The sequence below is a fragment of the Nitratiruptor sp. YY08-26 genome (assembly GCF_016593215.1).
GTDB lineage: Bacteria > Campylobacterota > Campylobacteria > Campylobacterales > Nitratiruptoraceae > Nitratiruptor > Nitratiruptor tergarcus.
Genome location: NZ_AP023063.1, coordinates 1,434,256 through 1,491,926 on the forward strand (window position 1 = coordinate 1,434,256; position 57,671 = coordinate 1,491,926).

General features: G+C 37.4%; 57 protein-coding genes (2 of these 57 only partly in view). 23 read left to right on the top strand and 34 right to left on the bottom strand.

Going from position 1 to position 57,671, the window contains the following annotated elements; genetic code table 11:
- The 5 genes in view from JG738_RS07740 to hpf are tightly spaced (at most 52 nt apart) and all read left to right on the top strand, a layout consistent with a single transcriptional unit that may run on beyond the window.
- On the top strand, window positions 1–4,660 hold the 3' portion of the coding sequence (locus tag JG738_RS07740; protein ID WP_201337349.1) for a right-handed parallel beta-helix repeat-containing protein. Its footprint begins 629 nt before the window's first position; only the last 4,660 of its 5,289 coding nucleotides appear in the window; the start codon falls outside the window, past its left edge; its stop codon occupies window positions 4,658–4,660.
- Window positions 4,657–5,322 (top strand): prepilin-type N-terminal cleavage/methylation domain-containing protein, encoded by a 666-nt coding sequence (locus tag JG738_RS07745; protein WP_201337351.1) that lies wholly within the window; start codon window positions 4,657–4,659, stop codon window positions 5,320–5,322. The genes JG738_RS07740 and JG738_RS07745 overlap by 4 nt, the downstream gene beginning before the upstream one ends.
- Window positions 5,319–6,200, top strand: coding sequence for a prepilin-type N-terminal cleavage/methylation domain-containing protein (locus JG738_RS07750; RefSeq protein WP_201337353.1), 882 nt, complete (start codon window positions 5,319–5,321; stop codon window positions 6,198–6,200). The genes JG738_RS07745 and JG738_RS07750 overlap by 4 nt, the downstream gene beginning before the upstream one ends.
- Window positions 6,200–6,625, top strand: a complete 426-nt coding sequence (locus tag JG738_RS07755) for a hypothetical protein (protein ID WP_201340466.1) — start codon at window positions 6,200–6,202, stop codon at window positions 6,623–6,625. The genes JG738_RS07750 and JG738_RS07755 overlap by 1 nt, the downstream gene beginning before the upstream one ends.
- Before the next feature lie 52 nt (window positions 6,626–6,677).
- Window positions 6,678–7,220, top strand: a complete 543-nt coding sequence (gene hpf, locus JG738_RS07760) for a ribosome hibernation-promoting factor, HPF/YfiA family (protein ID WP_084276483.1) — start codon at window positions 6,678–6,680, stop codon at window positions 7,218–7,220.
- On the opposite strand, the gene recG is transcribed toward hpf, so the two are convergent.
- From recG to JG738_RS07810, 10 genes are read right to left on the bottom strand one after another with little or no spacing between them, the layout of a single operon-like run.
- A complete protein-coding gene (gene recG, locus JG738_RS07765; RefSeq protein ID WP_201337357.1) occupies window positions 7,214–9,007 on the bottom strand; it encodes an ATP-dependent DNA helicase RecG in 1,794 nt (597 codons plus the stop codon). The two genes, hpf and recG, sit on opposite strands and share 7 nt — an antisense overlap.
- A complete protein-coding gene (locus JG738_RS07770) occupies window positions 9,004–10,245 on the bottom strand; it encodes a pitrilysin family protein (protein ID WP_201337359.1) in 1,242 nt (413 codons plus the stop codon). Before JG738_RS07770 ends, recG begins: the two co-directional genes overlap by 4 nt.
- Window positions 10,246–10,286: 41 nt before the next feature.
- Window positions 10,287–11,333: a dehypoxanthine futalosine cyclase gene (locus tag JG738_RS07775; RefSeq protein WP_201337361.1), complete on the bottom strand. Its 1,047-nt coding sequence runs from the start codon at window positions 11,331–11,333 to the stop codon at window positions 10,287–10,289.
- Entirely contained in the window at window positions 11,330–11,872 is a 543-nt protein-coding gene (locus tag JG738_RS07780) for a Uma2 family endonuclease (RefSeq protein WP_201337363.1), read from the bottom strand. The genes JG738_RS07775 and JG738_RS07780 overlap by 4 nt, the downstream gene beginning before the upstream one ends.
- A complete protein-coding gene (gene nusB, locus JG738_RS07785) occupies window positions 11,853–12,272 on the bottom strand; it encodes a transcription antitermination factor NusB (protein ID WP_201337365.1) in 420 nt (139 codons plus the stop codon). Before nusB ends, JG738_RS07780 begins: the two co-directional genes overlap by 20 nt.
- Complete coding sequence (gene ribH / locus JG738_RS07790) at window positions 12,272–12,736, bottom strand: 6,7-dimethyl-8-ribityllumazine synthase (protein ID WP_201337366.1); 465 nt, start codon at window positions 12,734–12,736, stop codon at window positions 12,272–12,274. Before ribH ends, nusB begins: the two co-directional genes overlap by 1 nt.
- Entirely contained in the window at window positions 12,733–13,539 is an 807-nt protein-coding gene (gene kdsA, locus JG738_RS07795) for a 3-deoxy-8-phosphooctulonate synthase (protein WP_201337368.1), read from the bottom strand. Before kdsA ends, ribH begins: the two co-directional genes overlap by 4 nt.
- A complete protein-coding gene (locus tag JG738_RS07800; protein ID WP_201337370.1) occupies window positions 13,536–14,072 on the bottom strand; it encodes a Uma2 family endonuclease in 537 nt (178 codons plus the stop codon). Before JG738_RS07800 ends, kdsA begins: the two co-directional genes overlap by 4 nt.
- Before the next feature lies 1 nt (window position 14,073).
- Window positions 14,074–14,952 (bottom strand): DMT family transporter, encoded by an 879-nt coding sequence (locus JG738_RS07805; RefSeq protein WP_201337371.1) that lies wholly within the window; start codon window positions 14,950–14,952, stop codon window positions 14,074–14,076.
- Window positions 14,945–15,682: a DUF3108 domain-containing protein gene (locus tag JG738_RS07810; protein WP_201337373.1), complete on the bottom strand. Its 738-nt coding sequence runs from the start codon at window positions 15,680–15,682 to the stop codon at window positions 14,945–14,947. Before JG738_RS07810 ends, JG738_RS07805 begins: the two co-directional genes overlap by 8 nt.
- A gap of 50 nt (window positions 15,683–15,732) precedes the next feature.
- Between JG738_RS07810 and JG738_RS10445 the strand changes: the two genes are divergently transcribed.
- Genes JG738_RS10445 through JG738_RS07860 form a run of 10 tightly spaced genes read left to right on the top strand, consistent with a single transcriptional unit; the run spans window position 15,733 to window position 24,910 of the window.
- Window positions 15,733–17,691 carry a mechanosensitive ion channel family protein gene (locus tag JG738_RS10445; protein WP_236583143.1) on the top strand — a complete coding sequence of 653 codons (1,959 nt, stop codon included), beginning with the start codon at window positions 15,733–15,735 and terminating at the stop codon, window positions 17,689–17,691.
- The gene (der, locus tag JG738_RS07820) at window positions 17,688–19,076 is read left to right on the top strand and encodes a ribosome biogenesis GTPase Der (RefSeq protein ID WP_201340467.1); all 1,389 of its coding nucleotides are present in this window, start codon (window positions 17,688–17,690) and stop codon (window positions 19,074–19,076) included. The genes JG738_RS10445 and der overlap by 4 nt, the downstream gene beginning before the upstream one ends.
- Before the next feature lie 11 nt (window positions 19,077–19,087).
- Entirely contained in the window at window positions 19,088–20,077 is a 990-nt protein-coding gene (gene trpS / locus JG738_RS07825) for a tryptophan--tRNA ligase (RefSeq protein ID WP_201337376.1), read from the top strand.
- A 10-nt stretch (window positions 20,078–20,087) separates the two neighbouring features.
- Window positions 20,088–20,435: a DUF190 domain-containing protein gene (locus JG738_RS07830; protein ID WP_084276495.1), complete on the top strand. Its 348-nt coding sequence runs from the start codon at window positions 20,088–20,090 to the stop codon at window positions 20,433–20,435.
- On the top strand, window positions 20,432–20,818 hold the full coding sequence (crcB, locus tag JG738_RS07835; protein WP_201337378.1) for a fluoride efflux transporter CrcB: 387 nt from the start codon (window positions 20,432–20,434) through the stop codon (window positions 20,816–20,818). Before JG738_RS07830 ends, crcB begins: the two co-directional genes overlap by 4 nt.
- The gene (locus JG738_RS07840) at window positions 20,818–21,048 is read left to right on the top strand and encodes a hypothetical protein (RefSeq protein ID WP_201337380.1); all 231 of its coding nucleotides are present in this window, start codon (window positions 20,818–20,820) and stop codon (window positions 21,046–21,048) included. The genes crcB and JG738_RS07840 overlap by 1 nt, the downstream gene beginning before the upstream one ends.
- A complete protein-coding gene (locus JG738_RS07845; RefSeq protein WP_201337382.1) occupies window positions 21,048–22,016 on the top strand; it encodes an amidoligase family protein in 969 nt (322 codons plus the stop codon). Before JG738_RS07840 ends, JG738_RS07845 begins: the two co-directional genes overlap by 1 nt.
- Complete coding sequence (locus tag JG738_RS07850) at window positions 21,989–22,645, top strand: gamma-glutamyl-gamma-aminobutyrate hydrolase family protein (protein ID WP_201337384.1); 657 nt, start codon at window positions 21,989–21,991, stop codon at window positions 22,643–22,645. The genes JG738_RS07845 and JG738_RS07850 overlap by 28 nt, the downstream gene beginning before the upstream one ends.
- Before the next feature lie 46 nt (window positions 22,646–22,691).
- On the top strand, window positions 22,692–23,936 hold the full coding sequence (serS, locus tag JG738_RS07855; RefSeq protein WP_201338744.1) for a serine--tRNA ligase: 1,245 nt from the start codon (window positions 22,692–22,694) through the stop codon (window positions 23,934–23,936).
- Between the two features lie 8 nt (window positions 23,937–23,944).
- Window positions 23,945–24,910, top strand: coding sequence for an EI24 domain-containing protein (locus JG738_RS07860; RefSeq protein WP_201337388.1), 966 nt, complete (start codon window positions 23,945–23,947; stop codon window positions 24,908–24,910).
- 9 nt (window positions 24,911–24,919) lie between these two features.
- Here JG738_RS07860 and JG738_RS07865 read toward each other — a convergent pair whose 3' ends face one another.
- The 9 genes from JG738_RS07865 to JG738_RS07905 form a co-directional block, all read right to left on the bottom strand.
- The gene (locus tag JG738_RS07865; protein ID WP_201337389.1) at window positions 24,920–28,012 is read right to left on the bottom strand and encodes a hypothetical protein; all 3,093 of its coding nucleotides are present in this window, start codon (window positions 28,010–28,012) and stop codon (window positions 24,920–24,922) included.
- 76 nt (window positions 28,013–28,088) lie between these two features.
- Window positions 28,089–29,639: a 2-isopropylmalate synthase gene (locus JG738_RS07870; protein ID WP_201337390.1), complete on the bottom strand. Its 1,551-nt coding sequence runs from the start codon at window positions 29,637–29,639 to the stop codon at window positions 28,089–28,091.
- Window positions 29,640–29,769: 130 nt separating this feature from the next.
- The gene (gene pssA, locus JG738_RS07875) at window positions 29,770–30,522 is read right to left on the bottom strand and encodes a CDP-diacylglycerol--serine O-phosphatidyltransferase (protein ID WP_201337391.1); all 753 of its coding nucleotides are present in this window, start codon (window positions 30,520–30,522) and stop codon (window positions 29,770–29,772) included.
- Window positions 30,522–32,519 (bottom strand): ATP-dependent zinc metalloprotease FtsH, encoded by a 1,998-nt coding sequence (gene ftsH / locus JG738_RS07880; protein WP_201337392.1) that lies wholly within the window; start codon window positions 32,517–32,519, stop codon window positions 30,522–30,524. Before ftsH ends, pssA begins: the two co-directional genes overlap by 1 nt.
- A complete protein-coding gene (locus JG738_RS07885) occupies window positions 32,512–33,348 on the bottom strand; it encodes a 50S ribosomal protein L11 methyltransferase (RefSeq protein ID WP_201337393.1) in 837 nt (278 codons plus the stop codon). The genes ftsH and JG738_RS07885 overlap by 8 nt, the downstream gene beginning before the upstream one ends.
- An 8-nt stretch (window positions 33,349–33,356) precedes the next feature.
- Window positions 33,357–34,073, bottom strand: coding sequence for a 1-(5-phosphoribosyl)-5-[(5-phosphoribosylamino)methylideneamino]imidazole-4-carboxamide isomerase (hisA, locus tag JG738_RS07890; protein WP_201337394.1), 717 nt, complete (start codon window positions 34,071–34,073; stop codon window positions 33,357–33,359).
- Window positions 34,074–34,688, bottom strand: coding sequence for an imidazole glycerol phosphate synthase subunit HisH (gene hisH, locus JG738_RS07895; RefSeq protein ID WP_201337395.1), 615 nt, complete (start codon window positions 34,686–34,688; stop codon window positions 34,074–34,076).
- Window positions 34,685–35,593 carry a PDC sensor domain-containing protein gene (locus tag JG738_RS07900; protein ID WP_201337396.1) on the bottom strand — a complete coding sequence of 303 codons (909 nt, stop codon included), beginning with the start codon at window positions 35,591–35,593 and terminating at the stop codon, window positions 34,685–34,687. The genes hisH and JG738_RS07900 overlap by 4 nt, the downstream gene beginning before the upstream one ends.
- Window positions 35,580–36,365, bottom strand: a complete 786-nt coding sequence (locus JG738_RS07905) for a 3'-5' exonuclease (protein ID WP_201337397.1) — start codon at window positions 36,363–36,365, stop codon at window positions 35,580–35,582. Before JG738_RS07905 ends, JG738_RS07900 begins: the two co-directional genes overlap by 14 nt.
- Window positions 36,366–36,405: 40 nt before the next feature.
- Here JG738_RS07905 and JG738_RS07910 point away from each other — a divergent pair, with 40 nt between their 5' ends.
- Genes JG738_RS07910 through JG738_RS07940 form a run of 7 tightly spaced genes read left to right on the top strand, consistent with a single transcriptional unit; the run spans window position 36,406 to window position 42,924 of the window.
- Window positions 36,406–37,944: a phosphoethanolamine transferase gene (locus tag JG738_RS07910; RefSeq protein ID WP_201337398.1), complete on the top strand. Its 1,539-nt coding sequence runs from the start codon at window positions 36,406–36,408 to the stop codon at window positions 37,942–37,944.
- Window positions 37,941–38,993 carry an NAD-dependent epimerase gene (locus JG738_RS07915; protein ID WP_201337399.1) on the top strand — a complete coding sequence of 351 codons (1,053 nt, stop codon included), beginning with the start codon at window positions 37,941–37,943 and terminating at the stop codon, window positions 38,991–38,993. Before JG738_RS07910 ends, JG738_RS07915 begins: the two co-directional genes overlap by 4 nt.
- Complete coding sequence (locus JG738_RS07920) at window positions 38,983–39,549, top strand: phosphatase PAP2 family protein (protein ID WP_201337400.1); 567 nt, start codon at window positions 38,983–38,985, stop codon at window positions 39,547–39,549. Before JG738_RS07915 ends, JG738_RS07920 begins: the two co-directional genes overlap by 11 nt.
- On the top strand, window positions 39,539–41,050 hold the full coding sequence (locus JG738_RS07925; RefSeq protein WP_201337401.1) for a glycosyltransferase family 39 protein: 1,512 nt from the start codon (window positions 39,539–39,541) through the stop codon (window positions 41,048–41,050). The genes JG738_RS07920 and JG738_RS07925 overlap by 11 nt, the downstream gene beginning before the upstream one ends.
- The gene (locus JG738_RS07930; RefSeq protein ID WP_201337402.1) at window positions 41,047–41,478 is read left to right on the top strand and encodes a hemerythrin domain-containing protein; all 432 of its coding nucleotides are present in this window, start codon (window positions 41,047–41,049) and stop codon (window positions 41,476–41,478) included. Before JG738_RS07925 ends, JG738_RS07930 begins: the two co-directional genes overlap by 4 nt.
- Window positions 41,475–41,729 (top strand): DUF2249 domain-containing protein, encoded by a 255-nt coding sequence (locus JG738_RS07935; protein ID WP_084276514.1) that lies wholly within the window; start codon window positions 41,475–41,477, stop codon window positions 41,727–41,729. The genes JG738_RS07930 and JG738_RS07935 overlap by 4 nt, the downstream gene beginning before the upstream one ends.
- Window positions 41,722–42,924, top strand: coding sequence for a hypothetical protein (locus tag JG738_RS07940; protein ID WP_201337403.1), 1,203 nt, complete (start codon window positions 41,722–41,724; stop codon window positions 42,922–42,924). The genes JG738_RS07935 and JG738_RS07940 overlap by 8 nt, the downstream gene beginning before the upstream one ends.
- On the opposite strand, the gene JG738_RS07945 is transcribed toward JG738_RS07940, so the two are convergent.
- The 12 genes from JG738_RS07945 to gmhB are packed head-to-tail and all read right to left on the bottom strand — an operon-like array spanning window position 42,919 to window position 54,156.
- A complete protein-coding gene (locus JG738_RS07945; protein ID WP_201337404.1) occupies window positions 42,919–43,788 on the bottom strand; it encodes a glycosyltransferase family 9 protein in 870 nt (289 codons plus the stop codon). The two genes, JG738_RS07940 and JG738_RS07945, sit on opposite strands and share 6 nt — an antisense overlap.
- Window positions 43,785–44,438, bottom strand: coding sequence for a GDSL-type esterase/lipase family protein (locus JG738_RS07950; RefSeq protein WP_201337405.1), 654 nt, complete (start codon window positions 44,436–44,438; stop codon window positions 43,785–43,787). Before JG738_RS07950 ends, JG738_RS07945 begins: the two co-directional genes overlap by 4 nt.
- Complete coding sequence (asnB, locus tag JG738_RS07955; protein ID WP_201337406.1) at window positions 44,414–46,159, bottom strand: asparagine synthase (glutamine-hydrolyzing); 1,746 nt, start codon at window positions 46,157–46,159, stop codon at window positions 44,414–44,416. The genes JG738_RS07950 and asnB overlap by 25 nt, the downstream gene beginning before the upstream one ends.
- The gene (locus tag JG738_RS07960) at window positions 46,110–47,084 is read right to left on the bottom strand and encodes a glycosyltransferase (RefSeq protein ID WP_236583238.1); all 975 of its coding nucleotides are present in this window, start codon (window positions 47,082–47,084) and stop codon (window positions 46,110–46,112) included. Before JG738_RS07960 ends, asnB begins: the two co-directional genes overlap by 50 nt.
- Before the next feature lie 5 nt (window positions 47,085–47,089).
- A complete protein-coding gene (locus JG738_RS07965) occupies window positions 47,090–48,163 on the bottom strand; it encodes a glycosyltransferase family 4 protein (RefSeq protein WP_201337408.1) in 1,074 nt (357 codons plus the stop codon).
- Window positions 48,160–49,017, bottom strand: a complete 858-nt coding sequence (locus JG738_RS07970; RefSeq protein WP_201337409.1) for an ELM1/GtrOC1 family putative glycosyltransferase — start codon at window positions 49,015–49,017, stop codon at window positions 48,160–48,162. The genes JG738_RS07965 and JG738_RS07970 overlap by 4 nt, the downstream gene beginning before the upstream one ends.
- Window positions 49,010–49,819: a lysophospholipid acyltransferase family protein gene (locus tag JG738_RS07975; protein WP_201337410.1), complete on the bottom strand. Its 810-nt coding sequence runs from the start codon at window positions 49,817–49,819 to the stop codon at window positions 49,010–49,012. The genes JG738_RS07970 and JG738_RS07975 overlap by 8 nt, the downstream gene beginning before the upstream one ends.
- Window positions 49,812–50,729, bottom strand: coding sequence for a glycosyltransferase family 9 protein (locus JG738_RS07980; RefSeq protein ID WP_201337411.1), 918 nt, complete (start codon window positions 50,727–50,729; stop codon window positions 49,812–49,814). Before JG738_RS07980 ends, JG738_RS07975 begins: the two co-directional genes overlap by 8 nt.
- Window positions 50,729–51,292, bottom strand: coding sequence for a D-sedoheptulose 7-phosphate isomerase (gmhA, locus tag JG738_RS07985; protein WP_201337412.1), 564 nt, complete (start codon window positions 51,290–51,292; stop codon window positions 50,729–50,731). The genes JG738_RS07980 and gmhA overlap by 1 nt, the downstream gene beginning before the upstream one ends.
- Window positions 51,285–52,691 carry a D-glycero-beta-D-manno-heptose-7-phosphate kinase gene (gene rfaE1 / locus JG738_RS07990; RefSeq protein WP_370583683.1) on the bottom strand — a complete coding sequence of 469 codons (1,407 nt, stop codon included), beginning with the start codon at window positions 52,689–52,691 and terminating at the stop codon, window positions 51,285–51,287. Before rfaE1 ends, gmhA begins: the two co-directional genes overlap by 8 nt.
- On the bottom strand, window positions 52,691–53,683 hold the full coding sequence (gene rfaD, locus JG738_RS07995) for an ADP-glyceromanno-heptose 6-epimerase (RefSeq protein ID WP_201337413.1): 993 nt from the start codon (window positions 53,681–53,683) through the stop codon (window positions 52,691–52,693). The genes rfaE1 and rfaD overlap by 1 nt, the downstream gene beginning before the upstream one ends.
- On the bottom strand, window positions 53,680–54,156 hold the full coding sequence (gmhB, locus tag JG738_RS08000; protein ID WP_201337414.1) for a D-glycero-beta-D-manno-heptose 1,7-bisphosphate 7-phosphatase: 477 nt from the start codon (window positions 54,154–54,156) through the stop codon (window positions 53,680–53,682). Before gmhB ends, rfaD begins: the two co-directional genes overlap by 4 nt.
- Window positions 54,157–54,228: 72 nt before the next feature.
- Here gmhB and JG738_RS08005 point away from each other — a divergent pair, with 72 nt between their 5' ends.
- Window positions 54,229–54,528 carry a c-type cytochrome gene (locus tag JG738_RS08005; RefSeq protein ID WP_084276620.1) on the top strand — a complete coding sequence of 100 codons (300 nt, stop codon included), beginning with the start codon at window positions 54,229–54,231 and terminating at the stop codon, window positions 54,526–54,528.
- Window positions 54,529–54,659: 131 nt separating this feature from the next.
- Here the strand turns inward: JG738_RS08005 and ccoS are convergent, their stop codons facing one another.
- The 3 genes in view from ccoS to JG738_RS08020 are tightly spaced (each overlapping or abutting the next) and all read right to left on the bottom strand, a layout consistent with a single transcriptional unit that may run on beyond the window.
- On the bottom strand, window positions 54,660–54,893 hold the full coding sequence (gene ccoS / locus JG738_RS08010; RefSeq protein WP_084276527.1) for a cbb3-type cytochrome oxidase assembly protein CcoS: 234 nt from the start codon (window positions 54,891–54,893) through the stop codon (window positions 54,660–54,662).
- Window positions 54,878–57,277 carry a heavy metal translocating P-type ATPase gene (locus JG738_RS08015; RefSeq protein ID WP_201337415.1) on the bottom strand — a complete coding sequence of 800 codons (2,400 nt, stop codon included), beginning with the start codon at window positions 57,275–57,277 and terminating at the stop codon, window positions 54,878–54,880. The genes ccoS and JG738_RS08015 overlap by 16 nt, the downstream gene beginning before the upstream one ends.
- A protein-coding gene (locus JG738_RS08020; protein WP_201337416.1) for an asparaginase domain-containing protein crosses the window boundary here: on the bottom strand, window positions 57,265–57,671 show its 3' portion. It continues 76 nt past the right edge of the window; 407 of the gene's 483 nt are visible here — the last part of the coding sequence; its start codon lies beyond the right edge, outside the window; it ends in the stop codon at window positions 57,265–57,267. Before JG738_RS08020 ends, JG738_RS08015 begins: the two co-directional genes overlap by 13 nt.

Consider the following 57,671-nt stretch of genomic DNA (forward strand, 5'->3'; position numbering starts at 1 on the left):
TAGTAACTATTATGGAATAAGATTAGATCAAAATGTAAAAGATAATAAACATATATTTAAAAATCTAAGTTTTAGTGTTAAAAATCAAACTGCTATTTGGGTAACAAATGGCGAAGGGATGACTTTTGAAGATATAAATGTTAATGCGACAAACTATAATAGTGACTATAGATATGCAATAGTAACAGATGAAAATGTTAATAACAGTAAAAAACTTGCATTTAAAAATATTAAAATAGAACTTAATAAAGGAAGCGGATTTGATATACATAAATCAAACGGTGTAGAGTTTGAAAATATAACAGTTAAAGGATCAACTGGATATGGAGTGCTTACGAGACAAAATGTACATGGCAAAATAAAATATAAAAATATTGTGATAGAAGCAAAGAATGGATATGGAATATATGTCTCAAAAGGAAAAGATTTTGAAATTAAACAAGCAAAAATTACTGGAGTTGATAGTACTGGATATGTGATCTATTTGCATCCAAATGTAAATGGAAATCACAAGTTTGAAGATGTTAATGCAACTACAAAAGCGTATGGCATATATATAGATAAAGCTCATAATATAAAATTTAAAAACTTAACACTACATGGCAATAGTCCTGGTAGTGGTTATTGGGGAATACATACCAGACAAAATGTAACAGGGGAAATAAAAATTGAAAATAGTGATATCAATGTAACTGGTATTGCAGTCTATTGTGAAAAGGGTACACCAAATATAAAAAATAGTAAAATTGTGAGTCAACAAGAAAAAGTTCTTCTTTTTACTACAAATACCAATATAAAACTAGAAAAAAATTGTTTATACAAAGAAAGCAGTAGTAGCGCTGTTTACAACACCTATATCAATAATCAAGGAAAAATAGATAAAATTAAAAAAAACTGTTTTTATGGTTCTCCTTTGAGGTCGCTCATCATAAATGCTAGTACAAATCGTACGAAAAGTATTGATTCAAATTTTTGGGACGGGTTGAGCGGTGACAGCTACAACTATAATAAAATAGTAGACAACAACCCTCTTTCAAGCTGCCCAAATGGATGTGGAGGAAATGATAAAAATGAAAGTGAATTCATCTGTGCTAACCCAAAAGAGTTTTCGATAGTCTATACTGCTAACGAGCATGGTAATATAAAGCTTATAGGTAATACAAATATTTGTTACAAAAAGAATGGACAGTGTCAAAATCCAGGTAGGAGGAATAACAACAATATATATGCTCACTGGAAAGATGGTGATAAAAATGCAGCAACAAAAAATTCAAGCGCAGCAAAATTAAAACTTCCTGCAAACTCTGAAATATTATGGGCTGGATTGTATTGGCAGGGATATTTGGCAGGTTCTGATGTATCAACCACAAATCAACAAAAAACAAAAAATATAAAGCTCGGCTATACACCAGACTTGAACAATAAAAAAGTTACCTATACTACCATCACTGCAAGTAGACTCAATCATGTTTATTTTAGTTCTTCAAGATGGTACTATCAAGGCTATGCAGATATAACCGATTTTGTAAAAGATCATGGAAATGGATGGTATTGGGGAGCAGATATTTTTACAACTTTAGGAAAGCCTACAGGTGGAACTCTCGCTGCATGGTCTATTGCAATTGTATATCAAAATAAAAATGAAGTTTTCAGAAATCTCACTATTTTTGATGGATATATATCATTTGCACACAACAATGATATAAAAAATGCACTCTCATATGCGCAAAATCACAACTGTGATACTAACAATATAGGATTAGCTCATGAAAGGACAATTACTTTAGATGGTTTTTATACTCCTAAAAATGGAGAAGTGAATAGTTCATTGATATTTTTCGCTGGCGAAGGAGATTTTCTACTGAAAGGCGATAATTTATATTTATCAGATAAATCTGGTTTATTTCACCAAATTTCAAATAAAGGAAATCCTAAAGGCAATATTGCAAACTCTTCAATAACTGAGTTTGGCAATTATGTGGATAAAAAATATTTATATCCAGTATATGGACATAATACTATAGGCATCGATATAGATACATTTGATATTAGCAATATAATAGGAAATTCCCAAACTTCAACGACTGTTAAAATGAAAACAAAGGATGATGGCTACTTTCCAGGAATGTTCGGATTGGCTATTCAAATATACCAACCAAAAATATGTTATGAAGAGACGCTCTATGATCAAAACGGAGAGCTAAACTCAAGCTCAACTATTCAAGTTGGAGATACATTAAAAGCACATTTAAGAATTAGAAATGATGATAATGGAACAGCTGAAGATGTTCAGATAACTAAAGTTTTTGATTCAAACATTACACAATATGTACCAAACTCAACCTTTATTAAAGATACCGATTGGGATAGATTAGTGCATATTGGCGATAATTCTTCATTCAAAGGAGTAAATGTAATTTTTGATGATACCAATCTTACTATAAAACCGTTGGGATACGGGACAACTTCTACACAATTTCGACCCTATTCTAACTTTCCAAATGAAATAGCATATATTGACTACAATTTTACTGTTTTAACAGATCAGCCATTCTCATTAGAGTATAAAATATCATATATTTTCAATATAGGTGAAAAAAAATTTACAATCAATAGTACCTTACCAAAATGTTCCGATTTTAATAATACAGTATCGGCTTTCAAACCTCAAGCTGGAAGTTTTAATGTTGTTGAAAAAAGTTTCAATGGAAATAGTGATCCTGTTGCTGAGGCAAATAGCCCACTCAATGTGCTTCATACAAAAATAGTAAATAAAAATTTTCCAATTAAAGTAATACATCTCGACAGCGACAATGTAACACTCTCTCCTACTTATGGAGCTGTTTTTTTAGAAATCGTAGATGCAAATAATATAAGTGACCAAAATACATGCAGTAATGCTCCGATTTTAGAGAAGATTCACAAAGGTATCTATTTTGGATCAAAAAAGAGTCTCACAAAGAGCCAAATAGCAGACATAAATTTCTCTGTTATTTCTAAAAATGCAACTTTTAGGATTAAATATATAAATTGGTCTTCTGTTATTCATAGCAAAGGAGTACAATGTGCTGATGTAAGCAATATGAGCTCCAATCTCCCTGGTATTCCTGCATGTCTTGATAGTGGGAACAAACTTGAACAGGTATTTCCAAATAACCCATGTAGAGATATATCCACTGGAGAGCCTTGCCTTCCTCAAAATCACGGTAGAGGCACAAAAGAGCCGTATAATCATCAATATGGATGCGCTGAATGTTTAACCGATTTTAGTGCTACATATGTTTGTGCAAGAGACAACTTCGCCATTCGCCCAGATAGATTTGAAATATCGAATATACCTTCAAAAGTTGTTGCAGGAGAGAAATTTACTATAACTTTCAAAGCGCTTGACTTTAGTAATAATCCAGCAAAAGATTATAATGAAAGTGTAAATATTAATGGTAACAGCCCAAATTTAGAATATAATATTTCAAAAAGTAATTGTAAACAAGGGACTTTAACAATAATAGATGGAAATGTATTTAAAAACGGAGAAACCGATATTACTTTAAAATATAATGAAGTGGGTAAAATAAATTTAACACTCAAAGAAGTTAGTGGCAGCGAATTTGCAAAAGTTGATGAAAATGATACAAATGATTTAGATCGTTTCATTACACCATTTAAAACAGCTGTTACGGTAGTTCCACATCATTTTGCAATCAATGCAAACTACTATGATTTTAATAAAAGCAGTTTCACATATATTTCAAATAATTTCAACATGGCATCACTGCTTGAATTAAGCATAACTGCAAAAGATAAGGATAATTCAACAACGCAAAACTACAATAAAGATTGCTATGCAAAAAATATCGATATCAATATTTCACACTCACAAGTTCCAGATGGATTATCTAAAATCTTATACTCTTTAGATAAAAACACTATATTTACAAATAATAAAACTCATGACATAAACTTTACTAACTGGACTAAAGATATATTTACTACAGAGAGTAATGGAACTGCAAATCTAACTGTTTATATTAATTTTGATAGAAATTTATCTAATCCGATCAACCCTTTTAAATTTGCTATCCAAGATATCAATATTTCGGATGAAGATAATGTTACCGGAGAAAGTAGTTTAAATGAAGATGTATCATTTTATTACGGTAGAGTACATGCACCCGATGCATCAGTAAATAAATTTAGTACAAACAATGCCAAAGTAAACCTCTACTACGAAGTTTACGATCCAAATAGAAGTGACCCTGCCGGTATTGAAGGAAATGAGAGCATAGACGATTTGGGATGGTATGTAAACACAGCACATACCCAAACATCTTTTGGAAAAGTCTTCAATATTTATTATAAAAACAGTGATATCTTGAGTGCAGCTAATGCACCTTTATCTAAAGCAACTCTGCAAGGCTATAGCAATGGTACACAAAAACTGATTTTTAGCTATGATGGTAGCAAAGAGTATCCATTCAGAGCTCGCCTCAATATTAATGCATCCTCATGGCTCATCTACAATCAATTCGATAATAATGCCACAACCAATAGTTTTTCGGTTCTTTTTGTTCATTCTGGTATTTGGCATGGCGTAGGAGACTTTAAGCAAACAGATGAAATCAATAGCTCAAAAGAAGAAGAGAGAAGGATTAACTGGTGAAGCGCTCTTTTTCGCTTTTAGAACTTATTTTTGCCATTGTTGTCATATCTATCGTCATGATGGCAATTCCTGGCATTTTTACACAAACAACATCTTCGATTGAGGAGATAATTAAAAAAGAGGCTGTGTTTTATGCCTATTTTCAAAACGGTAATATTCTCACATATCGATGGGATGAGAATAGTAAAATTCAAGACTACAACACCTCTTATACCGTTGCTCTCAATACGAAAGGTGGAGACAACGAACTTAAAGCTACAAAAGTCAATAACCCAAGCTATCGCATCGGAGCAGTTTCGCGGCAAATTAACCTCTCACGCTTTGCAAGTGATACATTAGGTTTGGAGAGTGGGGAGAGCTTTGCAGATGATATAGATGATTTCAATAACAAAGTTATTACAGTTACAAAAGAGCAAGATGATTTTATCGTTGATATGAATATAAAGACTAAAATCTCCTATTTACAAGATAGTAACAACTATAATCAAACAACTCTTACATTTTCTCATCTCTCTCCCTCAATTGATGCGAGCTCTCTTTCCACAAATTTAAAATTGATTGAAACTAATGTTACAGATCCTCATAATAAAACAATACTCATAATGCGCTCTTTTGCATGTAATAACGGCCAGCCAATTTTGCAGCATAGGATTTTCCAATGAAAAAAGCGTTTACACTCATTGAAATCATCTTTGTTATTATTATCATAGGTATTATCTCTGCTATAGGTAGTGATATTATTTTTAAAGCCTATGAAAACTATATTCTCTCTCAACATGTCTCTGAAGCTGCATACAAAACAGATCTAGCAATAGAGCAGATTGCAAAAAGACTCTCTTATCGTATACGCGGGAGTGAGTCTACCCTTCAATTTGGTAATGCCTCTCATCCTCATACTCTTGCGATCACTATTAAATATCCTATTTTACAATGGATTGGCTATGAGTGGGAGGCACGGCGTGGATCTTATAATGGATCTTTTAACCAGCCAGGATGGAGCGGTTTTATAGATCTAAGTGACGCAAATACCTCCAAAGTCTCTGTCAAAACAAGAGGGAGTAGACTAGATTATGCGCAAAAAATAATTAAAGCATTACATAGCATCGATATATCCCAACATAATAATAATTGTGCTATTTTTTTTCCGGTACCAAATGCAGATGAAAGTATCTTAAAAGATTACTACTCCTCATCTGGTACAACGAATAAACTACGGATATATAAAGGCAGTTCCAACGACATACTCCATTTTGAAGATACAACGAGTCCAAAAGAGATTTATGAACACTACTATCTTGCCTGTAGTGCCTATGCACTTGTTCCAGAGGGAAATCCAGGAGATTATAATCTTACACTCTACTATGACTATCAGCCTTGGATGGGGCAGACCTATAAGAGCGGAAAAAAAAGTGTGCTTATTTCCAATTTAACAAAATTTAACTTTCGTAGATTCGATAGAGCCATAGAGCTCAAACTTTGTGCTCGCTCAGGTAAAGGCGACTACAATACAACATTTTGTTCAGCAAAGGTGGTGTTTTGATGAAAAAAGGATTGAGTATGTTAACAGCCATTATTTTTATGCTCATTATTGGTTTGATTTTATCTCTTACTATCTCTTTGCTTTCAACAAATGTCTCTAAAACTACACAAATTTATATTTATGAGCAAGCAAAACTTCTTGCACAAAGTGCAACAGATTATGCGGTTTTAGCAGCTAGTGCTCATCCAAACAATAGCTGTCTCAATGCTGTCAATTTTACATACCAAAATAGTTTTGATATTAATATCACCCTCTACTATATTGGCAATGGTTTGCCAGCAGGATGTAATATGCTTGATAATAATCTTAACAGTAAAGAGAGTAATAAAACTTTGATAATAGATACAAAAGTCTCTTTGCGGCCAAGTTTGACACAAGATAGTGCACCTATTTCATATGTAAAAAGAACCATTCAAAAACTCTAATTTAAGTTAAAAATTGCTAAAATGTGGGAAAAATTTTCACAAAAGGATTGCAATGGATTATTTGCACGTATATGGGAAAAATTTCGAGCTTACAGACCCTATAAAGGCCTATATTAAAGATGCAGCTGACTCACTACTCAAACTAGGTCTTGATATCACAGGCATCAATGCTACAGTCTCAGCAGATGAGCGCAACGGGAAAAAAGGTTTTACTTTTGAATTTGATATTCATGTAGCTAAAAAAGGTAATGTAGTCATCACACAAAAAGATAAAGATGTCTATGCTGCAATAGATTTGGCACTCGCTCGAGCAAAAAAGGTGCTTAGACGCTATGCAGATAAGATCAAAAATCATAAAAATATCTCGCTTGAAGAGATTATGGCAGCTCCAATGCTTGAAGAGGAGATCCAAGAAGCGCTCAACTATACTGATGAAGTAGTGCCAACACCATTTGATGTAGATAAACCTATAAGTGTAGAAGAGGCAGTAGAAATCCTCAAAAACTCTAACAAATACTTCATCGTCTTTGAAGACAAAAGCGGAAAAACTCGCGTTCTTTATAAAAGAACAGACGGAAAATTTGGTCTTTATTGATCAAGTAGGGCTTTTGCCCTCTCTACTATAGCTTTATCCTCAGCCATATTGAGATATTGAAACATCTTTCCACTCTGCTCTTTGCCACTCAAAATATCGCCGCTCTTTCTATATTTGAGATCAAGCTCTGCTATTGCAAAGCCGTTTGTAATTTTGCTAAACTCTTGGAGCCTTTTATTGTTTTTATCGTGCGTGTATAAAAAGCAGTATCCCTTGAGACCTGTGCGAGAGACACGGCCTCGCAATTGATGAAGCGTTGCAAGCCCCATATTTTCTGCTCCCACTATTACAATAGTAGTAAGTCTTGGCAAAGAGATTCCTACCTCTATCACAGTAGTTGCTAATAAGATCTTTCCCTTATCGCGAAACTCTTGCAGTATGTCCTCTTTTTCTTTATCCTTTCCGTGCGTATAGTAGACTCCATCAAAATAGCGCATCCAAAAAGAGCTTGCCTCCTCTAAAGATTTATAGTTATAGTGCTCGCTCTCTTCTACTATTGGGTAGACAATGAGTACTTGATGATCTTGCTCAATCTCATTTTTAATATGAATAAGAAGCCTTTTAAAATCCTCTTTGCTAATCACTTCAGTAGTAATATCTTTTTTAAAGGGAAGCTCTTTGATAAAACTAAAATCAACTAAAGAACTCTCCATCATCGCTTTGGTGCGAGGAATGGGCGTCGCACTAAATTGAAAAAAGTGGGGACTCCCCTCTTGTGATTCTACAAGTTTTTTGAGTTTACTCCGCTGCTCTGTACCAAATCTATGCTGCTCATCCACCATCACCACACACGCTTTTGGAAGTTTACGATATAGCAGTGCATGTGTACCAATAATAAAATCAAAATCCTCTAAATCCTGCTCTTTTGATTGGGATGTTACAAGGGCAATACGGAGTGAAGATGGTAAGAGCCTCTTAGCCTCTTCAAAAAGCTGCGTTGCTAAAATTGTTGTAGGTGCCATGAGAATTGCTCGCTTTTTGCCTACCATATGGGCTATGCCAAACATTACAAGCGATTTACCACTGCCAACATCACCGACAATCACACGCCTTGCTGCAATACTTTTAGCTAGATCACTCTTTGCATCTTCTAAAGCTTTTCTTTGATCGCTTGTCGGCGTAAAAGGGAGTTGCTCATAGAATGGATCCAAAATGGCCTCGACTTTACATAGAGAAGGATAATAAATACGCTTAGTTTTGAGTCCTTTCATATAACGAAAAGCTTCAGTAAATTTCAGCGCTTCTAGATATTTTCCATAAAATCCACCATGGCGTTTAAATCCGCGATAAAACTCCTCATCTGGATAGTGAATCTTGAGAAGCCTTTCGCAAATATCTTCTGGAAGTCCAGTATTTTGAAGATTCTCTTTTGTTAAGTAGTGAGACTTTAACTCTTCGAAAATATCACCTCGTATTTTAATTTTGTAGGAGGGAAAAATCTTTCCCACCTTATAGTTAGCGACTTTTTGTGGCTGTATTAACTGTAGTTCGCCAAAACTCTTTTTTATTTTGCCCCCAATATAGAGTGTAGCGCCCTCTATAAAAGTGTAATCATGATACGAAGATGTGCGAAAGAAAATGAGTGCAATCTCTTTTTGAATATTTTTAGCATAAGCTTGATATTTTTGCAGCTTTTGCAACTTCTGTTTTTTTAGGATTTGCGCCTCAAAAAGTTGCTCTTCAAAATCTATAAAATCTTTAATACGATAGTCATGATAAGATGCAGGAGTAAACAAAGCCAGCTCTAAAATATCTTTTATGCCAGCTTTGCGTAGCTTTTCGTTCATTTTGTAATGATGGAGAAACTCAGTTTTTCTATTTCACTATGTTTTTTGATGAAATCATTAAGCTCAGACAGAGTGACTTTTTCAATCTTTTTAAGCTCCTCTTTAGAATATCCAAGAGGCTTGCCAGTATAAAATTCATGAAATGCGCGACTCAGTCTTTGTGAGAGTGTCTCATTGCGTAGAGGCTCACTTCCCAGAAGAAATTTTTTCGCACTCTCCAACTCCTTTTGTGTTGCTCCTTTTGCAACAAAGTCAGTAATAACCTCTTTGACAAGTTTCTTTGCTTCATCAGCACTCTCAAGTTTAGTTTGCAAATATCCAGTAAAGTAGCTATGACTTTTGTTGATACGCGCCATAGAGTAAGCTGAATATGCCAAACCTCTCTTGACACGTATCTCCTCCATGAGCCTGCTTCCAAAGCCGCCAGTTCCTAAAATAAACATTGCCAAGCGAGAGAGATGCAAATCATCACTTGTTACCCGCTCATCATATGGACTTCCAAAATAGATATAAGCTTGCTTTGTTTCTTTCTCTTTTTGAACTACCTCTTGCTGCTTGCTATTTGCCTCATAAAAAGGCAATGGCTCGCTTTTGCCAACTGCAAGTGGTTCTAAAAGATCTTGAATTAACTTCTTTGCCTCGGAAAACTCAAGATCTCCCCCCACTACTACAATTGCTCTTTTGAGCACCAAGTGTTTTTGCAAAAATGTATCAATATTTTGGAGTGATATTTTTTTAATACTCTCTTGGGTTCCATCTGTTGGATTTTGCAGAGGCGTACCTGCAAAGAGAATCTTTTTAAGATTGATGCTTGCAATATAGTCATAATCTTTCTTTTTGCGAGAGAGATATCCAAGTGTAGTTGTTTTCACCTGCTCTAAGGCCTTTGGAGTCAAGTTTGGCTCGACAAAAACCTTTTTTACAAGCTCAATTGCGTTTTTCAACTCCTCTTTGAGTGAGCTTACTTCCATTACCATAGTCTCTACACCAGTGGTAACACTAAAACGAACAGCACGCTCTTCAAGTTTTTTAGCAAATCCTACATTACCAAGACTTTTGGTGCCTTGACTCAGCATCTTTGCACTCATTTTTGCTAGACCTGGCAGATCTCCATCTTCAATACTTCCACTCTTTTGAAAAACTATTTGCAACCCAGCTATCGGTAAATTTGTATCCTTTTCATAAATAACTGGAATTTTTACACCTTTTATCTCAATGTGCTCTAACTCTGCACTCATTAACACCCCTTGTACTAAAAGAATAAGTAAAAAAACAAATCTCATTCATAGACCTCCAATATCTCGTAGGCCGTATTGCGCTTTGCAGGAATCTCGCCAACGTCTTTAATGAGTCGTATCATCTCCTCTTGGTTCATCCTGTTTTGCGCTCCTGCTGCTTTTACCACATTCTCTTCCATCATTGTTGAACCAAGGTCATTTGCACCATAAAGGAGTGCCATTTGACCTATATGGCTTCCCTGTGTTACCCAAGAGGACTGGATATTTTTAAAATTATCTAAAAAGAGCCTACTTACTGCAAGAAGCCGCAAATAGCGATTGGAGCTTGTTTTGTGGGTTACGATTCCTTTTTTTTGTAACGTTGTATTGTGTGGCTGAAAGCTCCACATGATAAAAGCACGAAATCCACCCGTCTTATCTTGAAAATCTCTGATCTTCTCCCAATGCTCTACTATCTCTTCATCACTCTCTACTGTTCCATACATCATCGTTGCTGTTGTCTTCATTCCCACTTCATGGGCAGCTTGGTGGATATCGAGCCACTCTTGGGAGCTTAATTTTTTCGGGCTAATGATATCTCGCACCCTATCACTTAAGATCTCTGCTCCAGCACCTGGAATAGAGCTAAGTCCCTTAGCTTTGAGGCGCTGTAAAACCTCTTTGAAGCTCAGCCTGCTCACCTTAGCAATATAGCTAATCTCTACGGCACTAAATCCATGGATAGTGATTTGTGGATATTTTTTGTGGATATGCTCTACAAGATCTTCATAGTAGTCAATCTTCAGCTTTGGATGGACACCCCCTTGAAAGAGGATCTGCGTTCCACCAATTTCTAAAAGTTCCTCTATTTTTTGATCAATCTCATCATAGCTTAAAATATAGGCATCGTCGTCTTTTGACTTTCTGTAAAATGCACAAAAATCGCAATCTACCCAGCAGATATTGGTGTAATTAATATTTCTATCAACAATAAAAGTCGTAATCTTTTTGGGATGTAATTCTCTTTTTTTTGCCAAGGCCATCTGCCCAAGCTCGATTAAGTCTGCATTTTTAATTAAATCAATCGCATCTTCTTTTGATAATCTCATTCCACTCCTTCAAAAAAAGCACTCACATCCACCTCTTTACCGATACACGCAACCGGCATGTACATATTTTCTGTAAAGTTTCCAGCAAATCTATACTTTTTCCCCTCCAAAACAAACCGCTCCACTACCTTATACTCAGGCTCCACGATATAATACTCGTTTATCCCGGCACACTCATATAAAGCCAATTTGTCTGTTTTATCTTTGGAAGCAGTTGATGGACTCAATACCTCAAAAATCGCACATGGAAGCTTCTCTTCTTCACAAAAAAGCATCACATCTGGTTGAACTACATTGATTGGCTCTACACTGGAATCAAAACTGCATTTTAACTTTAAATCATAGGGAGCCACACGAGGTTTACAATTACTTTCATTTCTCAATGTAAAATAGATATTACCAACAACATCTTGATGCTTTGCACTGGCCCCTGCCATCATATAGATGCGACCAAATATGAGCTCTACACGCTCTTTTGTACTCTTATCTATTTCTAGATAATCTTGATAAGTATAATGCTCAAGCTTCCTTGCTTCCATTTTTTACCTCTTTTGCGATCGCATCTAAAACGCCGTTGATAAATTTTGGACTCTGATCTGTACCAAGCTTTTTAGCAAGCTCAACTGCCTCATTGATAACTATAGCAGAATCAAGATCGGTATAGAGCAGTTCATATGCTCCTAAACGCAAGATTGCACGCTCGATATGCCCCACTCGCTCCATATCCCAAGACTCAAGATGTTTTTTAATCGCTTCATCGATCGCTTCAAGATGCTCTACTGCTCCTTTAAAAAGCCCCAAAGCAAACTCTCTTTGCTTATTGCGGATCTTTTTCTCTTCCAAAATATCTTCAGCAAACTTCTTAATCTCGGGATTACCCAAATCATAGGCATACAAAAGCCCAATAACTGCTTCTCGTGCTTGGTGACGCGTTGCCATTAAAGCCCTTTGTAAAGATCAATTAATTCTATAAGCCCGGTCATAGCCTCAAACCCTTTATTACCAGCTTTGCTCCCTGCTCGCTCAATCGCCTGCTCAATTGTATCAGTCGTCAAGACTCCAAAAGTTACCGGTTTTTGGTATTTAAGCGTTGTATTAGCTATGCCTTTGGTCGCTTCTGCTGCCACATAATCAAAATGGGGTGTTGAGCCTCTTATGATTGCTCCAAGACAACAGACTCCATCATACTGCTTTCTTGCAAGAACTTTATCCAAAGCAAATGGAAGCTCAAAAGCTCCGGGAACTAAAATAAGATCTAAATTATCTTCATTCCCTCCGTGCCGCAAAAAGGCATCTTTTGCCCCTTCAACCAATCTGTCTGTGATGATATGATTGAATCTGCTTGCAATAATCGCAACTTTTTCACTTCCATCTAATCGTAATTTTCCCTCTATAACTCTCATTTTTTCTCCTCTAAAACTGTTTTAATCTTAAAAATATCATCTATTATTGCTTCAAGCTCACTTGGCGTAACCATATTTGGTCCATCACTCAAAGCACATGTTGGATCATAATGAGTTTCAAAGAAAAATCCATCTACTCCAACAGCAGCTGCAGCACGTGAGAGCGGTGCTACAAACTCTTTATTCCCGCTGCTTTTTCCTCCTGCTCCCCCTGGCATCTGCACTGCATGAGTCGCATCAAAAATAACTGGAGCAAACTCTCGCATAATAATTAAACTGCGCATATCCACTACCAAATTTCTATATCCAAAGGTTGTACCTCTCTCAGTCAGCCACACTCCAGCTTGTTTGCTTGTTTCATAATCTGCTGTTTCAATTCCTCTAGTTTTAAGGACTTTTAAAACACTATATTTCATATCCTCAGGGTGCATAAACTGTCCCTTTTTGATATTGACGATTTTTTTTGTTTTTGCAGCAGCTACAAGCAGATCTGTTTGGCGACATAAAAAAGCTGGGATCTGAATCACATCTGCCACCTCAGCTACTCTAGGCACCTGATAGCTCTCATGCACATCTGTGAGGATCTTGTAGCCAAAATCCTCTTTGATTTTAGCTAGCATCTCCAGCCCTTTTTCAAGACCTGGACCTCTGTAGCTATCAAGACTTGTTCTATTAGCTTTGTCAAAACTGGCTTTGAAATAGAAATCAATTTGCTCCGACTTATGGTATTTTTTAAGATCAGTAGCAATTATCTCTAACTGCTCTTGGCTCTCAATAACACATGGTCCTGCTATCAAAATCATGCAAACACCTTTGTAAAATTGATTGAAGCTTTGCACCCATCCCACTGCATATCTACTTTTCCATCCTTTTCAAAATATCCTAAAAGTTCAAACTTTTTGCCTTTATTGTAAAACACTTCTGCAACTTCTCGTTTTGGATTGATCACCACATAATAGTGCACACCAGCTTTTTCATAAAGTTCAAATTTGGTCGTCAAATCTTTATATGCTGTTGCTTCACTGAGCACCTCCACTACTACAGGAGGTGTTTTTGTAAAATATTGCTCTTCTGTATCTTCGCAAAATATAGCAACATCTGGCTGCACAATAGTATCCTCTTTTACTTTCCAATCAATAGGTGAAATAAATACTTCACATACACTGCAATCCAGTGTCCTATCCAACTCTTTAGCTATATTAAAAACTAATCGTTGATGTTTTGGATAGGGAGCTGGACTCATAGCATAAGGAATACCATCGATAAGTTCCCAACGTCCTTCCCATTTTTTATAATCTTCATACGTATATCTATCCAAAAGTTCCAGTGCAGCCATACTATTTCCTTGCTACCATTATTCCACTTATGACAATAAAGATTATACCCAAAATCTTAATAGTCTCTGGCAATGGATCGTCTAAAAAAAGAATGCCAAAAAGAATTGAAAACGCAATATTAGAATAACTCACCGCTCCTACAATTCCAGCCTTTGTCACTCCATACGCTTTTGTCATATATATTTGAGCCAAAGTTGCCAAAAGTCCCATAGCAACAATCTCAATCCAAAGTATCCCCTGTGGCATAACAAATGCAGCAAACATAAAATCAAGCTCCTTGCTTTGTATATATGGAGCCGCAAGCATCAAAACACTCGGTCCAACAGTGCCTACCCCCATAAATGAGAGCACGATAGCCCTCGTGTCATAATAACGCTTGAGTTCTCGCACACTGGTATAAGCAACTGCTGCTCCCATACCACTTAATATGCCCAAAAGATCATACTTATCAAATGGGGTATTGAAAGGATCGGTTATGAGAACAATTCCTAAAAATCCTATAATAATAGCCATCCATTGCCGGTTATTGAGAACCTCATGTAAAAAGAGATATGCAAAAATTGCTGTCCAGATGGGTGAGGTTTTTGAATAGGTCATAGCCTCCCCTAAAGGGATATGGGCAATATCGTAAAAAAACATTAAAAGAGCTAAAAAACCGATAAATCCACGAAAGAAGAGAAGCAAGGGTTTTCCTCCCTCATGCCTCATAGGTTTGTGCACTAAAGATGTACCAACTAAAAAAACTCCAAAAACATTTCTAAAAAAGACCACTTCTAAACTTGGTAGATTTTGACTTAAAAGCTTGGCAAACACACCCATACCAGCAAAGAGGAGTGAAGCAAAAAGCATATACAAAACACCCCTATCAATCCTACTCACGCACCTCCTTTTTTACCAAAATCCCTTTCACATCCCCAAAAAAGATCACATCTTTTAAAAGTCCTCTTTTTGCGATATTATCTTTGCCCAATACCACATACAGTTGCCCCTCTTTGCTAGCAAAGATCTTTTGATAAAGTTTCACCGCAAGATAGAGTCCATCAACTTTTAGTAGCTTTTGGATTTTAGCCCTCTCTTTTCCTTGCAAAATTTTCACATCAATCTTGCCATCTTGCTCAGATCCTCCTACAGCTTGAAACCTATATAGGTTTTGATTAGAGCGGAGATAAAAATGAAGATTGTAATAGAGTGTTAAAACATCATTCTTGGTAAAATAGGACAAAATCTCTTTGTTGCGTGTATGAAATACTCCATACTTTTCTTTATCTGTCAAAAGTGTTATTGTTTTCTTTTCATAATCAAATATATACTTTTTAAAATCTCTTCTTTTGGAAGTTTGCTTAAGTCGATAAAAAATTTTTGGTTTTAAAATACCCTCTTTGGTGACAGTACCTTGGCTCCCATACTCCTCAACCCTATTATTTGCAAAGACTTTTGCAATCCCTGCTGCTTTTGCTTTGATAGAAATTGCATAATTGGTAGCATTACTCTCAAAATGGGCATACGCTTTTCCAACTGTTCCAAAAAGTCCAAATGTAACTTTATACTCAGCATCAACTGTTTTTGCATAAACTGATACAATGCAAAGAAAGAGGAGAAAAAAACGCATAATCCCACTTTTTTGATAAAATTGTAACAAAACTTTATAAAAGAGCAGTGATGCTAAAACAGATCTTTTCAATACTACTACTTGGACTTAGCCTTTTTGCCTTTGATATTAACGCTTCTATAGAAGGGCAAAACGATCCAAAAGTTTTTGAAAAACTTTTGCAAGACCTCAATAAATCATCACCAGATTACAAACTGCAGCAAACGCTCATTAAAAAGATTATTGATACGCTTCAATCTAAGCCAAAACTTTTGCAAGATGACGATTTTCAAATCAAATCAATCAGTAATTTTATTCAAACATATAAAAAAATCACAGATCTCATAGCACAAGCCTATGCAACAAAAGAGACTATCCAAAATATCAAAGACCAATTAGACGATATAGAAGAGAATCTAAAAGATGATCCAAATAATCCAACACTCAAGCTCGAAAAGATCTACTACCAAAAACAGCTACAAAAAAATCAAAATTTCATTGATACAGTACTCAAATCTTATCCTCAGTGGCTTGATAGGCTCCTTGCTAAAATCAAATTTATAGATTTTCAAAAAACAAACAAAATAAAAATAGAAAAAACAGAAAAAGGCATCGCATATATCGAAAAGAAAATAAATAAACTCTCCATAGAAAAAGAGCGTTGGCAGATTTTAGAAAATCAAAATAAAGTTGCATATTTGCAAAAACTCATCAACTACCAAAATAGGAAAAAAGAGAAACTTATCGATCAGTGGCTTACGTACAATTTAAACACATTTTTTTACTATCTCAAAAAGCACTCAACCAAAGCAATTGACATAGCCGAACAGATAAAAAACTATATCACGCAGCATGCAACAAATAAGTATCTGAGCAATGCAATAGAGACAACAATGATCTATATGCTCAATAAAAAGGTTGGTGATTGGAAGATAAAATTTGCCCAAATACAAAAAGAGGTAACTCTTTTTGCTACTACCAATACTTTTTTAGGTATGCCTCTATATAAGTTTGCTGAGGGATTTGGAATATTCTTGCTTTTTTTAGTTTTTCGTAGAGTTTTTACCTTTATTGTACTGAGAGTCGTTCATAAATTGGCAAAACTTACTACTACAACATTTGATGATAAGCTTCTTAAAGTCATAGAAGGGCCACTTAAATTTGCATTTATTATTGTAGGGCTCTATTTTGCTTTTATTGTGATGGATATTGAAAATGCAATTTTTAATAAAACAATACAATCTTTAATACTTTTTGAGATTTTTTGGATCTTTTACAATATGGTACAAGTTTTAGATGAGACAATTTATAAATTTGCTAAGCGATTTGGAAGAGAGCTTTACCGTGAGATTGGTGCTTTTTTCATAAAAACATTGAAGATTTTTATCCTTGCTATTGGGCTTGTTTCCATTTTACAAGTTTGGGACATCAATGTAAGCGCCTTTTTGGCTTCCCTTGGACTAGGTGGTTTAGCCTTTGCACTCGCAGCAAAAGATACAGCTGCCAATCTTTTTGGAGGTCTTAGTATCTTAGCAGATCGTGCCCTTAAAATCGATGACTGGATCAAAGTAGGTGACGTGGAAGGAACGGTAGAGGATATTGGCCTACGCACTACAAAAGTGAGAACCTTTGAAAAATCCCTCGTCACCGTTCCAAATCAGATGATTGCCAATAATCCTATAGAAAACTTCTCAAGACGTAATATCAGACGTATCAAGATGCGCATAGGTCTTGTCTATTCCACAACACATGAGCAGATGCAAGCGATTGTTGAAGATTTGAGAAATATGCTAAAATCCCATCCTGGAATTGCAAAAAATGCAACCCTTTTGGTCAATTTTGATGAGTTTGAAGATAGTAGTCTAAGCATCTTTATCTACTGCTTTACCAATACCGCCGATTGGGCTAAATATTTAGAAATCAGAGAAGATGTCAATCTAAAAATTATGGAAATTGTCAGCAAACATGGAAGCGACTTTGCATTTCCAAGTGAATCACTTTATATAGAAAAATTACCGGAAAAAGAATGAAAAAGATAGCAATTATAGGAAAACCAAACGTTGGCAAAAGTAGTCTGTTTAATAGAATCTTAAAACAGCGCGATGCAATTGTGAGTGAAACAGAGGGTACAACAAGAGATGTAAAACGGCGTATTGCGCAGATTGGTGAAAAAGAGGCTGAAATTTTGGATACCGGGGGAATCGAGGATAGAGACGAGCTGTTTGAAAAGGTGAAGCAAAAGAGTCTGGATGCTGCCAAAGATGCTGATATTATCCTTTATATGGTCGATGGAAAGAAACTCCCTGATGAGGAGGATAAGCAAATTTTTCGATCTTTGCAAAAACTTGGCAAAAAAATCGCTCTTGTTGTCAACAAAATCGATAACGACAAAGAAGAAGAGAATGTCTGGAACTTCTATGAGTTTGGCACACAAGATATCTTTCCCATCTCAGTCAGTCACAATCGAAAAGTAAAAAGGCTGCTCGATTGGGTAGAGAGACAGCTTCCAAAAAAAGAGACTATAGAATTACAAATCGATGAAGAGCCAGATTTTGATGAGTTATTAGCTATCAATGAGGGAGAGAAAAAGCAAGAAGAATCGAATGAAATCAATGTAGCGATTCTTGGACGCGTCAACGTTGGAAAAAGCTCACTTTTAAATGCTTTGCTAAAAGAAGAGCGCTCCATTGTGAGTGACGTTGCAGGAACAACTATAGATACGATTGATGAGAGTACTCTTTATAATGATAAAGTTATAACCTTTATCGACACAGCAGGGATAAGAAGAAGAGGAAAGATTGTAGGGATTGAGAAGTATGCCCTCAATCGCACCCAAAAGATGCTTGAGCGTGCTGATGTGGCGCTTTTGGTTTTGGATGCAAGTGAAGGAATCACTGAGCAGGATGAGAGGATCGCCGGCTATATCGATAAATACAAGCTAGCGTGTATAATCGTACTTAATAAATGGGATATTGCCCAAAAAAGTTATGAAGAGTCTGTCAAAGAGGTGCGAGATAGGTTTAAATTTTTAAGCTATGCACCTATTATTACACTTAGTGCAAAAACAAGAAAACGTGTAGATAGACTCTTTGAGCTGATTTTAAAAGTCTATAAAAACTACTCTACCTGGATTCCAACAGGACAACTCAACCGGGTTATAAAAGAGGCACAAATTTGCCATCAAATCCCTTCATACAAAGGAAAACCGGTTAAAATACTGTATGCAACACAATATGATACAAAACCACCAAAAATTGCCCTTATTATGAATAGACCTGAAGGCTTGCACTTTAGTTACAAACGCTATCTTGCAAACGTCTTGAGAGAAAATTTTGATTTGGAGGGCACTCCTATTATTCTTCGTCCAAGAAAACGGGGTGAAAGAGATGAACATATTGAAGAAGAAAGCTATTAAAGGAGAAGATTTTGCGTATTGTTAGTGGAATGAGACCAACTGGGAAACTGCATCTTGGACACTATCTTGGAGTTTTGAAAAACTGGGTAGAGTTGCAAAAGGAAAATGAGTGTTTTTTCTTTGTTGCCGATTGGCACGCATTGTCGACCAGTTATGAAGACAAACTCAATCTCAAAAATCTTAGCATCGAGTTGGTAAGAGACTGGATAGCTGCTGGAATTGATCCGCAAAAAAGCACCATTTTTATTCAAAGTGCTATCAAAGAGCACGCCGAGCTCTATGTGCTTCTTAATATGATTACCCCTCTTGGATGGCTTGAGAGAAATCCCACCTATAAAGACCAACTTGCCCAAATCAAAAATAAAGATATCCACACAGCTGGATTTTTGACCTATCCTGTTTTGCAAACTGCAGATATTGTACTCTATGATGCCCAGGCTGTGCCAATCGGCGAGGATCAAAAGCCCCACTTAGAGATCGCAAGAGAGATTGTCAGACGCTTTCATCATCTATTTGAGTGTGAAGTTTTCACCGAGCCAAAAGAGCTTTTAAGCCCAACACCTAGACTACTAGGACTTGATGGCAGAAAAATGAGTAAAAGCTACAATAATGCCATCTTCTTAAGTGATACCCCTGAAGAGGTATGGAATAAATTACGAGTAGCCAAAACAGATCCACAAAGAGTCAAAAGAACCGATCCAGGAAACCCAGAAGTATGCCTCATATACGATTATCATAAAGCCTTTAGTGATGAAGAGACTATTCAAAAAGTTGAAGAGGGCTGTCGTAGCGCAGGTATTGGATGTGTAGAGTGTAAAAAGTGGTGCGCTGCATCGATCGAAAAAGTGCTTGAGCCAATGCGAGAGCGAAGAGAGAGTGTTAGTAATGAAGATATCGCTATCATTCTTCAAAAAGGGGAGCAAAAAGCAAAACAAGAGGCTGCAAAAAAAATGCAAGCTGTTAACAAAGCGATTTTCGAGGTAAGCTGTCAAATACAATAAAGGATCCCAAATGAAACGCTACTTAGGAAATAGAAAAAAACTCAAAATCTATATAGACAATGACGATAGAAGCAATGGTAAACCTCTATGGCAGGCAATTTTACACCAAGCAAAAGAGTATGGCGTCGCTGGTGCTACTGTCTACAAAGCAGCAGCAGGAATGGGAGCCCACAGTGAAATACATACTTTCAATGTTTGGAGTATGAGCCAAAAGCTTCCCCTTATCATTGAGATGATTGATAGCGAGGCTAAGATACGAGGATTTTTGAATAGCATCGATTCAATGCTCACTGAAGCACTTGTGACTCTTGAAGATATAGAAGTGCTCCTCTACAAACATCCAAAGTTTGAGCAATGAATTTTAGTACTGTCTTGGCGGTAGGTATCGGGGGATTTTTTGGAGCAATCGGCCGCTACCTCATTGCGACCTATGTGCAAAAACTGAGTGGCCTCTTTTTCCCCGTTGGTACACTTACAGTCAATGTACTTGGAAGTTTTATCATAGGTTTTTTGTATCTCTATTTCGAGCAGACTATTAATCCTTTGTACAAAGCTATGCTTGTGACCGGTTTTTTGGGAGCACTTACTACATTTTCTACATTTAGCCTGGAAACTCTTCTGCTTTTTCAAGAGGGGTTATACTTAAAAGGGCTTTTAAATATCATCCTCAATGTCACGCTCACAATCTCTTCAACATTTGCTGCTATAATACTTTTCAAAAAAATTTATGGAGGTTTGTGATGTATAAAATTGTTATGGACAAGATGTGCGGATGTGCAAAAAAAGATGAGACTCTACATGAAAAATGGCTTAATAAGAGTTTTGAAACGAAAGAAGAAGCAGAGATTGAAGCGCTTAGGCTTGCAAATCACGCCAATGCTAATTGGTGCAAAAAACATAGATTTTATGCCTATGAAGAGGGCGATGAGATTAGAATCTCTGTGGAGATGAGCTGTCCAAAAGAGATCTAATGTTCAAGCTGCCTCCCCTTATAAAAAATGCGAATGGCCAAACTAGAAAAGTGGGCTTTGAGATAGAGTATGCTGGACTTAAAGCTCTCCAGTGTGCTCATATTATTCAAAGCCTCTTTGGCGGCCAGGTAGAAGTAGTCGATGAGTATGAAACCATCATCAAACAAACAGAGTTTGGAGATTTTTCTATTTATCTTGATTCAGTATACTTGCGCAAAACAAGCGAGCACTATCTCTTTAAAGATTTTGATCTTTTCAAAGAACTTATCTACTCTCTATCCGAGCTTGTTATTCCTTATGAGATCGTCACTCCTCCAATTCCTTTTAATAAACTCCAAAGCATAGAGCAACTCAAAGAAGAGCTCCGAAAAAATGGTGCTCTTGGTACAAGTGCATCCACCCTCTATGCATTTGGAATGCATATCAATATTGAGGCGCCTTCATTTGAGGCAGAGACTCTTTTAAATATTTTACGCAGTTTTGTACTACTACAAGATTATATTTCCGAAAAAATCGATGTGGATCTCACAAGAAAACTCACATGGTTTATTGAACCATTTGAGCAAGAGTATATTGATCTCATTTTGGATTTTTCATACACTCCAGATTTTGAGCATTTTGCCAATGATTATATCTTCTACAATCCGACAAGAAACAGAGCTTTGGATCTTTTACCACTGCTCATTTTTATAGAGCCTTCACTAAAAGAAAAATTACCAGAACAAAAATTAAATCCAAGACCGGCCTTTCACTACCGCCTTCCAAACTCAAAAATAGATGATCCTACCTGGAGCATCGCATTTGAGTTCAATCAATGGAGCCTTGTAGAAAAAGTGGCATTTGATAAGCAAAAGCTCTATGATCTCATGCATGAATACCAGGAATTTCAACATACACCTCTATGGTTTATCAAAGATCTTTGGATAGATAAAGTTTACAAGTGGCTCAAGAAAAACGAATTGTCGTAACAGGCTCAAAATATAAGAGTCTTAGAAGTTGGTTTTTTATACGTTTTCTACTCAAACTCTCTCGTGCTAAACCTCTCTTTGTCCATCCAGACACAATACCCCCAAAAGATTTTGATGCACTGCTTATAAGTGGCGGCATAGATATCTGCCCCAGTGCTTATGGCATGAATCTAGAGCTTGCTTGTGATAAAAAAAGAGATGCTTTAGAGTTTGCTCTTTTTGAAAAAGCACTCCAAAAAGCACTTCCTGTTTTTGGAATATGCAGAGGTATGCAGCTTATCAATGTAGCATTAGGGGGCGATCTCCATCCTCACATAGAAAATTTAGATCTCACCTTTCATCACCCCTATACTCCTCTACCTCTCCAAACTATCGAAATTCTCCCACATACAAAACTTCATAAAGTTGTCCAAGCCTCCACTATCAAAGCAAATGCCTTGCATCACCAGGCTGTTAATAGACTTGGGAAAGGTCTAAGAGTGGCAGCAAAAGATAAAAATGGTATCATCCAAGCAATAGAACACATAGAACTACCAATATTTGGCGTGCAGTGGCATCCTGAGTATCTCCCCTACATACAGCCACACAGAAAACTCTTTACCTATTTTGCTAAAGGTTCAAACCTTTAAAAGCATATTTGCATTATAATTAACAAAAAGAGTATTGGAGGCAGTGTTGATTGATCTCAAAGCACTAGAAAAAGATTTTGACACAATTGCACAAAGACTGCAAACAAAAGGAGTTGAAGAGAAACTCTTAGCTGAGCTCAAAGAGCTATTTGAAGAGTATAAAAGAGAAAAAACAGCTCTACAAGAACTTCAGGCAAAACAAAACAGCTTATCTAAGATGTTTGGAGTCTACAAAAGAGAAGGCAAAGATATCAATGAGCTGAAAAATGAGCTTGAAATCAATAAAGGAAAAATTGCAGCACACCAAGAAGTGGTACGGGATCTAGAAGAGAAACTCTCTTCACTTGCTCTAACAATCCCAAATCCTCCAGATCCAGATGTACCAGTTGGTGAAGATGAAGAGGATAATGTTGTTATAAAAACTATTTTAGAGCCAAAAGAGTTTGATTTTACGCCAAAAGAGCATTGGGAACTAGGAGAAAACCTTGGCTGGATCGATTTTGAAAGAGGTGTAAAGTTAGCCAAAAGCCGCTTTAGTGTGCTTAAAAAGGATGCAGCAAGACTAGAGAGAGCCCTTATTAACTTTATGCTCGATCATAACAAAGAGTATGGCTTTGAAGAGGTCTGCGTGCCTTTTATGGCGAACAGTACAACTCTACTTGGAACAGGACAATTACCAAAATTTGAAGAGGATCTTTTCAAAGTCTGTGATGAAGATCTCTACCTCATACCAACTGCAGAAGTACCTCTCACAAACCTCTACAGAGATGAGATTATAAAAGATCTTGAAAGTCCTATAAAACTCACAGCTTACACGCCATGTTTTCGTAAAGAGGCTGGAAGCGGTGGTCGAGACGTGCGAGGAATGATACGCCAACACCAGTTTGACAAAGTAGAACTTGTAGCAATTACGAAGCCAGAAGAGAGCGACAATGTCTTTGAAGAGATGGTAGAGTGTGCTAGTAGTCTTCTAGCAAAACTAGGGCTTCCTCATCGTCATGTGATGCTTTGTACAGGTGATCTTGGTTTTAGCGCAGCAAAAACAATCGACCTTGAAGTGTGGCTGCCAGGGCAGGGAAAATATAGAGAGATTAGCTCTATATCCAATACAAGAGATTTTCAAGCCCGCCGTGCACAGATTCGCTACAAAGATGGCAAGAAAAATCTCCTTGTCCACACGCTCAACGGATCTAGCCTAGCAGTTGGAAGGACACTCATCGCTATTATGGAAAATTACCAAACAAAAGAAGGAACAATTGAGATCCCTGAAGTTTTACACCCTTATATATAGGAGCCACTATGAAAATCAATAGTTTTATTGTCCAATCTATCAATGACATGTTAAGTCTCGATACTATTAAGTTGGCCCTCATTACCGGTATCCCTTTACTTTTTGTATGGTTGGGCCTTGGTTGGCTCTTTTGGGATCCAGTAACAAGTTTTACCGCACACATCATTTCATGGGTCCCTTTTTCAATTATAAGAGCAAATGGTGCTTTTATCATTACATTTTTTATCTGGTTTGTAGCAGTTTTGGTAAGTTATGCGCTCTTTATCGGACTTTTTAGTGGATTTTTGCTTGGTGGTAAAAAAGAAAAACGTTTTGAAGCAATCAATTTCACACTCATCTTTTTCTTTTCAGTTTTTTGGGCAGCAGCAATTATGTATCGGTGGGATTTTATTGACTATGAAATTCGCCGTTTTTTGACACTTTTACCATTTGACACCGTCTCACAAGGACTTGCATGGCTCCTTGCAGCCTATCTTTTTTACAACTGTTTTCTCATTAGTGAGTATCTCGTTATCTTTACTTTTCGTGAAGCTTTTATTAGAGCTTTAATGGAAAAACATTTAGGTGACACTGAGCTTACAAAAACGGATATTTCTAATGTAAGAACATACGGAAGACTCTATTGGGATATAGTGTGGTTTTTTATAGCATCTCTTTTAATTTTACCTATCCTTTTTATTCCTATCGCAAACTTCTTAACCGTTTGGTTCATCTGGGCTTGGCTTTATAAAGAGTCTGCATTTTTAGGGGTTTGTTCACTATTATGTACAAATGAAGAGATGCAAAATTTTCGTGAGCATAAAGGATATTTTCTCTTAGCATCTTTGGTCTCTGCCCTTTTAAATTTTATACCAATTATTAGTATTTTTACACCATTTTTCGTTATGGACCTCTATTTTCACTGGATTATTGAAACAAAATCAGTACAAAAAAACAATATAGAAGAGATACTTCCTTCTCAAGAAGAGGAGTAAACTCTTCTTTTAAAAAGGCTCAAATAGATTTTTCAAACTTTTTCCAAATCCTCCATGGCTATCGCTATAATAGAGATCGTTACCTTCTACTATAACATTTTGTACCCATCCTAATGTATTGAAAAACCCCATGTTCTTCCATTTTCCTGAAGGGAGCTTTTTAATAATCTCTATTCCTTCTCCTTCACCAGCTATGAAAATATAGTTTCCATCTGGATCAGGAGTAATATCTTTGATCTCTTTACTACGCAAAGGAATTTTATCTCCTATACTTACTGGATTGCGTGGATTGTTGATATCATAAAGCAATAGAATCTTATCATTAGAATTTATACTTGTAGCATAGACAACTAATGTATGATCCGCCATTATGGCACATTTTTGGAAAACTTTTTCAATACTATCAAAACTTTCCACCGGTTGCATACTTTGGGCTTCTATTATTTTCATACCACTGCCTACAATCAAGTAAATGTATCCATCTTTGTTAAGTGCAAAATCTTTCACGCTATTATAGGTAATATTGTTTTCCTCACCAATCGCTGCTGGACCTTGTGGTGGAAAATTGATTCGTATTTTATGCAGTGTAGTGTTGTCCATCACATAAGCAAATACTCCATCTCTATCTATGCGAACTTTCTGCACTCTATCATTCCCTACTGGAATCAAAGGAACATAAATAGGACCATTTGGATTACCAAGATTTATTTTGGAAAGTAATCCACGTCCATTCCTTACAGTCAAAACAAAAAGCTCTTTTGTATATTGCGATTCTGGAGGTGTCATGGCAATATCTCTATAGTATCCCTCAATATGAATTGCTTTTTGGAAAACCATATTTCTATACTGTTTAACAAAGCCATTTGTACCACAATAGAGCCACTCTCGATCTTTTGCGAGAGTAATACAAAGATTTTTTGGCCCATTTACAAAGAGATTGGGGGCTAATGTGAAATCTTTATAAATTGGCTTTGTCACATCGATACGATAAAGACCATGTCCATCATTAATGAATACCTGATTATCTTTCATCCCTATATCCCATGCATCATCAGGAGTATCCACAAAGCCTACAACTCTTCTTGTTGTCTTATCGATAATCTGCAGACCTCCCGCCTCATCCGCCACATAAAGAAGATTACCTATAACAACCATATCCCTTCCATATCCTGGCAGTACAATAGGTGGATAGAGAATCTGAAGATTTGATCTATCTAGTATAACCACACCATCACCATCACAGGCGTAAATTCTGTTTGCATCATAATCTATCGCTACACCTTTGACAAACCTCAGTGTTCCATTCATGAGCGTATGTTTGATATATGTGGGCTGTGCAGTGACGTCTAATGCCACCACTCCATCGTAGCCTGCCGCGATATAAGCGATATATTTCCAATGAGTTTCGGGAGTAGTAAAATTTGGCACCATCTTTTTATCTATTTTGAAATCAAAGAATCGTGCACTATCGATTCTATAAGTGCCAACAACATGATTATTCTGAATTTTATAGAAAGTATTGATTGTCAATGCATAGATATATCCTCTATCATCACTGCGTATACTGTATACTCTACCGGTTATACCGGGGATATGCTGCATCTGCGTACCGTAGAAATATAAACCATCCAAAGTACCTATATACAAGCCTCCATTGACTTTTTCCAATGAAGTAACATATTTAGGAGCATTGACTACAAAAGTAATAGTAGGATATTGAGGATTACTTATATCTACACGATAAATTTTGTTTTGATTCGCTACATAAAGCTCATCATTTGACTGTTTCATAGCATTAACAAAATTAAGCGTATCAGGAAAAAGCTGTGTATATGAATGTATATTCATAACTTCCGCATCTCCTCTATGCACATCATGGAGTAAACCTGGAAGATTTTCTTGAATAAGCGGAATAAATTTATTTCTATCTGTATCATAGTGAAACATGAGGCTATCTTTTGCATCAATTACACCATCACCATTAATATCTTGCAAAAAGAGTTCATTTGCTCTATTGTTATAGCTGCTCAAAAAATTCTGATTATAATTAGTAAAGATTTTGTTAAGCATCCTCTCATAAAGTAGTTCACTTGCAATTGAAACCCAGATACCATCATGAAGCCAGCTACCTTTCACGATGGCTCTAAGTACGGATCTATTTTTTTGGCCTTGCTGATTTACAACTCCATCGAGATTGGGATCAAAATCACATCCGCCTGTTATTTCGATAATATAAAAAGCATTATCTTCCAAATTACAATGATTATTTTCACACAACAAAAAATAGGATCTTTCATGTAAAGGTTCTGGTGTCCAATAGACTTTTGAATGATCAACCAATGTAAAATTCCCGGCATTTGTGATTTTATAAAGCTTTACATCTCCATCATGAATTATAAATTTATCTACATATCCTTTAAAACACTCTCCACTTCCCCCGCAATATCCCTCGCTACTCCAACTATATTCACTCATATTACAGTGTCCACTAGAAGATGCACTGGACAAAGTAGGTTCGGAAGAACTAGAAGACAAACTTGATGAAGTGGAGCTATTTGGACACAAAATTTCTTGACCAGGTAAAGTTTCTGTACAATCATAAGTAAATTGCACTTTATCATCTAATATGTACGCATGCAATGCAGGGAGGGCATCTATTTTACTATCACCGGTATAATCTAAATAACGGAAAGTATTATCAGGCTTTGCTCCTACAAGTTTATAGACTTTCCCACTTTTTTTAGAGATATATAGCCATGAAAAGCGAAGATCTTCATCCTGCTCCCATCGTATATTGACAAAATAGCCATTTTCACTATTTTCTTCCAAAGAGTCGGGAAAACTTTCTAACCTTTGCCATCCAAATATATTATCTTGTGTAGGTTTTTCTCCTAAAAGTCTAAAAACTGCACCGGATGAAGATCGATAGATCCAGTCATTGTAAGCGATTGTACCATCATGATTAAAGTCATATTTATAAAATTTACCATTGACTTTAAAATCATGGGAAGTCAAATGAGAATAAAGTCCACTAAAATAGCTACTCCAATCTGTTGCAGCAATGAGATTGATACAAAGAAGAAAAAGAACAAGATAGTGCATGATGCCCTCCTTTTTTGTCCTTAATTAAAGTATATTGCAAAAATTATAATGTTTTACTTAAAGGAGAGCTAATAAATTAAATTTCGGAATCACAGCCTTTTTTAACTTTTAGCATATCTTTCATAGATATATAGCTATTGAGCGCGCTTACATAAGCTTTAGCGCTTGCTATCATCGTATCGATACTTAAACCATGCCCTATAACTGCTGGCTTCTTCTCATCAAATACAACTTTAACCACTACTTTTGCTAATGCATCTTTTCCTTTACTTACCGCTGCTACTTGATAATCGTTGAGCGTACCTTTATAACCACTTATACGATCTATTGTTTTAAAAATCGCATCGATCGTTCCATCGCCTATTCCTGCATCAGTTATCTCTTTGCCATCAAACTCAATTGTCACAGCCGCACTCGGAACCCCTTCGCTACAATCACTTATTTGGAGTTTTTTGAGCTTATAGACTTCTGGCGCACTGGCAATCTCATTGGTAATAAGCATGCGAATATCATCATCAGTTATCTCTTTTTTCTTATCTGCAAGTACTTTGAAGCGTTCAAAGGCTTTATTGATCTCCTCTTCGCTTAAAGTAAACCCAAGATCCTCTATACGCTTTTTAAAGGCGTGTCGTCCAGAGTGTTTGCCAAGTACAATTGCATTGCGATCAAGGCCAATGTCTTCTGCACGCATTATCTCATAAGTCTCTTGATGTTTTAAAACTCCATCTTGATGAATACCACTCTCATGGGCAAAAGCGTTTTTACCTACAATCGCTTTATTAGGTTGCGGCTCAATACCAGTAATTGCTGCTACAAGGCGGCTTGTAGGATAGATCTCTTTTGTATTGATGTTTGTATCAATGCCATCAAAGATATCTTTTCTTGTCTTTATAGCCATAACAATTTCTTCCAAAGCAGCATTACCTGCTCTCTCTCCAAGTCCATTGATGGTACACTCAACCTGTCTTGCACCATTTAAAACACTATAAAGAGAGTTGGCCACAGCCAAGCCAAGATCGTTATGGCAGTGCACCGATATAATTGCCCTCTCTCCTATAAAATCTTTGAGCTCTTTTATCATCTCCCCCATTTCATGAGGAAAACGGTATCCTACAGTATCAGGAATATTGATAGTCTTTGCACCGGCTTCAATAACTGCAGCAATTATCTCTTTTAAAAATGCCATCTCACTTCGTCCAGCGTCTTCACAGCTAAACTCTACATCATCTACAAAAGTTTTTGCATACTTTACCGCTTCAACTGCCTTTTTTATTACCTCTTCTGGCTCCATGCGGAGTTTATATTTCATGTGAATCGGACTTGTAGCAATAAAAGTATGGATGCGCTTGAATTTAGCTGGAGCAATCGCTTCACCCGCTGCTTTGATATCCTTTTCAAGGGCACGCGCAAGTGAGCATACAGTGCTTTTGCTCACCACTTCACTAATCTTTCTAATTGCTTCAAAATCCCCTGGACTTGCAGCTGCAAAACCAGCCTCAATAATATCTACTCCCAACTTTTCAAGCTGCTTTGCTATCTGTATCTTCTCTTCAGTATTCATTGAAGCACCAGGACTCTGCTCTCCATCACGCAAAGTTGTATCAAAAATTTTTACTTGCTCTTTCATAGTAGATCCTTTATCGTAATTGTAATTCAATAATTGTATTATAAATAGTATGATAGGAGATTAGAAGCGTAGGAGAAGATTTTTGATTTCTATTTTTGGCAAATATTTTTGTGCCTTGATGACACCTATATCACTCATCTTTTTCCTTTGATAAAATTTTTCCATTATTATAGCGTATTTTTCTTTTGAAGAGAAAATAGACCGTTCTCACAACTCCTGCACAAATAAAGAGAGTAATCATAATTGTAACAAATTCAGCAGGATAGAGATAGAGAACTGCAAGAACAATAACCATTATGACCAAAATTTTTACAACCTGATGCTTTTTAAAATCTATTTTTTTAAAACTTGGATAACGAATATTGCTCACCATTAAAAGCGCAACACAGAGTGCTCCAACTAAAATTGCAAAAGAGAAATTTGCTAATCCATATTTTTGGTAAAGCATCACCCATCCGGCGACAAAAACAGCTGCAGTAGGAATAGGTACACCTATAAAAACTGATGGTTCACTGCTTGGCGCCATGACATTAAATCGAGCAAGTCTAATAGCCCCAAACACAACAAAGAGTGCAGCTACCAATGATCCAAATTTACCAAAATGACTTCCAATGGCTTGATAGAGAAGTATGGCAGGAGCCACTCCAAATGCTACAAGATCGGCTAATGAATCAAACTCTACACCAAATTTACTTGTAGCATTTGTCATTCTTGCGACTCTACCATCTATTCCATCTAAAATGAGCGAGATAAATATGAGCCATGCTGCTTTTTCATATTCATTATGTACAGAAGCGATAATGCTTATCACTCCTAAAAATGCACTCAGTGCAGTAAAAAAATTTGGAAATAGATAGCGAATATCAAAAGAGTGTTTCTCCACTAAGCCCCTTCACTTTTATGCTCTTCTTTATGTTTTTGTGCCTCTTTTTTTGCTTTTTCAATATCATCACCATTCTCATCTACAAGAAGCGACTCTTTACCCTCTTTTTCCTCAAACTCTTTTATAATCTCTCTTACCTCTTTTCCTTCTATCACCTCTTTTTCAAATAAGACTTTTACCATCTGCTCAATTGCTGGTGCATACTCTTTGAGACGATTTTTCACATGCTCATAGCGATCATTGAGAAAATGCTTAATAAACTCATCAATCTCTTCTGCTAACTTCTCACTATACTCTTTTACTGGTTGCATACCGCCACCTAAAAAGACGTTACGCTGTTTTTCTAGGACCATAAGTCCAGCTACTTCACTCATTCCATACATGCTTATCATAGCTTTAACTATATCAGTAGCGCGTTCAAGATCGTTTGCTGCACCTGTTGTAATCTCACCTATAAAAACTTCCTCAGCCGCACGTCCACCAAGAAGTGTATCAATTTCAGCTACAAGCTCACTTTTTGTCATAAGATACTTATTCTCTTCAGGAGTATTGAGTGTATAGCCAAGTGCTGCAAGTCCACGAGGAATAATAGAGACTTTTGTAACCTTTTTTGCCCCTGGCGTTGTCTCAGCAATAAGCGCATGTCCACTCTCATGGTATGCAACAATTCTTTTCTCTTTTGGACTGATACGTCTGCTCTTTTTCTCTAAACCTGCAATTGCTCGCTCAACAGCTTCAAGGAGATCCTCTTGCTCAACCTTTTCTTTATTTTTTCTACCAGCTAAAAGTGCTGCTTCATTGACTATATTTGCTAAGTCTGCTCCAGCAAGCCCAGCAGTAAGTCTAGCAATCTCTTCAAGATCCACATTTGGATCCAGTTTGATATGTTTGACATGTACTTTAAGAATAGCCAAACGCCCTTCAAAATCAGGCTTGTCTACCACAACAGTTCTATCAAATCTCCCTGGTCTTAGAAGAGCAGGATCTAGTACTTCTGGTCTGTTGGTTGCAGCCAAAACTATTACAGGAGATTCAGAGCTATCAAAACCATCCATTTCAGCCAATAACTGGTTAAGCGTCTGCTCTCTCTCATCATTTCCACCAATAGGACCTGCTGCAGCCCTGCTTTTACCAATTGCATCAATCTCATCAATAAAGATAATACTTGGTGCCTCCTTTTTTGCCTGCTCGAAGAGATCGCGTACCCGTGCAGCACCAACACCTACAAACATCTCTATAAAACTACTTCCACTCACTGCAAAGAAAGGCACATCCGCTTCCCCGGCTACTGCTTTTGCAAGAAGTGTCTTACCAGTTCCTGGAGGTCCAACTAAAAGAACACCTTTAGGAATTTTGGCTCCTAAACGAATATAGCGCTGAGGATGTTTGAGGAAGTCCACGATCTCTTTAACCTCCTCTTTTGCCTCCTCAACTCCAGCAACATCACTAAATTTAACTTTTGGACGCTCTGAATTGATAAGCTTTTTGGCACTCCCCATACCTAAAATACCGCTTCCTACACTCTTTTGCATGCGGCTTGCCAAAAACATCCAGATGGCAAAAAAGATAAAGATAGGTATTACCCATCCAAAAATCATCTCCGTTAACCAGTTGCTTTCACTAAAGCCGCCATAATCGATCCCCTTCTTTTCTAACAGTGGAATCAAAGAGGTATCGTCTGGCACTCTATTAGCAAAATAGATTACTTTATAACCGCCTTCATTAGCAACCGCTTTAATAACCTTTTGTCCAATTGCTACATACTGTACCTGTCCCTGTTCAATAAGCTTTTTGAGCTCACTATAACTTATCTCTTTGGTTTTTTGAATGGGTGCACCCATCATATGCTGTTTAGCACCCTGTCCTAAAGTATTGGAGGGCTCCAAGATTGATTTGAAAAGTAAAATTAAAATAACTGAAAAAATCGCAAAAGTTAGTAATGGGTTTTTATTGAAAAAATTGTCATTTTGCGGTTTTTTATTTGGTGTCTTATTCATTCGCTCCCCTGTTTTGTAAAATCATTGTTATCCACTCTCCTTCTTGTATCTCTTCTACTAGTGGTAGTGCAAATTTTTCATATACTTTGTCGCGATACTTTTCTATAATGCCAGAGAGAATCAGAACACCTCCCTCATTTGTAGCATTTTTGAGATCTCTGGCTATCATCATCAAAACATCTGCGACAATATTGGCTATTACTATATCATACTTTTTTTTAGCGTTAGCTGCTGAACCTATCCAAGCATGCTGAAACTCAGCACTGTTTAAGGCAAAATTCTTTTTTGCCTCTTTTATAGCTAATTCGTCTGTATCACAAATATCTACATCTGCCCCAAGTTTCGTAGCTGCAATTGCCAAAATACCGCTTCCTGTTCCAACATCTAAAACGCTATCACCCTTTTTAACATATTTTTGTAAAGCTAGCAAACAGCCACGAGTAGTTTCATGATGACCACTTCCAAAAGCAAGAGCTGGATCGATTTGTATAGAAATCTTTCCCTCTTTTGGCTCATACCAGCCCGGATAGATATAAAACTCCCCTACCTCTACAGGGGTAACGCTTTTTTTGAATTTCTCGATCCAGTCACTGTTTCTCTTTTTTTCTTGCTCTATTTTGAGTGAAATTTTTTCATCAAATATCTCTTCCAAAGATTTCACATACTCTTCCAACTTTTTGAGAGTAGATGAAAGAGGATCTTCACTACGCAAAATGAGTGTATTATCCCTTTCTTCTATACCATTATAGAAATGATCCATCAAAAAGCTCTCTATTTCATCACGAAACTTATCTACTGTAATAGATGTCTCATAATAATACTCTTGCATCACCCCACCTATCGACGCTCTACGAGCTCAAATGCTTTGCGCAGATCGAGTGTTCCTTCATAGAAAGCTTTTCCCACAATTACTCCCGCAATTCCTCTGGTTCGCAATAGCGTAATAATATCTTGCAGATCTTTTACCCCTCCACTAGCAATTGTGGGCACACCACTCGCCTTTGCTATAGATAAAGTAAAATCTTTGTTTACTCCACTAAGAGTGCCATCTTTACTAACATCTGTACATATAATTGCTTCAACGCCACTTTTTGCAAACTCTTTTGCCAGATCAGTTGCCTTCATTGTTGAAGTCTCTGCCCAACCTTCTACTGCCACATATCCATCTATCGCATCAATACCCACTGCAATTGGATACTTCGCAGCCATATCTTTTACAAAAGAAGGGTTTTTGGCTGCGATGGATCCTAGTATAACTCTATCGATTCCTAAATCGGTATAGCGCTTGATAGTCTCTTCATCACGAATTCCGCCACCAAGCTCAATTTTGAGATTTGTATTTTTGCGGATCTTTTCAATCTGCTCTAGATTTTTTGGCTCCCCTGCAAAAGCACCATTGAGATCCACTAGATGTAACCACCTTGCACCCATCTGCTCAAAGTGTTTTGCAATCTCCGCAGGCTCATCACTATAGATCTTTGCGCTCTCCATCAATCCTTTTGTCAGTCTTACACATTTTCCATCTTTTAAATCAATTGCTGGTAAAATCTCCATTTATAACTCCACAAAATTTTTTAAAATCTTCAAACCGTTTTCATGCGATTTTTCTGGGTGCGGTTGCAAGCCAAAGATATTCTCTTTTTGCACAGCACTCACAAACTCATATCCATACACTGTTTTGCCTACTGCATATGCATCGTCACACACAGCATGATAACTATGGACAAAGTAAAGATAGAAGGCTTGGGGAAGTCCTCGAAAAAGAGGAGTCTCTTTTTGCACAAAAAGCTCATTCCATCCCATATGCGGAACCTTGAGCCTATGCTCAAAGCGGCTCTTATCAAATGGTACAACCTCTCCTGGAATAAGTCCGAGCCCTTGATGCTCGCCAAACTCGTAACTCTTTTCAAAAAGAAGCTGCATCCCAAGGCAAATTCCAAGTATAGGTTTTCCACTTTGAGCAAACTCTATAATTGCCTCTTGGAGAGCGCTTTGCCTCAAATGCTCCATCGCATCACCAAAAGCACCTACTCCTGGGAGGATAAGTTTATCGTACTCTTTGAGTTTTTCTGGATCCTTTTCAATAGTTGCTGGGTTTTCAATCTTTTCAAAAGCATTTGATACACTGCGAAGATTTCCCATATTATAATCAATAATTGCTATCTTCATTCTTCCTCTTTGATGTTGCTAATTGACTTGAGATAAAATGAGAGGCCAAAAAGCAGCAGTGTCACAGCCCCTATGAGATATACTGCAAACATAATTTTTTGCGGGTCAATAATAGCAAATTTAAATACGAGCATCAAGGCTTCTATAGAGAGTGCTATCACGATTGATCCCAAAAATCTAATCATTGTTTTATGAATATCGCTTGCTTCTCGCTTCTTATGCCGTCCAAGTACCTCCTCTTCAAAAAGCGTTTTAACAAGATCAAAAATGGCCAGAGAAAGGGTAATCAAAATAGTCGATTCAAAAATCTCTTTTATATTTATATGTCTCAGTTCAAATGCCATTATAAAAAAACTTCCCACACCTTTCATAAGTAGCAATATCGCAACGATTAAGAGCGCAAGAGAAAAGAAGCTGTAGGAGATCTTGGTAAAATGGCCAAAATAGGAATCAATTGAGGAGGGGTGAAAAAGCTTCAAAAGATCTTTTAACGAGATATCAACACAAATAATAAAAGCAAGCTGCTTATTATCATCATAAACAGGATATGAAGCAGTTACGGTAAGATTGTGAGAAAGCAAAGAGGGATAGGGATCTGTAAGAATACACCGTTTCTCTCTTACAGCACGGTAGTAGTAAGCACGCATACTTCTATTGATCCCTTTGCCTCTTCTATATTCAGAATTATTGGAAATTGCATCAATTATCTGCATACCCTTCTTATCCAAAATATAAAAAGCTTCTGCTTGTGGTAGCTCTTTTTTCAAAATCTTTAAAGCATTGATAATATTATCTAATGAAGGCTCAGGAACATAGTTGGGAATATACCTTTGGAGCAAAAAACATAGATAAGCCCTTGCTCGTACACGTATCTCTGAAAACTCTTCAATCTCAGTTACTATCATCTATTTCCTTTTGCAAAAAATCTAAAAAGATTTGCGAGTAGCTTTTATCTTGAGGGAATTTTTCTTGCATACGCGCCAAAATTGCCCTATAGTCTGTATGCGTGAGGTTTCCTTTGAGCAGTTCATATTTTAAAAAAAGTAGATATGTATTTATAACATCGCTTTCACAATACTCTTTAATTTTTTCTTTTTCATTTTTATAATAAAGTTCCATTACCTGATCGCCACTCACATCAAATTTACCAGGAATACCTACCATTTGGCAAAGCGTATCGAGTTTTAAGCTTCTTACAGCACCATAATTGCCAAGTACATCCAAAAGATCGAGATGAAACTGCTCCGAATAGCGTGAACGGTAATTCTCCCATTTGGTTTTATTAAGCTCCACATTATCTTGCTCAAAATAGGCGGGACATGAGAGATTATATTTTATAGCACGCAGAAAGAGCATAGGCAGATCAAATCCTCGTCCATTATATGAAACCAGTTTTGGATTGCTTCTATCTAAATAGCGCAAAAACTCCTCTATCATCTCTTTTTCACTTTCACCAGGAAAAGTACCAACTTTAATAAAATGTCCCAAATCATCTGCAAAGACAGCACTGATGGCTACTACTTTATGATATGGATGAGGCAAAAAAGTAGTACTGTTTTGTGATTGAAATTGTGCAAGAGCTTGCATACTTGCTTCATAATCATCACCTTCTACATCAAAGGTTTTGCGCACAAGCTCTATATCTGGTATAGTTTCACAATCAAAAACACAAATCATTACTCTCCTTTATTGGAATTATACTGAAAAAGGATTCTCTTTGCTAAAAAGGCATTTCATCAATGCAATTATTCTTACAATACTCTTTTTATTTCCAGATATCGTCTTCATGCTTACCCATAAAAACTTTTTCGTATTTGTTCCCTCCATTTTCAAAGAGCTTGCAGCTTTATATCTCCTCTCATTTTTGATTTTGGCAGTACAAAAGTACTGGATACGTTTAATCTTCGCTCTTTTTATCGCAACACTCTCTTTTGTACAACTCTTTCACTTTAGCTATTTTCACTCATACCTCATGCCCTACGAAATTGGCTTGGCAGATCAGATCCCTGAGATCATCGATACGCTTGCTAATGTTATCCGCTATACATATATGCCTCTCATACTCTACTTCATCCAAATGGTAGCTCTAAGCATCTTTTTAAAAAGAGCGCAAGCAGTGCACATACAATATATACCTCTTCTCATAGTACTTTTGCTTCTTATTGGGCCAATATCAGCAATTAAACGCAAAAGAGCATATATCTATCTGCCAAAAGCAACCTCTTTCTCTTTTAAAAATACTTACAACGCCCTCTCATGGTATATAGCAAAAGAGGCATTCAAAAAGCAAAACAAACCGCACTTTAAACCATACAAAGTCACAAAACTCAAAAAACCTCTCCCGCAAAATATTATAGTTGTCATGGGAGAGAGTCTCAATGCAAAATATATGAGCCTTTTTGGATATCCAAAAGAATCAACCCCCTATCTTGACAAACTCAAATTTGGACCAAATTTTCACTACACTTGGGGTTATAGTGCTGGTGTAACAACAGATGTAAGTGTGCCTACCTTCTTTGCTCTCAAGCGCGAACCGCAAAACATAACGCCCCTTGTAAAACCAGATACCAACCTTTTACATTTAGCAAAAGAGCAAGACTATAAAACACACTACATCACCACACAAAACCTCTTTGTCATAGGAGGCGTGCTTTCAGACTTCTCTGATGTAACTAAAGTTTTCCATGGATATGATGAGCTTCTTGCCAACTATCTTAACACAGTCGATTTTAATAGATCCAACTTTATAATCTTGCATCAGCGCAACTCCCACTCACCTTATGAAAAATATACTCCACCTCGCTTTTACCATTTTCAATTTAAAGACCTTCCATATAAAGAGTACATGCGGGGCAGTTACCTCAACTCTGTGCGCTATACAGACTATATTCTCCATACTGTTTTTCAAAAAGCAGATATGCTGCCTGGATGCAATGTGGTCTTTTTTACCTCTGATCATGGTGAGATGATGGGAGATAAAGATGAGGGTGGAAGGTTTGGACATGTCTATTTGGGATTTGCAGACGCAAAAGTACCACTGCTCATATACTATACAAAATCGTGTCCAGTACAAATTACAAAAGATTTTAATTTAAGTAGTGTCATTTCTCACTACCAATTTGGTAAAATCATAGCAAGAACTTTAGGTTTTGCAGTTAATAATCCTAATGAAGATGGTAGCTACTACATAAATGGTGTAGGCATTGCTGGAGAAAAGGGATTTTTACGCTATACAAAAAAAGGAAAACTTCAATGAAAATAGTTGTAACTGGCACAGCTGGATTTATCGGATTTCACTTAGCAAAGAGATTGCTTGAGCGCGGCGATGAGGTTATTGGTATAGATAATATTAATGACTACTACGATATTCGCATTAAATATGGAAGGCTCAAAGAGCTTGGCTTTGAAGAGACAGAGTTTGCATTTGCAAAGCGCTATGAGAGCAAAAAGTATCCCAATCACATTTTCTACCGCGTCGATCTTGAAGACAAATCGGCAATTGAGGCAATCTTCAAAGAGCATAAACCAACGCATGTATGCAATCTTGCAGCCCAAGCAGGCGTGCGCTACTCTCTGACAAATCCCGATGCCTATATTCAAAGCAATATAGTAGGTTTTCTCAATATTTTAGAGGCTTGTCGCCACAATGAGGTGACACATCTTGCATACGCCTCAAGCTCGAGCGTTTACGGGCTTAATGAGCGCATGCCTTTTAGTGTGGAAGATAATGTAGATCACCCAATAAGCCTCTATGCAGCAAGTAAAAAGAGCAATGAACTTATGGCACACACCTACAGCCATCTGTATGGTATTCCTACTACAGGATTGCGCTTCTTTACTGTCTATGGCCCCTGGGGAAGACCAGATATGGCGCTCTTTTTATTTACGAAAGCTATTTTAGAGGATCGCCCTATAGATGTATTCAACTATGGAAAGATGAAGAGAGATTTTACATATATCGATGATATTGTAGAAGGCATAGTGCGAGTTATTGATAATCCAGCACAACCTGATCCATGCTGGAGTGGGCGCAGACCAAATCCTGCAAATTCCAAAGCACCTTATCGTGTCTACAATATCGGTAATGGCTCTCCAGTAGAACTTATGGATTTTATTAAGGCAATAGAAAAAGCGCTAGGCAAAGAAGCAAAGAAAAATATGCTACCAATTCAGCCTGGTGACGTACCAGCTACATGGGCAGATACTACCGCCCTTGAAAGAGATCTTGGCTATAAACCAGGTACTCCAATTGAGTATGGCGTAGAGCAATTTGTCAAATGGTATAGGGAGTTTTATGGCGTATAAGATCGTAGCCGTTTTACTCCTTGCAATTGCAAGTATTATATGGCTTGATTATGATGTGGCTCTTTTTTTTCATACTCACTCCTATCCCTTTTTCTCTTTTATTACACATCTTGGCAACGCAGTTCCTTATCTCCTTGCAGGTTTAGGGGCGTATATTTTCTTTAGAAAAAGTGATCCCGCCAAAGCAAAAAAAGGTCTCTTTTTATTTACAAGTGTCATTGTTGCTGGTCTCATCACAACCACGCTTAAAATCCTCATTAGCCGTCCCCGACCAAAACTCTTTTTTAGTGAGCATCTTACTACTCCACAATTTTTTGAGCTTAAAGGAAAATTTTGGTCTATGCCCTCAGGCCATACAACTACAGCTTTTGCTGCTATGGTAAGTCTTGGGCTTATTTTTCCAAAATATCGCTATATCTTTTGGTTTCTTGCTCTTTTAGTTGCTGTAAGTCGTGTTGTCCTAGCACAACACTATATAAGTGATGTACTCATTGGAGCTTTAATTGGAAGTCTCAGCGCAGTGCTTTTATACAAAAGGATGGGGCTTGCAAAATAGAGCACTCCTTCTTGCTATCGTTTTTTTAAGTTTTTACGCTATGCTTGGCTTTTATCCGCTTTTTAATCTTGATGAAGGAGCTTTTAGCGAAGCTACAAGAGAGATGCTCGCTTCGCACAATTTTGTTACTACCTACCTCAATGGAAATTTACGCTTTGATAAACCAATTCTCATCTACTGGCTACAAGCTGCTAGTGCATCTGTTTTTGGACTCAATGAATTTGCAATGCGCCTTCCTAGCGCTTTAGCTGCAACTTTGTGGGTCTATCTCCTTTACCGGTTTACGAAAAGATTTTATGATGAAAAAACCGCCTTTTGGGCAAGCTTTTTTATGGCAGGATCATTGCAAATCTCTATCATTGCTAAAGCAGCCATAGCTGATGCACTACTTAATATGTTTATTGCTGCAAGTATGTTTGCATTCTACATCTACTATCAATCTCGCCAAAAAGGCTATTTATACCTTACCTTTGCTGCAATCGGTTTTGGAGTACTCACTAAAGGGCCAGTAGCTATCCTCATTCCCTTTGCTGTGAGTCTTCTTTTTTTACGTAAAAATTTGCTCTTTTGGGTAAAAAGCGTTTTTAATCCGGTAGGGATTATGATATTTCTTGCAATCGCAGCCCCTTGGTACATAGCAGAGTATCTCGATCAGGGACAATACTTTATTGAAGGCTTTTTGCTCAAACATAACCTCAACCGCTTTGCAGCACAGGCAATGGAGGGGCATAGAGGAGGCTTTTTTTACTATATTCCTGTTATACTCATCGGGCTTTTGCCTTTTACCTCCATCTTTCTCAAAGCTCTTCACTTTATTAAAAACTGGTTTGATACGCCTCTGAAGCAGTATCTTACTATCTGGTTTTTATTTGTATTTATCTTTTTCTCATTTTCCCATACAAAGCTACCCCACTATATCATTTACGGTTATACACCTCTTTTTATCTTTATGGCTCTCTACTTTGATAAAGTGCGCTCAAATTTTTTATTGATTCTACCTTATATGCTTTTTCATGTACTCTTTTTGCTTCTACCTTTTATTAAAAATGCAGTCTTACACTCTATGCGCCAAGAAAGCCACGAATACTATATAGTGCAAGGCTTAGAATTTAATCTCCTCTACATCTTCTATTTTCTCTTTGCAACTCTTTTAGGCTTTTTTCTCTTACGCAGTACAAAAGAAAGAGCAGCGATCGTTGTGGGATTTGTTACACTCATTTCACTCAATTTCTTCATAGCAAAAGTCTATGCAAACGCTGCTGAAGAGCCTATCAAAGAGGCTGCGCAGTATGCAAAGAAGCACAATCTCACAAACATTAAAATGGTAGGCATAAACACTCCATCTTTTAGTTTCTATCTTGGGCACATCACTCCTCGCACCAAGCCAAAGCCAAATGATATTGTCTTTACAAAACGTAGCAACCTCAAACATTTTAAGAATTTTGCTATACTTTTTCAAAAAAATGGCGTAGCACTTATACAACTAAAGGATGAAAAATGATAAAAGAGTATATGACACAAGATCACAGAGAGTGTGATAATCTTTATGCACCACTAGAAGAGGCACTCAGCCAAGGTGATTTTGAAAAAGCGTTAGAGCTTTTTATGCCTTTTAAAAGAGCAATGCTCAAGCATTTTGCAATGGAAGAGGATGTACTCTTTCCGGCAATGGAGGAGTTTGTCGGTGGTGGTGAAGGGCCAATTTATGTAATGAAAATGGAGCATGATCAGATTAGATCCATCATTAATCAACTTGGCGAAGCGATTGAGGCAAAAAATCGCGATAAAGCTTTAGGTCTAGGTGAAACATTTATGATAATGACACAGCAGCACAACATGAAAGAGGAACAGATCCTCTACACTATGGCTGAGCAGCTCCCATTTAACAAAGAAGAGATCATGCAAAAGATGCAAGAGGTGGATGTATGAGAGAGATCGTGGTTGATACACGCGATTTTGAACCTCCCGCTCCTATGCAAATGATACTCAGTGAATTGCAAAGTATGTTTGAAGGCGAAAGCTTTATTCACCAAATACATCGTATCGAGCCAGTAAATCTCTTTAATCGCCTCAAACCAATGGGCATAGAGTATCTTGTAAAAAAGCAAGATAGTATCTACCATATCTACTACTTCTACCCAAGTGATAGAGAAAAAGTACTGGAGCAGATCGATGTTTAAAGGGCTCTCCCTCGATCAAGCCCCACCATTTGAAGCACCCCTGCTCTTTTTCGCAGGAGCTTTAATCTTTGGTTTAGCTACAGGGGTTAGTATCCTTTTTGGAAATAGCTCCTTTGGAACTTTGCATCTCTTTACTATTGGATTTTTAGGTTTTATCATGATAGGAGCCTTGCAGCAGATGCTTCCTGTGGTAGTGGGAGTGAGTTTCAAAAGGCCTATACTCTTTTCATTTCTACTCTTTTTTCCACTTACAGCCGGTTTGATTCTTTTTTTTCTCACACTAGAAAAGGGCTATAATCTCTTTTTTTTAGCTTCACTCTTTCTCTTTCTTGCAGTAGCCCTTTTTACACTCACAACACTCTATAAACTTTTCAAAGCACCATACACCACCGATACAGTCATAGCTATGCGATTGGCTCTTATTTCTTTTTTCATAGCAGCAGCTTTAGGAGCCCATATCCTTGCTTCTTTTGGTTTGCAAAAAGCTCCAAACCCCTCTTTTATCCTTACTCATGCACTTTTTGCTGGCTATGGATGGATAGGATTACTTATTATGGGAGTGAGCTACCAAGTTATTCCCATGTTTTATGTAACACAAGAGATTCCAGAGCTTCATAAAAAGTGGCTCGCTCCTGCAACATTCATTCTCATACTTTTAAGTATCCTAACACTTTTTATAAACGAAAAGCTCTCTCTTATGCTCTTTATAACACTTCTTTTTGTTTATATTTTCTATGCAGTTTTACTCTTGCAGCAAATAAAAAGACGCAAACGCGCCATAAAAGAGCCAAGCATCGCTTTTTGGCAGTTGGGACTTGTAACACTTTTTTTCTTACCACTGCTCTTTTTTATAGCAAGTGAAAAGTTTGCTTTGCTATTTCTCTTTGGTTTTGCAACCTCTATCATCTTTGGAATGCTCTATAAAATCATCCCTTTTCTTAGCTGGTTTCATATTAGCTCATGGGGATTTTTCGATATGCCAACAATGAAAGAAATGATTAATGAAAAACTAGCATTCATCCATCTTGGAGTGCATATAGCAACACTTTTTGCTCTTTTTATCAATCTCAAAATATTTGGAGCACTTTTTGCCATCTCTACCGTTTTGCTTGGAGCAAATCTTTATAAGCCAGTAAAAATCTATCTCATTTATAAAAAGAAGCCTTCACCGCTAGCACAATTTAAAAAATCATAAGTAGGGCGCAAGCTTTTGCAAGCCCTCTTGAAGATCAATCCCCTCATAGTAGTCACCCACTGCTTGAAGATTCTTTACAGGAGGCCTTGCAAAGCGCTTCTTATCCCACAGAGCTACACTCCAAGGACCAAAAGGGGCTGAAACTATCCAATTAGTAGCACCAAAAAGACCAATTGTCGGAGTCTTTTGCACCGCTGCTATATGCATAGGCGCTGAATCTGTCGAAACAACTATAAACGCTTCACGTAAAATTTTTTTGAGATCTTGAATAGTAGTTTTACCAGCTACTACCTCTTTTTTTCCAACAATATTTTTTGCAATCTCTTCTACATACTCTCGCTCACTCTCATCACCAGTGAGAACAAAAGGGAGTCCAAAACGATCTATAAGGATTTTGCTAAACTCCCTCCATTTATGCACAGGCAATCGTTTTGATATCCATTTTGGGCTCGATCCAGTGTTGAGCACAATATAGGTTGGCTCCTTTTTTTTAAAAGAGTAATCAAGTGGCTCCACAAGATTACTCTTTTTTGCAATATCATAAAAAATATTGGTAACACTTTGCTTGAAACTTACTTCCCTATTGTCAATTGATTGAAAAAAGAGGCGAGTAAAGCGGCTTCTATCGTTGTTTTGTAGATCGATAAAGAGCTCAAGTTGTCTCTTTTTGAGAGCATAGATAAATCGTGCTACTTCAAAAGGACTTTTATTTTGTAAAATGACAAAATCATCAAACTCATCTTCTAAAAGCGCATGGCCTACAGGCGAAGTGAGAATCAGTGGCTTTTTTCTAAAAGCACGCAATACAGGAATTGCAGCTGCAATATCTCCTAAAGCACTGTAGCGAAAAACACCAACACTCATAGCTGCTCCAAAATTTTATGTGCAACAAGCTCATATCCCTTTTGATTGAAGTGGATCTCATCAAGATACAAAGAGCTATCTTTCGCAAAATCTTCATAGATTCTCACCACATCTGCATGGGGATACTGGGCAGCAACTTTTGCCATAAGCTGGTTATAGTATTTGATATCTGGATTGCGAAAGGTCTCTGTAAGATGGGGAGGTGTTTCAATAAAAAGTACTCTCTTGCTCTTTGCTGCAATAAAAGAGAGATTTTGCATATACTCTTGAGGCGGTACTACAAACTTTTGTCCTAGTTTTTCATTGAGTCCAAGTGATCGAGCCAATTTTTTATACTTTTTTACAACTTTTCTCGCAAATTTACGCAAGAAATTATCTGGATAGTAGAGCACATAGGGAGCATATTTAAATGTGCGCCAACTATCAACAAGTCCGTAAGCAACGATGACTAAAGATGTATTGTAAGAGCTACACTCATGAAAAAGAATTACGCCTTCTCTTGTAGTACTCATAGTAATACCGCAATTTTTCGCTTTTGTTTGTAAATGCTCAGCTACTATATCAATATAGTTTTTTCCTGCATAGCTATTTGCACCTACAATATTGCAATCTCCTAGCGCCAAAATCATCGCATATACCTCTCTTCCCAAAGCCTAAACATATACATAAGCCAAATGGCATTGGTGCGCTTGCCACTTTTTAAAAACTCTTTAATAATTGTATCCTTTTTGATAATGTTATCGAGGAGACTTGGTGTATATAAAAGATCTAATACCTGCTCTTTGAGCTCATTTCTGAGCCAATACTTTATCGGTACAGAAAATCCCTGTTTTGGAAGTTTTGCTAGATGAGGAAGCTCTTCGTGCAAGAGTTCTCGTAAAATTTGCTTAGACATGCGAAAGTGTAGTGGCAAAGAGAAAGCAAACTCTATTAAGTCATGATCCAAATAGGGCTCGCGCGCTTCGAGGGAGTTTGCCATTGTAGTGCGATCAACTTTGACAAGCACATCATCTGTTAAAAAGTAGTGAAAATCAAATAAAAACATACACTCTAGCAACGCATTACACTCCAAAGCATCTAGCAAAAACTCCTCCTGCAACTCATCAGGATAGATGCGATAACGCAGTGCTAGCTTATACTCCCAAAAGCTCTTTGTAGCCATATATTTTCTTTTTTTTCGCAGAACTGGACGCAAAAAACGTAGCATCTTATAAAAAAAGAAGCGCTTTTGGTTTTTGAAATTGAGAGGATACCCCCCAAAAAGCTCATCTGCTCCATCTGCTGAGAGTGCTACCTTGACATGCTCTCTTGCTAGTTTTGCTACAAGATAGGTTGGAAGGGCTGAGCTATCTCCAAAAGGCTCATCAAAAATATCTGCTATTTTTGGCAAAAGCTCTAAGAGATCAACAACATCAAAATAGAGTTCATAATGTTTGGTTCCTAAAATTTTTGCCGTTTGTGCAGCAATTTTTGCTTCATTGAAGCGCTCATCTTTAAAACCAATTGTAAAAGTTTTGATATTTCTCTTTTTTGCAAGATAGCTTGCTAGGAATGAGCTATCTATCCCTCCACTTAAAAAAAGCCCTACCTCAACATCACTTACCAGTCTATAAGCAAAACTTTTTTGCAGTAACGCTTTTGTCTGCTCTTTTGCTTCTTCGTAAGAGATTGCTAATTTTTTTTGTGGAAGTTTCCAATACTCTTTTGTAACAACACTTTTGCCATCAAAAATGAGATAGTGACCGGGGAGGAGCTTAAATGTGTTTTGAAAAATAGCGTGCTTACCCGGTACAAAACCTAGTTGAAAATAGAGCGAAGACGCACGCATATTAAGGTTTTTTTTAAATGCAGGATGGAGAATGAGAGCTTTGAGTTCGCTCGCAAAAATAAATGTTTTTCCATCAAAATAGTAATAGAGTGGCTTCACCCCTGCTCTATCACGAATGAGAGTGAGTTTTTGGGTACTTTTATCCCACAGTGCTATAGCAAACATCCCATGAAATTTATGCACTGCCTCCAATCCCCACTTATGGAAGGCTTTGAGGATAACTTCTGTGTCGCTTGTGGTTGTAAAACTATATTCGCCAAGCTCCTTTTTAATCTCATTGTAGTTGTAAACTTCACCATTGTAGCTTATTACAAGATTATCAAACTCCATCGGCTGTCTTGCATGAGAGCTCAAATCTATTATAGAGAGCCTCCTATGGCCTAAAGAAAAAGCTTCACTTTCAAAAAATCCAAAATCATCAGGTCCTCCGAGAGCTAAAACCTCTCCCATACGCTCTAAAGTTTCTCTATTTTTACCAGTAAATCCAAAAATCCTACACACCAGCAACTCTTTTATAGATTTTGCGATACTCTCTTGCCACATTTGCAAGAGTAAAGCGCTTTTGGTACTGCTTTTTTAAAGCACCAAACTGCTCTTTGTAAAAATCGTAATTGGCAAAAACCTCTTGAATTTTCTCCTTAGGATCATCAAATAAAAAGATATCTGGGAGCATCTCTGTACTTCCGGCTACTTTTGTAGAGATTACCACATCACTATAAAAAAAGCCCTCAATTAAAACTCTGCTAAAGCCTTCTCTTTTTGAATTGATTATTTGCAGATGAGCACGCGCTTGCAAAAGATGTGTATCTTCTCTTTGCCCTAGAAGCAGCACCTTTTCTTCTAAATTAAATCTCTTAATGAGATCTTGCAACTCTCCTCTTTGCTCCCCTTCTCCCACAATCCAGAGACGAAAGTCAAATGGAAGATCCTGCACAGCCTCTATAAGCTCGGCAAAACCTTTTCGAGGCTGTAAAATACCAATAGCTACCATTGTAAAAATATCTTCTTTTACAACATCCCCAAGAGCCTTTGGCTCTATTCCGTTATATACTAAAGCTTTAGAAGGATTATCTATACTTGCAACTACCTCCTTGCTCACTCCTACAGCAAAGGGGACTTTGTTAAAAATAGTAGCCTTGCGTGAAGAGTTGCGCTTTGTAGCAACAAAAGCAAAGCGCATATATTTCCATAGCACATAGAGTATCTGCGTAGCTTTTGCTGAATGAGCATGGACAACTGTAGGTTTATGTTTTTTGATAATTTTTGCTAGCTCTAGATACAAAAAGGGGTTGTAGCGCGAGGAGTTGGATTGAAGCTCTAAAACTTTTACATCCCTACTGAAGCGATCTTTATACTCACACCCCTTTACAACAACTGCTATTACTTCATCACTTTTAGCAAGCTCATTGCATAGCTCCACAAAGCTCCGCTCAGCCCCTACATATTTAGCACTTGCCATAAACTGCATTATCTTCACAAGAGCTCCTCATAGACCGCTAAAGTCTTTTCTACCATCTGCTGAAGTGAAAAGTTTTGCACTATATACTGGCGCAGGTTATCATTTTTTCTTACTTGCAAGATCTTTTGTGCAAGCTCCCTTGCATCACCTGGCCTAAAGAGCTCACCAAAACCCTCTTTGCAAATATCTAAAGCTCCCCCATGAGCAGTTGCTACCACAGGAGTATTCATGGCCATCGCTTCAGCTATACTTCTACCAAAACTCTCTGGCTTTTTGGAGCTACTGACCACCACATCACTCAGTGCATAAATCTCACTCACCTTTGCAATAGATCCAGTAAAAATAATATTTTCCTCTATACCAAGTCTCTTTACAAGCTCTTGGAGTCTTTTATAATACTCTAGCTTATCTTTACGCACTCCTCCAACAATAAGCCCCCTAATATTTGGCTTCTTTTCTTTGAGTAATGCAATGGCTTCAATAAATGTCTCATAATCTTTGAGCTGCGTTATGCGTCCCACAGAGGTAACAATAAATCTATTTTGAAGATTATACTTTTCTTTGAAAGCAGCTATAAAACTCTTATCTATTTTTTGCAAATCAAATTTTTCAAGATCTACACCTCTATGAACAACACGAATTTTTGTTTCATCTAGAGCATAATTTTGGCAGATATACTCTTTTATTGGATTACTCACGCAAATTACCCTCTCCCCTTTTGTCATAATAGCGCTATAGGGATTGACGCTATTAAATCCATGTACTGTTGTTACAAATGGGATACCTCCTTTTGCAAAGTAGCTCAACCATGCAGGAACGCGGCTTCTTGCATGGATGATATCTGGTTGGATTTTCTCAAAAATCTTTTTAAGCTTTGCAATACGCAAAGGCGCAGTGAGAGGATTTTTGCTACAAACATCAAATTTAATATGCACTCCTCCATCTTTTATTATCTGCTCTTCAAGTTTTCCTCCCGCACTCATTACAAAACTCTCCACACCCTTTCGTACAAACTCCCTATTCATCTCAACAACGCCACGCTCTACTCCCCCCTCATGTAGCTCTGGCAATAGCTGGACAACTCTCATATATACTGCCTCAAATCGATCTTCTTATGAGCCTTGCCAATAGTGCCATCAAAGATATGCAAGTACCCATCATTCGCTAACTCTTGCACCATAACTTCATATTTATTTTTCTTTTTAGCTTGCAGTGGCACAACTTCTATTGCAGCTTTGCCGCTACTAACTGCTTCGCTAATCATAGAGGTTGAATCGATGGTGATGAAAAGATAGTCACAACATGCCAAAAAATCTCCAATGGGATTACGGGGATCTTGGGAGTAGATAATCTTAAAATCAAAAGGCTGCTTAGCAAGATACGCCTCAATATCTTTGGGAGTTCTTGGAGAGGTACTCAAAACCTTTTTATAGCCTTGAAAATGTTTGAATATATATGCAACAACCTCTTGGATATCTTTTAATTGCATTGTAAATACTGCATTATTACCTCCGACTACCAAAGCCACGCATTTTCCCTCACACTCATAGACTCCTTGTGGCTGACTTACAGCAAAATTGATTGGCAGCAATCCCCCATCATGTTTTTGTGCATAGATTTTTGTAAAATTTTTGCGAAAGCCTTTTGGCTGCATGAGTGCAATGCTTGGAATATTGCACGCTTTTGCTATAAGCTTTGTAGCATAGTAAGTACTACTTCCAGCACTCACAACCGCATCATACTCGCATGTAAAATCAAATGGCTCAAAGAGCGCCTTTGTGTAAATACCTAACCAATCAAAAAGATAACCAAGAATCTTATGCAAAGAGCTTTTAAAACGTACATACACTATAGTATAGGAGGCATTACGCAGTTTAGCATAACTAATAGCTTGATTCTCATGCCCCTTTTTCCCATCACTGACTATAAGTATCTTATCCAAGTTTCCACCTATTATGCATCCAAAACCATTGGGTAGGATACTGCTTTATTACCTCTTCGATAATATCATTGAGTTTTTGTGTAAACTCTTCTATATCACACCCTTTACAAGAAAACTCTTTTTGGATAATTTTAAAGCCATCTTTTTCTCTAGCCAAAAATATAGGCACAATCTCCACATCAAACCGCTTTGCTAGCATCGCTATCGTTGGTACTGTTTTGCATTTTCTTCCAAAAAATGTGGTCTCAATCCCATCATTTCCGGCTTTTTGATCGATGAGGAGCCCAATATTTTCTCCCTTTTTTAAAGATGCCATGAGTTTACGCATTGCACCCTCTTTATACACAAGCTTATTGCCATATAACTGCCGAAAAGGAGTAGTAATATTTTTTTCAATAAGCTTATTATTTCCCTCTCTCCCTACTACTGCCATAGGATAGCCGTATTGCGCCATAAAATGTGCCAATGCCTCCCAATTACCAAAATGAGCAGTAACAAAGATTTTTGGTTTGGAGCTTTTTGGTTTAAATTCACCCTTGATTTTGGTAAAGTCAAACCGTCCCATGAAAATAAGAAGCATTTCTGTCAGGCTTTTTGCAATCTCGCAATAGCTTTGAAGTGCTAGAGAGGGCGAAAAGCCTGCATGTTGGAGGTTCTCTTTTGTCAGCTCTCTTCTTTTTGAATCAATATAGTAATAAAGAGTAGCTAGTCCCTCAAAGAGGGCATAGAGCAAACTTTGTGGCAAAATGCGTGAAAATGCCAAAAGTGTCTTTGCAACACCATATTCAAACCATTCACGCATGGAGCAAAAGACCTTCTATTTTTTGCATTACTTCATCAACACTAATACTATCAATTGGTAATTTTTTAATAAAATCCTTTTTTTCATTCAAGCACCCTACCTGCCAGTCATCACCTGTTGAAAAGAGTGTCAGTGTAGGAACTCCTAATGCAGCTGCCATATGCACAGGGCCGGTATCATTGCTTATAACAAGATCACAAAGCTGTAAAGCCGCTGCAAGTTCTACAAGATCAATATCATAAACTTTTATGATTCGTTTATCATCAAATAGATGTAAAAATCGCTTCTCTTTTGGTCCAAAAAAAACTAACACATTGTAACGAAGCAATAGTTGCTGAGCAAGCTCAAAAAACTTTTTTTCACTCCAACGCCTATTTTCTTTTGTTGCACCGATATTGAACCCTACTGTTTTTTTATGCGGATCCAAAAAGGTAGCATAGCGACTCTTTTGTGTCACACAAAGCTTTGGTTTTTGGATCTTTTTTACATCTGCAATCTTTGCAAAAAACTCACTCCTATGACATTTGGTATTATAAGGCAAACTATGCGTATAACACTTTCTCATCCACTCTCTCTTCGCTGCTCCAAAACGCTTCCTTCCTGTTATACAGGAAATAATTGCACTCTCTCCAAAACTTTGAAAATCGTAAACTTTATCAAACTTTTTCCATAGTTTAAATATTTGCAATATGTTTTGCAATGATTTTACAATGTGTTTTTGGCGGAAAGCTTCTCTATCGATCCCAATTACCTCATCTATAATACCACATGAGATCTCTTTTATTTTTACATTTACCTCGTCACAAAGGAGTGTTATAGCAGCATCATAGCGTTCTTTTAATGCCTTCAAAGTAGGAAGCAGCATTACAATATCACCAAGCCCAGAAAAGCGTATCGCTAAAATTTTCATCAAAAACTCTCATCAATAAGTGCACAGAGAATATGGCCAATGAGAATATGCATTTCTTGAATGCGAGGAGTATCGTGTACTGGCACTACAATACTCACATCACATAGATCTTTTATACGTCCTCCATCTTTGCCAAGAAGTCCTATTACTTTACACTCTTGTGCTCTTGCAACCTCTACTGCACGCAATACATTTTCACTCTCTCCGCTTGTAGAGATAGCAATGAGCACATCCCCTCTCTTTCCAAGAGCCTCCACTTGACGTGCAAATACTTGGGCATACCCATAATCATTACCAATTGCAGTAAGTGCAGAAGTATCAGTCGTAAGGGCAATTGCAGGAAGACCTCTGCGCTCCTTTTTAAATCTTCCTACAAGCTCAGCTGCAATATGCTGCGCATCTGCGGCACTTCCACCATTGCCACAAAGCATTATCTTTTTTTGATTTTTCAATGCTTCAGTGCAAATCACACTTGCAGTATAGATATGAAAGCGAAGCTCTTCCCACACTCTTTCAAAAGCTTTTTGGTGGGCTAAAAGTTCTTTTTCTATTATCTCAATCATTATTTTGGATCCTCTCTATAATTTTTGTCGTACTTTTTCCATCAACAAACTCTATCAAAATTGTCTCTTTGGCTATATCACTGCCAACCACCTCTTTATCCTTATAATCAGCTCCTTTGACCAATATATCTGGCTCAATTTTTTTAATAAGCTCGTAAGGCGTATCCTCATCAAAAATAACTACATAATCGACCGCTTCTAAAGAGGCTAGGATATATGCTCTATCGTATTGTGGATTGATAGGACGGCTTTTGCCTTTGAGACGTTTAACGCTACTATCAGAATTGAGCCCTACAATCAAAATATCTCCAAGCTCCTTTGCCTTTTGCAAATATTTTACATGCCCTAAATGTAAAATATCAAAGCATCCATTAGTAAAAACCACTTTTGCACCACTTTTCTTTGCTCTCTTTACAATTGCTGCTATCTCATTAAAGCTTTTAATCGTATCCTCTGCGCCTCTATGCCCTAAAGCCTTCTCATAAGCTTCTATCTCATCAAGTGTTGCAGTAGCTGCTCCAACTTTTCCAACAACAACTCCCGCAGCCAAATTTGCAAAATGTGCAGCCTCATGGAGACTTAGCCCACTAGCACATGCAAAACCAAATGCCCCTAGCACTGTATCTCCAGCACCTGTTACATCATACACCTCTTTAGCAAAGGTTGGGATTTTGTGCATCTTCTCATCAAATATTGCCATCCCCTCTTCTGAAAGCGTTATGACTACATTTTTAAGTTCAAAGTTTGTTTTGAGAAAAAAACCAGCTTGCTGCAATGACGTATCATCTTTTATAGCAATACCGCTTGCCTCACTCGCCTCTTTTTTATTGGGAGTTATGAGATCAGCACCCTTGTATTTGCTGTAGTCTTTTCCTTTTGGATCTATAAAAACCGGTACGTTGCTCATTGCAATAATTTGCTGCGTAAGAGCAGGTGTAAGTACCCCTTTACCATAATCACTGAGGAGTATGAGATCAAAACTATTTTGAGAGATAAACTCCACTATTTGCTCTTCGCTTTCTTTAGCAATGGGCTTAACTTCTTCCCTATCTATGCGTACAATCTGCTGGTGCGAAGCTATGACCCTACTCTTTTTTGTAGTAGGGCGATCTTCTCGCACCAGCAATGCATTGACACCTTTTTCCTCTAATCTCTCCTTAATCCATTCTCCTGCACTATCTTTACCAATTACGCTTGCCACACTCACCTTCGCTCCAAAGGAGAAGAGATTATTCACAACATTTCCAGCACCCCCTAAGAGATCTTGCTCTTTTTGCACCTGCACTACTTGCACAGGAGCTTCGGGGCTTATGCGCTCACAAATTCCAAAGAGATAGTGATCAATCATCAAATCACCCACAACCAATATTTTTGGATGCTTTGTGCGCAAATGGCTAATCACACTATCTCCTCATTGTAAATCTTTTTAATATAGGGGATATCTGCTTTTATTCCCTCTTCAAGAGAGTAATTTGGCTCATAGCCTAAAAATTTTCGTGTTGGCACAATATCTGCTTCAGTGAAAAATTGATACTGCTTTACATAGGGATTTGGTATATACTCATACTCCCTTTGGATATCAAGCTCTTTACATAAGATGTCAACTATATCTTTAAAACTTCTTGCTTTGCCAGTTCCAACATTATAGACGCCACTTTTTTTAGCAAAGCAGGCTTTGATATTAGCCTGTATCACATCTTCAATGTATATAAAGTCCCTTTTTATTTTATCACTCCCTTCAAAGAGCCTTGGCTTCTCTCCTCGCAACAGCTGCAATCCAAACTGCAATACCATAGAAGCAGTCTTTTCTTTAAAATACTCCCTTGGTCCATAGACATTGAAGTAGCGTAGTCCTACAATCGGCAGATCTGTTCTTTTTATCTCTTCGTATGCAAGATGATCCATAGCAAGTTTACTAAAGCCATAGATATTTGCTGGAGCCTCAATTCCAACTTTATGGGGAGCAGGCAATTTTCCATACACAGCACCGCTACTTGCATAAATCATTGCTGCTTTATGGCGCTTTGCCATTTGTAAGAGATCGCGAAATGCATTGAGATTGGTATCAATCATTATCTTTTGATCTTGGACAGTTGTATCACTAATGGCAGCTTGATGAAAAATATAATCAAAATTAAAATCATTGAGTCTTGCTAAATCCTCTTTATTGGTTATATCGCCACTTATAATCTCACCTTGAAAACCTATGAGATTTTTAAAGTGGCCAAAACTAGTGCGGTTGCCATTACTAAAACGGCTCTCATCGCGAAATTTATCAAATACAATCACTCTAGCTTCTGGGAATTTTTCTTGAAAGTAAAAAGCGAGATTACTCCCAATAAAACCGGCTCCCCCTGTAATTAAAATAGTCTTTCTGTTAAAATCTATCATACAATCTCCTCAATAACATCTATAAGTTTTTTATCGCATAGCAAGATAGCTTTTCCCACACCAGCATTGCGTGCAGCTTCAATATCGCTTTGTTTATCACCCACCATGAATGAGCGTTGCAAATCTATATTATGCTTCTTTGCAGCTTCCAATATCATAGCAGGTTTTGGCTTGCGGCAGCTGCAGTTTTCTTCTGGAGCATGGGGACAAAAGAAGATATCGGTAATTTCAATACCCCTTTTGCGCAGCTCCTCTACCATATAGTTACTCAGCTCTTGAAAGTCTTGCAGCGTATAGTAGCCTCTGCCTATACCAGATTGATTTGTAATAACAATTAATAAAAATCCTCTCTTTTGTGCTTTTTTCAGCGCTTCAAAAACTCCATCAATAAAATGAAAATTTTCTATTTTCCCTACATACCCCGTATCTTCGTTAATTACACCATCGCGATCTAAAAAAAGAGCCCTTTGCAAATAAAGCCTTTAATTTTTACTAAAGAAAATTTCAAATATAATTTTGTGTATTTTAGCAAAAAAGGAGTAAGAATGAAGAAATTGGCAATAGTAGGACTCGCAGCAGCAACTGCAATGACTCTCATGGCTTCTGATGGTGCAACACTTTACAAAAAGTGTGCAGGATGCCATGGCGCTCATGGTGAGAAAAAAGCTCTTGGCAAATCTGAAGTTATCAAAGGTTGGCCAAAAGAAAAAACTGTTGAAGCTCTCAAAGGCTACAAAGCTGGTACAAGAAATGTACACGGAATGGGCGCTTTGATGAAAGGTCAGGTTGCTACTCTTAGCGACGCTGATATTGAAGCTATCGCTGATTTCATCTCTAAGCAGTAATCATAAGGGGCGCTTGCCCCTGCAGCTATGCAAGAGATTCTTAAAAACCCTGCTCTCCCACAAATTGCAGTTTGGGTGGCTTTACCAATACTTTTAGTAGTTCTTTGATATCTTCTTGAGCATCAAAAACGCTAATCTGGCATAATTCGTTTATCTTGACGCCTCTTTTCTAAAAGCTTTTTCTTTTTCTCTTCCATCATTACTGCATCTTTAAGCTCCTCTTCACCATCAAATCTTGCACCATCTAAAAATTTTCCTGTGTCATCAAACTGCCCCGTTTTAAGTCCCCACACAAGTGCAAAAAGCCCAAATGCACCCAATAGTGTAGAGATAAAGATCATCATAGCAACTACCCAAGCATCCATTTGACTCCTTTTATGCGAAAGCTATTTCCAACAACTGTTAATGAGCTAAGAGACATTGCAAGTGCTGCAAAGAGTGGATTGACATACCCTAATACTGCTAGCGGTACAGCCACAACATTATAGAGGAGTGAGAGAGCAAGGTTCTCTTTGACAGCGCGAAAAACTCTTTTACTTATTACTACTGCTTCATAAATTTTTATAGGCTTTTCATCTAAAAGTACTACATCACTTACACTCAGTGCAATATCAGCCCCACTTCCCATAGCAATAGCAATATCGCTGCAAGCAAGAGCTATGGCATCATTGATCCCATCACCAGCCATTATAACTACTCTTCCCTCTTTATGCAACTGCTCTATAAAAGCACTCTTTTCTTGTGGTAAGAGCTTCGCTTTATAGTTATCTATGCCAACCTTTTTTGCTACTTTTGCTGCAGCTTTTTCATTGTCGCCTGTGAGCATCCAGACTGTAAATCCTAGCTCTTTTATTTTACCAATGGCATAGGCTGCTTGCTCACGAATCTCATCGCTTAGCTCATAGAGCACCACCAACTGCCCATCAATCGCTACAGCAAAGAGTGAATTATCTCCACTATACGCAATGTTTATACCCTTTTCACGCAAAAACTCTAGACTTCCACCTACGACACTATGTCCTTGAATATTTGCCTCAACCCCTTTTGCTTTTATCTCTTTAACATCTTTTACATCTAATAATACACAATCTCCCTTGCTCTTGAGATACTCCCATACACCTTTACTAATGGGATGGTTTGATTGCTCTACAAGAGTATAGACAATATTCTCATCAAACTCTCTCAATCGCTCTTCACTCACCACACTCGGTTTTCCTTTGGTGATAGTGCCAGTCTTATCGAGAACTAGTGTATTAGCTTTGGCAGTAGTCTCTAAAAAACTAGCCTCTTTAAAAAGAATACCTCTTTTGAGTGCTTCCCCAATTCCAACAAGCGTTGCCATTGGCGTAGCTAATCCCAAAGCACAGGGGCATGCTATGACAATCACACTGACTGCTACAATGAGTGCACGCTCAAATTCATGGGTATACCAAAGCCAGCCAATAAAGGTAAGGAGTGCAATAGAGAGAATCGTAATACTAAAATAGCCACTTATTTGATTCGCAAGCTGCTCAAGACGCGGCTTTTTCGTTACTGCATCTTCCAAGAGTGTTGCAATATTTGAAAGAAGAGAGGTTGAAAACTCTTTTGTAGCTTCATAGCGAATCACACTATCAAGCAGTATGGAGCCACTTAGCACCTCATCGCCTTTTCTTTTATATACTGGTTCACTCTCACCAGTGAGACTACTCTCATCAAAGCTTCCCTCACCGCTTACTATGACTCCATCAATTACTACCTTTTCACCGGGCTTTATCTCGATAATATCTCCAACTAAAACATTTTCAATACTCACAAGCGCCTTTTGCCCATCTTTGATTACTACCACTTCAGCAGGCAGTGATCCTAAAAGCGAATCAACAGTATCGACTGCTTGCTTTTTACTAAGAACTTCAAGATATTTCCCTACCAAAACAAACGTAATAATCATTGTGACTGAATCGAAGTAGACCTCACCTGTGCGCGTCAGCATCGCATAAATAGAGTAAATATAGGCCAAAGTAGCACCGGCAGCTACCAAAAAATCCATATTAATAAAGCGGTTTTTCAGCCCATAGTATGCACTCCTATAAAATACCCAACCACTATAAAAAAGTGTTGGCGTTGCAAGAGCAAACTCAGCAATATTGAGAATATTTTTAATATCACTGCGCATACCTGTAAAAAAGCCTACATATTGCGCTATAGCAATCCACATAATATTCATCGTAGCAAAAACTGCTACTAAAATACGTGCATAATAATCGCGGCGCTGCTTGATAGCCCGCTCCTCTTGAAGCTTTGGATCATACGGGTAAGCGTTATAACCAATAGAGCGAATTGTCTCAATGATTTTGGAGAGTTTGAGCTCACTTGGATCCCAGATGATTTTGGCTTTGTTGTTTGAATAATTGATGGATGCTTCAATGATGCCTGGGAGTTTATGGAGCACCTTCTCATTAAGCCATACACAGGCTGCACAGTGGATCCCCTCAATAATGAGGTTTATTTCATACAATCCATCATCTCTTTGCTTGACATAGCGTTTAATAAATCCCTCAAGATCAAATTTTTGGAGATCTTCTGTTTGCGTTGTAGCTGGCTGTAGTTTAGTATCACCCAGCTTTTCATAAAAGCTATCAAGCCCCTCAGCTTTTAGCAGATGGTATACTCCCTGGCAGCCTTTACAGCAAAAGTGGAGATCTCCATCTTTAATCATCACACTCTCATCGAACTCCAAATGGCAGTGATCACATTTTACTTTAGACAAAAAACTCCCCTTTGACGATCTTTATAGATGCGGTTATGCTTTGCAACAATGCCGTGCATAGCAATAAAGACACCCTCTTCATATGCATAGCGCCCTTTTGCTATGGCGAGCGTAAGATTGGAGCTTGCTTCAGCCTTATCTATACTATAAGGTATCATTGAACCTGTAAAAATAATACATTTATCTTTTACCCGCTGCGCTACATACGCAGCACTCTTATCCATCGTATCTGTTCCATGCACTACTACTATGCTTTTTTCATCCAATTTTTCAATAGTAGCAACAAGTTTTTCTCTATCCTCATCTGTAAATTCAAGACTATCTTTATAGATAAGCCCTTTACAAGTGATATTTTGGTTAATATTCTTTAAAATCTCTTCCACTGCTCTATTAT

Excerpts from the sequence above, each read along its gene's own strand:
- JG738_RS07750 (WP_201337353.1), top strand. The coding sequence starts at position 5,319 with ATGAAAAAAGCGTTTACACTCATTGAAATCATCTTTGTTATTATTATC.
- JG738_RS07755 (WP_201340466.1), top strand. The coding sequence starts at position 6,200 with ATGAAAAAAGGATTGAGTATGTTAACAGCCATTATTTTTATGCTCATT.
- hpf (WP_084276483.1), top strand. The coding sequence starts at position 6,678 with ATGGATTATTTGCACGTATATGGGAAAAATTTCGAGCTTACAGACCCT.
- recG (WP_201337357.1), bottom strand. The coding sequence starts at position 9,007 with ATGAACGAAAAGCTACGCAAAGCTGGCATAAAAGATATTTTAGAGCTG.
- JG738_RS07770 (WP_201337359.1), bottom strand. The coding sequence starts at position 10,245 with ATGAGTGCAGAGTTAGAGCACATTGAGATAAAAGGTGTAAAAATTCCA.
- JG738_RS07775 (WP_201337361.1), bottom strand. The coding sequence starts at position 11,333 with ATGAGATTATCAAAAGAAGATGCGATTGATTTAATTAAAAATGCAGAC.
- JG738_RS07780 (WP_201337363.1), bottom strand. The coding sequence starts at position 11,872 with ATGGAAGCAAGGAAGCTTGAGCATTATACTTATCAAGATTATCTAGAA.
- nusB (WP_201337365.1), bottom strand. The coding sequence starts at position 12,272 with ATGGCAACGCGTCACCAAGCACGAGAAGCAGTTATTGGGCTTTTGTAT.
- ribH (WP_201337366.1), bottom strand. The coding sequence starts at position 12,736 with ATGAGAGTTATAGAGGGAAAATTACGATTAGATGGAAGTGAAAAAGTT.
- kdsA (WP_201337368.1), bottom strand. The coding sequence starts at position 13,539 with ATGATTTTGATAGCAGGACCATGTGTTATTGAGAGCCAAGAGCAGTTA.
- JG738_RS07800 (WP_201337370.1), bottom strand. The coding sequence starts at position 14,072 with ATGGCTGCACTGGAACTTTTGGATAGATATACGTATGAAGATTATAAA.
- JG738_RS07810 (WP_201337373.1), bottom strand. The coding sequence starts at position 15,682 with ATGCGTTTTTTTCTCCTCTTTCTTTGCATTGTATCAGTTTATGCAAAA.
- JG738_RS10445 (WP_236583143.1), top strand. The coding sequence starts at position 15,733 with ATGCTAAAACAGATCTTTTCAATACTACTACTTGGACTTAGCCTTTTT.
- der (WP_201340467.1), top strand. The coding sequence starts at position 17,688 with ATGAAAAAGATAGCAATTATAGGAAAACCAAACGTTGGCAAAAGTAGT.
- JG738_RS07830 (WP_084276495.1), top strand. The coding sequence starts at position 20,088 with ATGAAACGCTACTTAGGAAATAGAAAAAAACTCAAAATCTATATAGAC.
- crcB (WP_201337378.1), top strand. The coding sequence starts at position 20,432 with ATGAATTTTAGTACTGTCTTGGCGGTAGGTATCGGGGGATTTTTTGGA.
- JG738_RS07840 (WP_201337380.1), top strand. The coding sequence starts at position 20,818 with ATGTATAAAATTGTTATGGACAAGATGTGCGGATGTGCAAAAAAAGAT.
- JG738_RS07845 (WP_201337382.1), top strand. The coding sequence starts at position 21,048 with ATGTTCAAGCTGCCTCCCCTTATAAAAAATGCGAATGGCCAAACTAGA.
- JG738_RS07860 (WP_201337388.1), top strand. The coding sequence starts at position 23,945 with ATGAAAATCAATAGTTTTATTGTCCAATCTATCAATGACATGTTAAGT.
- JG738_RS07865 (WP_201337389.1), bottom strand. The coding sequence starts at position 28,012 with ATGCACTATCTTGTTCTTTTTCTTCTTTGTATCAATCTCATTGCTGCA.
- JG738_RS07870 (WP_201337390.1), bottom strand. The coding sequence starts at position 29,639 with ATGAAAGAGCAAGTAAAAATTTTTGATACAACTTTGCGTGATGGAGAG.
- ftsH (WP_201337392.1), bottom strand. The coding sequence starts at position 32,519 with ATGAATAAGACACCAAATAAAAAACCGCAAAATGACAATTTTTTCAAT.
- JG738_RS07885 (WP_201337393.1), bottom strand. The coding sequence starts at position 33,348 with ATGCAAGAGTATTATTATGAGACATCTATTACAGTAGATAAGTTTCGT.
- hisA (WP_201337394.1), bottom strand. The coding sequence starts at position 34,073 with ATGGAGATTTTACCAGCAATTGATTTAAAAGATGGAAAATGTGTAAGA.
- hisH (WP_201337395.1), bottom strand. The coding sequence starts at position 34,688 with ATGAAGATAGCAATTATTGATTATAATATGGGAAATCTTCGCAGTGTA.
- JG738_RS07900 (WP_201337396.1), bottom strand. The coding sequence starts at position 35,593 with ATGATAGTAACTGAGATTGAAGAGTTTTCAGAGATACGTGTACGAGCA.
- JG738_RS07905 (WP_201337397.1), bottom strand. The coding sequence starts at position 36,365 with ATGATTTGTGTTTTTGATTGTGAAACTATACCAGATATAGAGCTTGTG.
- JG738_RS07915 (WP_201337399.1), top strand. The coding sequence starts at position 37,941 with ATGAAAATAGTTGTAACTGGCACAGCTGGATTTATCGGATTTCACTTA.
- JG738_RS07920 (WP_201337400.1), top strand. The coding sequence starts at position 38,983 with ATGGCGTATAAGATCGTAGCCGTTTTACTCCTTGCAATTGCAAGTATT.
- JG738_RS07930 (WP_201337402.1), top strand. The coding sequence starts at position 41,047 with ATGATAAAAGAGTATATGACACAAGATCACAGAGAGTGTGATAATCTT.
- JG738_RS07935 (WP_084276514.1), top strand. The coding sequence starts at position 41,475 with ATGAGAGAGATCGTGGTTGATACACGCGATTTTGAACCTCCCGCTCCT.
- JG738_RS07940 (WP_201337403.1), top strand. The coding sequence starts at position 41,722 with ATGTTTAAAGGGCTCTCCCTCGATCAAGCCCCACCATTTGAAGCACCC.
- JG738_RS07945 (WP_201337404.1), bottom strand. The coding sequence starts at position 43,788 with ATGAGTGTTGGTGTTTTTCGCTACAGTGCTTTAGGAGATATTGCAGCT.
- asnB (WP_201337406.1), bottom strand. The coding sequence starts at position 46,159 with ATGTGGCAAGAGAGTATCGCAAAATCTATAAAAGAGTTGCTGGTGTGT.
- JG738_RS07960 (WP_236583238.1), bottom strand. The coding sequence starts at position 47,084 with ATGCAGTTTATGGCAAGTGCTAAATATGTAGGGGCTGAGCGGAGCTTT.
- JG738_RS07965 (WP_201337408.1), bottom strand. The coding sequence starts at position 48,163 with ATGAGAGTTGTCCAGCTATTGCCAGAGCTACATGAGGGGGGAGTAGAG.
- JG738_RS07975 (WP_201337410.1), bottom strand. The coding sequence starts at position 49,819 with ATGCGTGAATGGTTTGAATATGGTGTTGCAAAGACACTTTTGGCATTT.
- JG738_RS07980 (WP_201337411.1), bottom strand. The coding sequence starts at position 50,729 with ATGAAAATTTTAGCGATACGCTTTTCTGGGCTTGGTGATATTGTAATG.
- gmhA (WP_201337412.1), bottom strand. The coding sequence starts at position 51,292 with ATGATTGAGATAATAGAAAAAGAACTTTTAGCCCACCAAAAAGCTTTT.
- rfaD (WP_201337413.1), bottom strand. The coding sequence starts at position 53,683 with ATGATAGATTTTAACAGAAAGACTATTTTAATTACAGGGGGAGCCGGT.
- JG738_RS08005 (WP_084276620.1), top strand. The coding sequence starts at position 54,229 with ATGAAGAAATTGGCAATAGTAGGACTCGCAGCAGCAACTGCAATGACT.
- ccoS (WP_084276527.1), bottom strand. The coding sequence starts at position 54,893 with ATGGATGCTTGGGTAGTTGCTATGATGATCTTTATCTCTACACTATTG.